The following is a 53,666-nucleotide window of genomic DNA, read 5'->3' on the forward strand; positions in this document are numbered from 1 at the left end:
CGGGGCCTCCTCGAACGCCGGACCACCCCCGGCGACCGGCGCACCCAGCGACTGCACGCCACCGAGTCCGGCCTGCGGCTCGCCACCGAGGCCGCGGAAGCGCTGGACGCCACGCACGCCGAAGCGCTGCAGGCGCTGACGCCGACGGAACAGGCGCAGACGCACGCACTGCTGCTCAAACTGTTGGCGTCGCTCAATCCCTCGGCCGAGGAGGGCGGCACCCCGTGAAGACTCCGCCGCGCGGCCGGGCGGTCACTTCACATCACGCGCAGGTTCCCACTGCTGACCCCGAGTTTCGGCTTCGGTCTACGTCTGCTCCGTCGACTGCCGGGCCGCCTCGCGTGCGCCGACGCTGACCAGCCCTGTCTCGTACGCGACGATCACCGCCTGGACACGGTCACGGAGTCCGAGCTTGGCGAGGATGCGGGCGACGTGCGTCTTGACGGTCGTCTCGGCCAGATGGAGGCGGGCGGCGAGTTCGGCGTTGCTCAACCCTCGGGCCAGCAGGCCGAGGACCTCCAGTTCACGCGGGGTCAGCGAGGCGAGGTCGCGGTGGAGCGCGGCGGTGTCGCTGCCGCGCTGGGCGAACCGCTGCACGAGGCGACGGGTGACGGCGGGCGCCAGGAGCGCGTCGCCGGTGCGGACCGTGCGGACGGCCGCGGTCAGCTGCTCGGGGGTGACGTCCTTGAGGAGGAAGCCGCTGGCCCCGGCGGACAGGGCCGCGTAGACGTACCGGTCGAGGTCGAACGTGGTCAGGATGATGACACGGGGTTCGCCGGGGGCGCCGGTGAGGATGCGGCGGGTGGCCTCCAGGCCGTCCATCTCGGGCATCCGGACGTCCATCAGGACCACGTCCGGACGGGTGCGGCGGACCCCCTCGACCGCTTCGGCTCCATTGGTCGCCTCGGCGACGACGTCGATGCCGTCGGCGCGGAGGATCAGCCGGAATCCGGTGCGGACGAGGGTCTGGTCGTCGGCGAGGAGCACGCGCAGCGGCTCGGGGGTCACGGTGTCTCCAAGGGGATCAGGGCCTCCACACGGTAGCCGCCGGTCAGCCGCCGGCCGGTGTCCAGGGTTCCGTCGTAGACGGCGAGGCGCTCGCGCAGACCGATCAGACCCCGGCCGCTTCCGGCGCCCGCGCCCGCGTGGCCACCGGTGTCGGTGACTTCCACCCGGAGCCGTTCCGGCCCGTACTCGACGGTCACGGCGGCGGCTGCGCCGGACGCGTGCTTCACGGTGTTGGTCAGGGCTTCCTGGACCACGCGATAGGCGGCCAGTTCGACTCCGGGCGGGAGGGGACGGGGCGGTCCGGTCACGTTCAGGTCGACCGGCAGTCCGGCGTCCCGGACCCGTCCGACCAGCTTCTCCAGCTGGTCCAGGCCGGGTTGCGGGGCCGGCACCGCCGCCGTGTCGGCGAGGTCTGCGTCTTCGTCCGTCCCCTCTCCCTCGTCGGTCATGGTGAGCAGTCCCATGACGTGGCGCAGCTCGGTCATGGCCGCTCGCCCGCCCGCCTCGACGGCGAGCAGCGCCTCGCCGGCCTCCTCGGGGGAAGTGTTCATGATCTTGCGGGCGGCACCGGCCTGGATGATCATCACGCTGACGTTGTGCGTGACGACGTCGTGCAGTTCGCGGGCGATCCTGGCCCGCTCGTGCTCGACGGCCCGGCGCAGCGCCTCGGCCTGTTCGCGTTCCAGGGCGAACAGCCGGGTGCGGCCCTCGTCGGTCCGGAGCTTCCAGGTGCGCAGTCCGACGGCGGCCACGGCCATCGGGACCAGGATCAGCAGGGCGATGTACTCGTTGGGGACGATCGGCGTCACCGAGTTCCCCGAGGTGCCGACCAGGACGACCGACACCGGCAGCGCCGCCAGGGTCGCCACCCGGTACGGGCTGTACACGGCGGCGCTGTAGACGGCGATGACGAACGCGTAGAACGTCAGCCGCATGACGCTGTGCGGTGTCGCCAGGGTCGCGGCCGTCACGACGCACAACACGGCGAGCGGGTAGCGACGGCGCAGGGCCAGGGCGCCCGAGGCGACGGCCGCGAGGGTCACCATGAAGGCCAGGCCGCCGGCACCGGACGGGCGCGCGATGACGTACTGCACGCCGGGCGCGATCTCCCGCACCACCACGTTGTTGGCATTGTCGATGCCGTAGTAGACGGTGGCGATTCCGAGCGCCAGCGCCACCAACGCGTCGAACTGCCAGGCGCGTTGGGTGAGCCGCAGCGGTGGACCGCTCGGCAGCCTGGCGTCGCGGACCGTCCGGCGCGCGGCTCCCCGCAGCCACGCCGGCGTCGTACGTACGTTGATCACATCGATCACCGGATCATTCTCGCCGCCGCGCGAACCCGCGGAGTCCGTCCCGGTGGTCATTCCCACCGCACCGGATACACCGCCCGCCTACATCGCAGGGATGACGTCCGAGCAGCTCATCCCAGCGCGGTACCGCAAGGGCTTCAGGCGGCCCCGGGCCCCGGCGGCGCAGCCCGGAGCCGGCCGGTCGGCCGCAGATTTCATGAGAACGCCCATTGCAACGCCTGTTGTGGTGGAGTTGGGGGTGCACGGGGATTCGGGTTTCACGGCCCGGCAGAGAGCGAAAGGCGCCTGTTCAGGCCTGGCGCTTGTCGGCTCTCTTGCAGGTCAGCAAGATGGTCTGATTCCAGTGGGTACAGGCAGCATCCGGGACGGACATTCGAAGGGGGCGTATGGCTGCTACCGACCTCGACTTGGACTGGCAGACCATCCAGGAACTGGGGTACCGCCTGCATCTGCAGATAGCGCGTGACGCAACCCCGAAAACCATCGTTGCCATAGCGCGCGGCGGCCTCGTTCCAGCAACGATAATCGCACACCTGAACAAGATCGATGATGTCCGTGTGGCCTACGCCCGCCATACGTCCAGTGATTTCGCGCATTCGCCGATGCTTCCGGAGCTCATCTTGCGCAACAGTGCGTCGGTCGGCGATCTCACCGGCCGCGACGTCCTTCTGGTGGACGACATCGTGACCAGCGGTGCGACGATCTCCGGCGTCAGCCGAATGATCAAGGGCAGTGGGGCGGCCGAAGTCAGAACGGCCGCGCTGGTATGGAAGGGTGACCGCGCAGAGCCGGGCCGGACTTCCGGCGAACTGTGCCCCGACTACTGGGCCGTGCGCTGCGACGGCTGGGTCACTTTCCCTTGGGAAGTGCGATGAACCAATGAGATGAACCACTGAAAGGAAGGACGTCATGGACCGTCCGGAAGATCGCTTGTACGACCCGACCCAGGCAGCCATTCAGAAGGTCGGCGCCGCCATCGTCAAGGACAACAGGATCCTCGTCGTGCGCAAGAAGAAGCAGGAGGGCGAGGAGTACATCATGCCCGGCGGGCGCATGGAGGGCGGCGAAACCCAGCGGGAGACGCTGTACCGGGAGCTGCGCGAGGAGTTGGGCGTCGACGTCTCCGCCTACGACTACCTGGGCACGTTCAGCGACATCGCCGTCTTCGAGGGCGAACCGCTCATCATCCACGCCTACGTGGTGGAGGTGGAGGGCGAGATGACCCCGCAGGCCGAGCTCGGCGAACTCCGTTGGATCGACGCGCATTTCCAGGAACAGGGCATCAAGGTCGGGTCCATCATGGCGAAGAAGGTGATCCCCAGGATGGTCAGCCTGGGCCGGATGTAGCGTCAGGACCACTCGGCGAGCAGGACCGTCGGCCGGGTGAAGAACCCGCCCGATTCCCCCGACACGGGCATCGAGCCCAGCCGCAGGGCCGGCAGCCCGGTGAACGCGGCGCTGGTGAACAAGGCCAGCATGCTGCGCGAGAAGGCCGCGGCGGGGCAGCGGTGCGGCCCGGCGCCGAACACGAGGGACGCGCCGTTGCGGCGGCCGATGTCGAAGCGGTCGGGCGCCGGGAAGAGCCGCGGGTCCCAACCCGCCGCGAGAGTCGAGGTGATGACCGCCTCGCCGGACCGGATCGTCCTTCCGGCCAGTGGGACGTCGGTCAGTGCCAGCCGTGGGTAGTTGGTGGGCCCGTTGTTGTAGAAACGCAAGACCTCTTCCACCGCATCGGTCCAGGGCGCCTCCTCGCGCAGGAGGCGCCCGAGCTGGTCCTGGTCAGTGAGCAGCGCCAGCAGTCCCGTGGCCAGCGGTGCCACGAGGGAGTCCGTCGCGGTCAGCAGGAGCAGGGCGGTTGTCGAGACGGCCTCGCGGCGCGTGATGACTTTGTCGCGGCAAGCCGCGGACAGCGCGGCGACCGGAAGGTGTTGCCCGCGTCCCTCGGAGTGGGCGAGCAGACTGTCGGCGAACTCCACGAGATTCGCGGTCGCCCGTCCGACGGGATCGCTGCCGGCGGTCAGGCCGGTCTGCCGACGGACGTTCTCCCGGACCCGGAGGAACTCGCTCCGGCCGAGGCCCAGCAGGGATCCGGCCACATCGGCCACCACCGGGTCGACGAACGCGGTGACGAGGTCGGCGGACGTCGTCGATTCCCGCAGCTTCTGCACGGTCTCGGCCGCCGACCGCCGCCATTGCGCGGCCCACCACTGCGCGGCGCCGCGGTTGAAGGAGCCGGACAGCACCTTGCGCAACATTGCGTGCCGAGGTCCCTCGAGATTGAACAGCGAATCAGCGAGCGAAGTGACGTCCTCGCCGGCCAGGCGCGGAGCGCCGGGAAAGCCCAGTTGCCGGGTGAGCCTGGGGTCGGTCAAGGCGGCGCGGACATCCGCGTGCCGCGTCACCAGCCACAGCCGGTCGCCGTGCGGTGTGCGGACCGGGCAGAGCGGCTGCTCGCGCTGAACGCGGAGGAGCCGCGGCGGAGCGGAGAATCCATGGCCGACGGGGAAGTCCTCCGGGACGCGCAGGATGTTCTCGTCGGATATCGCGTCGAGCACAGGACCTCTCCTATCGACGTGATGGTGCAACGGCTGCCGCCCGCGCCCTTCCGCTCCCTTACTGCGGTCCGACCAGTACGAGGTCGGAGACCGGCTCCACCGGGGTTGCCGCCTGTGCCATCGGGCGCACCTCCCAGCGGAAGACGCCCGACGACGTCGGACGCCAGGCGGTCCGATACCGCGAGCCGCCGCAAGGACGCAGCGGTATCGGCGCGCAGAGTTCCCGGCCCGCGTCGTCGGTGACGACTACTTCGATGGCCAGGGTGTCGACGCCGTGGCACGACTCCGCCTGGATCTCCCACGCGTCGCCGGTCACGGCATACTGCAGCGCGGTCACCGCGATCTCGTCCTCGACCGCCATGGGGGCGTGCCGCCTCGCAGTGAGTACCCCGTGCAGATGGCGCAGGGTCTCGCGCTGCTGATGGATGGACGCGTGCTTGCCGGGAAGAAAGGTGGCCGCCGCGTCGCTCTCCCACTCGGGCGGGGTCGCCGAGCGCCTGGCCACCGTGCCGTCGCCGCGGTCGGCGAGATCGTCCGGCTGGTGCGCCTGCAGACCGGACCCGGTCGAGACCCAGACGTCCGTGGGCTGGAGATGCCCGACGACGGCATGGAACTGCGGTGCTCGGGACCCCAGTCGGAGCATTCCTTCACGCATCTCTTGCTGGAATGCGACAGCGTGGGCGGTCAGTTGCGCCGGCAGCCCCGGTACGGGGTGTGACTCGATCGTGCCGAAGTCTCCGTCCGGCGACCAAACGCAGGGGTAGACGGGCAGCAGCTCCGCGACGGACGGAAGGCTGCGGGCGAAGTCGCCCAGGTCGAGTTCGTACGGCCCCAGAGCGATGGATCCCTTCGCCAGCACCAGGAGCGCCTTGACCGATCCGAGATAGGGGGTGCCGATGGTGACCACCCGTCGCGTGTCGCGGTCCGTGTCCAGGCATGCCGCGAAGTACCGGGCCACCAGGCCGCCCATGGAATGGCCGACGAGCACCGCACGGGCCTGGGGATGCGTTCTGCGCCGTCGCTGCAGAAGCGGCCGGATGAACTCCCCGAGACGCCGGGCCGACACGCGGTTGGACTGCCGCCAGTCGTAGGGGAAGGCGAAGACGTCATCGATCGCGTAGCGGTTGTGCAGACTCTTTATCATGGCCCGATAGCCGTCGACCGACCAGAATCCGGGAATGAGGTGACAGGAATTCAGGACGCTCGTCGCGGTGACGCCGGTATCGAGATTCTCTTCCGGGGAATCGAATGCCCCGGGTGGAAGTGAGAGGTCTTCGGTGAGTTTTTCTGCCAGGTGAAAGAGGTTGCAGCCGATCTGTCGGTAGCCCCACACCTGCCGATTCCCACGATCCAGACAGCTGCCCAGGATTCCGGGAATCACGACGGCTATATCGCCTTCGGCTAATACAGCCACACCCACCTCCTGCAGCGCCCAGAGGTCTGCTAGTGTAGCGCGATCGAGGGCGTCCAGGGGGTACTGGCGTGAGTCAGAGTCGAGTTCGAGAGATCCTCTCGCTTGGTATCGACTATGCCGGAAGCCCGCACGAGGACCTTCCCCGCTCGGTGTCCGGCGCTGTCGACCTCGCCGCTTTCTTCGAGAAACTCGGCTTCCGCGGCGTCACCGTGCCGCGCCATCTCGCCAGGGCTTCCGCCAGGGACGTCATCGCCTTTGTGGAGGGCTGGGCGGACAGCACTCGGGAATCCGCGCAACCGCCGTCGATCGTGTTCTATCTCGGCGGTCACGGGCGCCTGCACAACGGCCGTCACTTCATCCTCAGCCGCACCAGTCCGGCGCTGCCGCCCTACTCCTTCTCCAAAGCGATCAGCGCGGAGGAAGTCGCGGCGCTCATCCTGAACAGTCGCGCCCGCGAGGCGCTGATTCTCCTCGACGCGTGCCGCGTCGGATTCGCGGCCTCCGAGGTCCAGGCAGCGCTGGAACGCCAGGCGGCGTCCATGGCCGGACCTCCCATGCGGCTTGCCGTGCTGGTCTCCTCGCTGCACCACGAGCGGTCCTCCAGCGGTCTGTTCGTCGACACCCTGATGAACGTCGTCGAGAAGGGGTCGGGCGCCCAGGGCGAACAGCGCCACTGGCGCGACCTCGACCCGTGGATCACGCCGGGCGAACTCTGCGACGAACTGTGCGACCGACTCGGCGACGAGCAGTGCGCACGGGTGGTGGGGCTGAGCTCGATGAAGGTGATCCCCAACCCGCGTTACCGCGTCGGCGCCGCGGATCGCTCGGTGGAGTTGGGGCGGCTGCTCCAGCACCTGCCCTCCGGCGACCGGGAGCACTTCCTGCTCAAGGCCTCCGGCGCCGACGCCATCGACCTGGGGTGGTTCTTCACGGGCCGTCAGGAGATCAGCGAGCAGTTGATCCGCTGGCTCGGCAGCGGCGTCGGCCTGGTGGCGCTGACCGGCTCGCCGGGCGCCGGCAAGTCGGCGGTCCTGGGCCGGCTCGCCGTCCTGTCCGACCAGGACGCCCAGGCCGCGTGCCGGGCCCTGGGCATGCTCGACGTCGACCCGGTCACCCTTCCCCCGGTCGGCGTCTTCGACGCGGTGGTCCACCTCAAGAACAAGTCCGCCGACATGGTGGCCGCCGAACTGGCGGACCAACTGGGCATCGCGTTACCCCGAACGGGCGACCCGGTATCGGCTCTCGTCCTCGCGCTGTCGGAGGCGGAGCGCGAGGTGACGGTCCTGGCGGACGGGCTCGACGAGGCCGTCCTCGGGGACGAAATCCTCATCGCCCGCGACCTGTTGAGGACAGTGGCGGGCCTTCCCGGGTGCAAGGTCCTGGTGGGCACCCGGCGCGACCGCAGTGGCCGGCCCGCCTCGTCGCCGGACGGTCTCGGCCCGCTCCTGACGGCGCTCAGCCCCCGTCGCAACCCGGCGCTGGTCCTCGACCTCGATGCGGACCGATCCGCCGGCGAGGCCATCGCCGCCTACGCCGAGCGGCGGCTCTCCGAGTTCTGGCCGGACACCGACGCCCGGCGGCAGGCGGCCGCCCAGATCGCCGCCCGCAGCGAGGGCGTCTTCCTCTACGCCCGCTTCGCCGTCCGCGCACTCAGCCGCGTCCTGCCCGCCGAACTGGCGGACGGCGGATGGCAGAAGGTGATCACCACACAGATCGGGGTGTCGGGCCTGTACGAGGCGCTGGCCGCCGACCTGAACCGCTTCGAGGATCCCGACCTCTTCCACGAGGTGCTGCGCCCGCTGGCCTTCGCCCGAGGCAAGGGCCTCCCGCGGCGTCAGATATGGTCCGCGCTGGCCACATCCCTGTCCACCAAAGGGCGCGCGTACTCGGCGGCAGACGTGGCTCAGGTGATCCGAGAGGCCGGCTGGTACCTGGTCGAGGCGACCGAGGGCGACCAGGCGGTCTTCCGTCTCTACCACCAGTCCATCGCGGACTACCTGCGCGCGGAGGCCAAGGCCGGTGACTGAGAAGGAGATCGAGCACGCCATCGCCGCCCAACTCGCCGCGATGGGGCGCCGTGACGGGTGGGAGAACGCCAACCCCTACATCCTGCGCTTCCTGGCCACCCATGCACTCCGTGGCGAATACCTCGGACACCTCATCCGTGACGTCGACTTCCTCATCGCCTGTGACCCCGACACCTTCAGCGAGGCGCTGGGAGCCGGCGTGGAACTGGACGGCGGGGACATCGCCCGCCTCTACCTACGGATCGCCCACACCCTCGGCGAGTACGAATTCGACGCGCGCGCCGCCGTACTCGCGCTGGAAGGCCTGCTCCAGGGCTCGCCACTGGAGATGGAACCCCGCGCGGCGGCTCTGTGGTGGCCGCTGTGGGCGCGCACCCGCGCCACTTCGTTCAACCGGTCGCTGCTGGGGCACATCAAACCGGTCCAGTGCGTGGCCGTCGGCGAGCGACACGACTCGCCCGTCATCGTCTCCGGTGGCGCCGACCGAACGCTGCGGGTGTGGGATCCGCTCAGCGGACGGACCGTCAATCTGCTGGAGGGGCACGGTGGTTGGGTGCGCGCCGCCGCCTGTGGGCACGTCGCAGGAAAGCCCGTGGCGGTCTCCGGCTCCGACGACGGCACCGTGCGGATGTGGGACCTCGACTCCGGCCAGGAGACGGCCCGGCTGACCAGCCACCCGGGAGCCGTCCACGCAGTCGCGATCGGCCGCGTCGGCGACCGCGAGGTGATCGTGTCGGCCGGTGACGACGCGGCCGTCCGCATCTGGGACGCGGTGAGCGGCGACTGCGTCCGCGTCCTGCAAGGGCACACGGACTGGGTACGCGGTCTGGCAGTCGGACGTCTCGACGACGTGGACGTGGTCGTCTCCGCCTCGGACGACCAGTCCATCCGCCTTTGGGACGCCGACAAGGCGCGCTGCCGCTTCGTGTTCACCGGGCACACCGAACCCGTCTGGGGCGTCGCGCTGGGCGGACCGGCGGAGCACCCCACGATCGCCTCGGCCAGCAACGACCGCACGGTGCGTACCTGGAACCCGCTCACCGGCGAGGCATGCCAGGTCATGCACGGCCACACCGACTGGGTCCGGGCCGTCGCCGTAGCACGGCTGGCCGGGCACGACATCGTGGTCTCCACGGGCAACGACCGGACCATCCGCACCTGGGACCCCGCCTCGGGTGAGTGCCTGGCCGTGATCGAGGGCCACACGGCGCCGGTGTCGGCCGCGGCCGTCGGCGAGTTCGCCGGAACACCCTCCCTGATCTCGGCCGGCAACGATTGCAGCGTCCGCATCTGGGACACGTCGGGGCTGGGCGACGACAGCGCCGACGGCGAGGTTCCGGGCATCGTCCGCGGCATCGCGCTCGGCCCCGGCCGCCACGGACCCGTCATGGCGATCGCCGGCGACGACGGCACCATCGAGATCCGCGACGCCGCGAACGGCACCCTGAACGCCGTCTGTACCGAGCACACCGGCACGGTGCAGTCGGTGGCGATCGGCGCCCTCGACGGTGAACCGGTCCTCTACTCCGGCGGCTACGACCGGACGGTACGGGTCTGGCGCCTTGACGGCCGCCCGCACATCACACTGACCGGCCACACGGGCGTGGTGTGGCAGGTGGCCGCGGGGCGCGTCGGCAGCCGGGACGTCGTCGCGTCCGCGAGTGACGACAAGAGCATCCGGGTCTGGGACGTCGCCGCAGGAACCGTCCTGGTCCTCAAGGGGCACACGGAATGGGTGCGTGCGGTGGCGATCGGCCGGATCGCTGACCGGGACGTTGTCGTCTCCGGCAGCACCGACCAGACCGTACGTATCTGGGACGCCACGACCGGCGAATGCCTACAGATGCTGAGCGGGCACACGGAGTGGGTCCGCTCCGTCGCCCTGGTGGACACCGGGAGCGGGACGGTGATCGCATCGAGCGGCGACGACTCCACGGTGCGCCTGTGGGATCCGGACACCGGCCGCTGCACCGCCGTGCTGGAGGGACACAGCCGATCGGTCCTCAGCCTCGCGGCCACCCGCCTCGGCGACCAGGGGTTGCTGTACTCGGCCGGCGAGGACGGAACGATCCATGCGTGGCGCCTCCCACAGGGCGCCGAGTACTTCCGCCTGCCGATCGACGGCGTCACCTCGATCACCGCCCACGAAACAACCTTGGGCGTGGGCCTGCTGCGCGGCCCCTTGACCATCGACGTCCGCCGGACCGCGACGGAGGACACAGCGGCGAACGCGTGAACGTGACGAAGCTGCTGGTGCAGACGATTTCAGAATGAACAGCTGCGGGACGGCAGGTCACTCCTGGTCAGAAAGGCGGTCGAGGAGTTCATTCCATACGTTGCCGCCGTCAGCCCAGGTCCAGAGCCATCGCCGTAGTGCGGTTGCATGGCGAAGGCCGTCGTGTGCGTCTTCGCCCCATGTGGGCTCCCAGCCGTCAGCGTCGTAAAGCAGTACCGGATTGTCGACCGCGATCAATGAGACGTGCCATTCCATCGTGCAGCCGCCGGAGGTGAGGTAGAGCCATGATGCCGGCAGCCGCCCCTGTGCACGGTTGCTCTGGTGGATGCTCTCCACGGACTGCCAGTCGGTCAAGTCGCCCGTTGCGCGGCTGCCGTTGGTCAGGGGCGCGAGTCCGCCGTCGGGGCCGAAGCCGCCATTGGCGACCTCGGTATAGATGCGCCGAAGCAGCTCGGGCAGGCGGCGACCGATGGTGCGTTCCGCGTTCTCGACTTCCGTCGCTGTGACTGGAGGGAACAGCGGTGCCCGTGGAGTGTTCGCATAGTAGGCGGCCACTTCGTCGGTCCGTGACTTGAGCGCGATCGTGCCGTCACTGACGTAACCCTCTATGTTGGCGCGGATCTTCGTCAGATGGTCCGGTCCGTAGCGCTCGGCTATCCATGTGGCGGGGACCCTTGCGCTGTCGAAACGCAGTCCCGGGTCCCAAGCGAGGGCCCGCAACCTCTCGATCAACCTGTCGTCGTCCGCCTCCGTCGCCCCGGGCTCCGGGTCAGGTGTAGCGAGTGTGTCGTGGGAAGGGAGGGCCATGAATGGGAAGCCTACTGTTCGGCCCGGCTGCCTTTCGGAGCCGTCGGAGGCTGCGCGATCGTGCTGGGAGCCGGGGCGGCCGCGGGCGGAGCAAGGTGAGACCTTTGTGATCCATACTCTGTGGCGGCAACTTCGGGGAGGGCATGTCCATGCAGCACAGCGGTGGGATCACACGAGCGGTCCAGCGCGCAGCGGCCGTTGTCGTTGCCGGCGTCCTGATGAGCGGTTGTTCGTCGGACGATCCGGCGCAGGCCCAGGAGTGGCAACGGGACTACTGCACCAAGCTGGGGTCCTGGCAGGACGCGGCGCACGCCACGACAACCGGTGAGGCAGACGCCGATGCCGGTGGCGATGCCGGTGGCGGACAGAGTGGGCATGCGCTCGTCGAGGCCTCGAAAAGGCTTGACCGGGCTGGCCTGGAACACGGTGGCACCCACATCCTCGATGACACCGTCAATGCGGTGAGCGGCGACATCGGGGCTGAGCGTCGTGCGGTGTCTTACTGCGACAGCTCAGGCTTCGAGACCTTGGTCAGTTCGGCTGGATAGTGCCGTGAGCACATGGCTTCGCCGGCGCGGGTACGAGTGCGGGGTGCGGGTCGGTCGGATGCGCGTCGGCGCTGTTCGCGCCCAGGCCTGCGAGCAGGCGCAGTCCGTCCTCGGCGGGGGTACCGGGGGCGGCGGACAGCACCAGCAGTTCCATGCCTGATTCGTCCGGTGGGGCGAAGTTCTCCTGGTGCAGTTCCAGCAGTCCGACCAGCGGGTGCCGGTACGCCTTGCGTCCATGGGTGCGGGCGCGTACGTCCGCGCGGGCCCAGAGACGGCGGAAGCGCTCGCTGCCCATTGCCAGTTCGCCGATGAGCGAGGCCAGGCGGGGGTCGTCGGGGTATTTGCCGGCGGCCAGACGCAGGTGCCCGACCACGTCGAGTGTGCAGTTCTCCCAGTCCGCGTAGAGGCCGCGCTCGGCCTCCTCGAGGAAGATGTGCCGTGCGGTGTTCAGGCCCGGCATCGGCCGGCCGTAGAGGAGCCCGGCGAGGCGGTTTCCGGCGAGCACGTCCAGGCGGTGGTCCATGATCAGCGCGGGTGCGGCGACCAGGTCGAGGACGCGCAGCAATTCCGGCCGGATCCGTCCGCCCGGCGCCTTCGCGCGGCGGCGGCGCTGCCGGGCCAGCCGGTGGAGGTGCCCGCGTTCGGTCTCGTCGAGGCCGAGGACGCGGGCGAGCGCGTCGAGGACCTGCTCGGAGGGCTGGGTCGCGCGGCCCTGCTCCAGGCGTACGTAGTAGTCGACGCTGACTCCGGACAGGTGCGCGACCTCTTCGCGGCGCAGCCCTGCGACCCGGCGGCGGCTGTCGGTGGGGATGTCGACGGCCGCCGGGTCGACGCGGGAACGCCGGGTCCGCAGGAAGCCCGCAAGATCGTCCATGCGCCCCAGTATGGCCTCGGTGGTGCCGGTGAAGGTGGTCCTGCCGTTACCAGGAAGTCCCGTCCGACGGAGGAGACGTCCGAGGGAAGTGGCGTCCGATGGAGGAGGCGTCCCTGAACGTCGGGCGCCGCCGGGCTCAGGATCGAAGGCATCCGATCCTAAGGAGTTCCCATGAAGACGCTGATCGTCTACGCCCACCCGGAGCCGAAGTCGCTCAACGGCTCGCTGAAGGACCTCGCGGTGTCCACCTTGGAGACCGCCGGGCACGAGGTGCGGGTGAGCGATCTGTACGGGATGAACTGGAAGGCGGTCGTGGACGCCGCGGACTACGGCTCGGTCGCGTCAAGTCCGCTGAAGGTCGCCCTGGACTCGGGCCGGGCCTTCGGCGCCGGGACGCTCACCGCGGACGTCCTCGCCGAGCAGCAGAAGCTGCTGTGGGCCGACGCCATCATCTTCCAGTTCCCGCTGTGGTGGTACACGATGCCCGCGATCCTCAAGGGCTGGGTGGACCGGGTGTTCATCCACCGCTTCGCGTACGGCGTCGGCGAGCACAGCGACACCAGGTACGGCGAGCGCTTCGGCGAAGGCACCCTCGCGGGCAGGAAGGCTCTGCTGTCGGTGACCGTCGGCGGCCCGGAGTCGCATTACGCCGCTCGCGGGATCAACGGCCCCATCGACGATCTGCTGTTCCCGATCCACCACGGCGTCCTGTACCACCCCGGCATCGAGGTGCTGCCGCCGTTCGTGCTGTACGGCGCCGACCGGATGACCGGCGCGGACTACCCCGACGTCGCCAAGGCCTGGGAGCAGCGTCTGCTCACCCTGGAGTCGACCGAGCCGATCGCCTTCCGGCGGCAGAACTACGGCGACTACGAGATCCCTTCGCTGCACCTGAAGGAGGGACTGGAGCCCGCGGGCCGCACGGGTTTCGGCCTGCACGTGCGGGGGTGACCGCCCTGCCATGGCGTGTTGCCGAGGCCGTCGGCCAACTGATCCGCGTTGCTCAGCCGACCGGTCCCGTCATCGCGTGCGACCGTACTGCCGGTTCGAGCAGCGACAGGGTCCGCTGTTGCGCGTCGAGGGCGACGCGGATGCCGACCGGCATCGGCAGATTCGGGCCGGCGTGTCCGAACTCGACGTTGCCCAGGACCGGGATGTCACGGTCACCGAGGACGTCGAGGACGATCTCGGGCAGGGTCGGGGACGCATCGGGCGAGTCGAGTCCGTCGATGGAATGGGGGACGCCCACGACCATGCCGGAGATCCGATCGAGGACGCCGCAATGCCGCAGCACCTGTAGGTAGCTCCACACATACGATGCCTGGCCGCCCGTCTCCTCCCAGAACAGCACTGCGCCGTCGAACCGTTCGAGCGGCAGCGCGTAAGGCGTCGCCTGCGCCAACACAATGCGATTGATCACCCCGCCGATCAGCCGGCCTTCGGCGCGACCGGCACGCCAGCATTCCCACGACGGGGTGGTCGGCAGCGCACCGATCGGCTCCGTATCGGTCAGCAGCTTCGAGTAGAGCTTCTCGAGCGCCGCTCGGCGTGCCGCGGGCGCGGCCTGCCAGTGCCTGCCGAGTCCCGGGGTTGCCGTGTCGGCATGGAAGCCGACCAGACCCGTGCGCGCAAAGAGCACCAGATGCAGCAGCGAGATGTCGCTGTAGCCGAGGATCGGCTTGGGGTCGGCCCTGATCGCCTCGAAGTCGATCAGGTCGAGGTAGCCGAGCGCCGTCTGGCCGCCGTCATGCGCAATGATCGCGCGAACCTCAGGATCACGCAGCAGCGTATTGAACTCCCTGGCGATCTCCGCCGGCTTGGCCGCGCTCCACCAACGGTGCCGCCCTGCTTCGAGCAGCGGCGCCCGACGCACGCGGAATCCCATCCGCTCGAGCACGGCCACCGCCTGATCGAGGTCGGGCTCGTAAGCGGCATGGAGCGGCCCGGACAGAGAGGCGACAACGACGAGATCGCCGGGCCTCAGGGCCCGAGGCCGAAGCAGCTGAGGCAGTGCAGTAGGCGTCACCAAGGCAGTATTCCGACACCCTCAGCACCACGCGACACATTTCCTGAGCGCCGTCCAGCAGCCCTTGCCTACCACCCAGGCCGGCGCCCCGGTTTCCCTGCCGGCCACGTGACCGGGACGGTCAGGGCTTCACGGGCCGGCGCGCAGGTCAGGCCAGGGATGCCCGTCCGGCGAAATGCCGGACGGGTGGCCCGCCCGGACGAAGTCGCGGTACTCGTCCTGCACGACACCCTCTGGGCTCCGCCAAGTAACGCACCCAGGCACAGTACGGCCCACCCTGGGGGCCGCTGGGGTGAGCTCAACGTATTCGCCTGTTCCAACGAGCCGGAGCATCCGCACCGCTGGAGCGCTCAGCGCACTGAGCGTTCCAACGTATCGCGATGATCGGAAACCCACTGATAGGCCGACTGAACCTGCCTCACCGCCCCTGCGTCACGGAGCCGGGCCATGGCGAGGTCACCCGCATCGGCCTGGGTTTCGATGCCCTGCCAGCAGCGGGCCTGCCACCACAAGATCGTGGACACGAGACGTTTTCGGTCAGGCAACTCGTAGCTGTCGACGATCAGCCTCATCCGTCGGGCTGTCTTCTCGACGTCGGTGACCGAGGGGCCCAGACCGAGGTACTGCCAGCAGACATGAGCGACGTCGTGGATCCGCGCGCCGGGTGCCGCAAGGTCCCAGTCGATGAATGCCACTGGCCGAAGCTCGCCGCCGCGCAGCTGATAGACCGTGTTCTTGGGCGACAGGTCGTTGTGACACACGACCTCTTGATCTCCGGCCGGCGGGGTGCCGGCCGTCAGGTCATGGAACTCACGCACGAGCCGGGCGACCGTCACCAGACTCTCGTCCGATGACACAGCAGCGGGTTGTCGCGGCTCCCATGCCACGTGGCCATCGAGGTAACTGAGGATTTCACGGCCCTCGTCGTCCATGCCGAGATACCGCGGAGCACCAGCCCAGCCACTGGCCTCGAACAACCTCAGCAGATCACCCACGTACTTCGCCGAAGCAGGACGGCGCACCGTGTCCCCGACGCGAACGACCGCATTGACGAAACCTCCGGGCAAGCACGAATCAGGCATCCATCCACCCTGCCTGCTCGCGCGGTGGCGCGGCTACCGTGGATGTACCGCGTAGGTCAGGTGCGTCACTCGCGATGACGGCTCCGAACGGACCGGCTCCAGCGTGATCCTGGATGCGTCCACGCCGTCGAACAGGCGGGTGCCGGCGCCGAAGAGCACCGGTGCCAGCGTGATCGAGAACTCGTCGACCAGACCGGCGTTCAGGTACTCCAGGATCGTCGCGCCGCCGCCGGCGATGCGGACGTCGCGGTCGCCGGCGGCGGCGCGGGCCTGGTCGAGGGCGTCCTCGATACCGTCGTCGACGAAGTGGAACGTGGTGCCCCCGGGCCGCTCCCACGGGTCACGCTCGGTGTGCGTCACGACGAAGACCGGGGTGTGGAAGGGCGCCTCCTCGGGCCATGACTGCTCGCCGAGGTCGAACATGCGCTTGCCCATGACGCTCGCGCCGGTGCGCTCGAACGTCTCCCGCGCGATGTCGTTGTCGCGGCCCTCCTCGCCGCCCTCGCCCAGCTTCAGGTTCTCCCGGAAGAACCGCAGCGGGAAGGCCCACTGCTGCAACTCCGACCACTGCGTCATCCAGCGCCGGACGTCCGGGTCGTCCTGCCGGCCGGGCGCGAAGAGTTCGTCGTCACCGGGCACGGGCTCGGGCGCGACGAAGCCGTCCAGCGACATCGTCACGCTGAAGAACACCTTCCCGGCCATCAGCCCTCCGCCTCCTTCGTCGCCAGGCCGGCGACGTACGCCGCCAGGCTGCTCAGCGTCTGCCGGCCGCCCTCGATCGCGTGGTACTTCTCGACCGCCTCGTCGCGCAGTTCCTTGGTGGCGAACACCGTGCGCATCACGAGCCGGGTCGCCGCCGCGCCGTCCGGCGCGAAGGTCAGGAACGACTCGAAGGCGTTCGGGTCGTCGCGGGACTCACCGTGCAGCAGCGCGATCCGCTCCGGCGGGACGATCCGCAGCCAGCGGATCCACTCGGAGTAGTCGGTCCCGTCCGGCCCGTGCAGCACGAACTCCCACTCCCCGCCCTCGCGGAACTCGAAGGACCGCGTGGTGGTGGTGAACCCCTCCGGACCCCACCACCGCGACAGGTGCCGGACCTCGGTGAACGCCTCGAACACCAGCTCCCGCGGGGCGTCGATGACCCGGGAGATCAGGATCTCCCGGTCGGCCGGTGTCGGCTCCGCCCGCGTTTCTCGCCTTGTCCCTGCCATCGGTCATTCCTCCTGTCGTGTCTGCTTGAGGTCCTGCACATAGGTGTCCAGCCGGTCGAAACTCTCGTTCCAGAACTGTTCGAATCCGCCGACCCACTCGTGGACCGGCTGCAGCCCGCGGGCGTCCAGGCCGTAGAGGCGCTGCTTGCCCACCTCGCGGACCCGCACCAGCCCCACCTCCCGGAGCACCCGCAGGTGCTTGGACGTCCCCGGCTGGCTCATCCCGAGCTCCTGGGCCAACTCGGTCACCGGCCGCTCGCCCGCCCGCAGCAGCGCGAGGATGTCCCGGCGCTGCGGCTCGGCGATCGCGTTGAACGTGTCCGACGTCGTCGCTGCTCGTGCCATGCAAGCCATCATATTCCTATATCGGAATATGACAAGCCGGTGGGGAGGCGGAGAGTGAAGTGCGCTCCACGGGCGCTCGGAGTGATCTCGAGGGTGCCGTGATGGGCGAGGGCGATGCTCCGGGCGATGGCCAGGCCGAGGCCGACGCCGCCGCTGTCCCGGGCGCGGGCGTCGTCGAGGCGGGTGAAGCGGTCGAAGATCCGCTGCTGGTCCTCCGGCGGGATGCCGGGACCGTCGTCCTGGACGTCGAGTACCGCTTCGCGGTGTTCCGTGTCGTGCGTCAGGCGCACCGTGATCGTGCGGGCCGCGTGGCGTTCGGCGTTGTCGAGCAGGTTGCCCAGGACGCGGGCGAGCAGGGCGGGGCGGCCCCGCACGGTCACAGGACCGGGCTCGGTGTGCAGATCGATGGTGAGGCCGCGGGGGCGGCGGCGGACGGTCTCCTCGCGCACGACGTCGGTGAGATCCACGCTTCCGTCGGGCCCCCGGTCGGCGTCCTCCGCGTCGAGGCGGGCCAGGAGCAGCAGGTCCTCGGTCAGATCCTGCAGCCGTATGGAGTCCCCGTGGGCGTCCCGAACCACCCGGGGCCAGTCGGCGATGTCGGGCCGGTTGAGGGCGAGTTCGAGTTCGGTGCGCAGGCAGGCGAGTGGAGTACGCAGTTCGTGCGCGGCATCCGCGGTGAACCGACGCTGCTGGTCAACGGCGGTCTGCAGGCGGTCCAGGGTGCTGTTCATGGTCCCGGCCAGGCGGGCGACCTCGGTCCCGGCGCGAGGGACGGGAACACGCCGGTCCAGACGCTGGGCGCTCAGCTTGGCGAACTCGGCACGGATCGCTTCGACCGGGTCCAGCGCGCGGCCGACCACCCACCGGGTGCCGCCTGAGATCAGCAGTGTGAGCCCCAGCGTGCTTCCGAGCAGCAGCCGCCCGAACGTGTTCTGTCGTTCCTGCCAGGAGGACAGGGAATGGATGATCACTGATCCGGGAGGCAGGCCGGGGTCGTTGACCAGAATCAGGGGGTGGACGTGAGCGGGGTCGGTCCAGGGCAGAAGAGACAACTCCCCGGTGTTCTCCTGTGGTTGGACCGCCTTGGCGCCGTTCTCCGGGAGATACGTACAGGTGTAGGGGTGGTCGTCCAGCTCATCGCGACGGGTGGCTGCTTCGGCCTCCGCCACCGAGTCACGGGTACAGGGGGCGTCGCTCCAGGCTCCGGGGGAAGGCCCGAGCCAGAAGTTCGACTGGGCGTCATGAGTCGCGATGCGCAGCGATGAGGCCCTGATCACCATGGCGAGAGCGAGCGCACTTGCGCTCAGGCAGCTCAGAGCGACCAGCCCGACCAGGAGTGTGAGCCGCATGCGCACAGTGGCAGGCCGCAGCCGACGCGGCAGCGAGAGCATCCGGCGGACCCGTTTCACCGGTGTGCCTCTTCAGCCCGCGTCCAGGCGGTAGCCGGCGCCGCGGACGGTGCGGATGGTGCGCCGCTGGAAGGGAGTGTCGAGTTTGCGGCGCAGGGCGCTGATGTAGACCTCGACGATGTTGACGTCTCCGTCGAAGCGGTCGTCCCAGACATGTTCGAGCACCTCGCTCTTGGAGACCGTCTCACCGTGGCGGCGGGCGAGGTATTCCAGGACGGCGAACTCGCGGGCGGTCAGCGCCACCTCGCAGCTCCCGCGGCGGCAGTGGTGGGCGGCCGGGTCGATCAGCAGATCTCCGATCCTCAGCACGGCGGGCCGGTCGGGGCGGCCGCGGCGGATCAGCGCACGCAGCCGGGCGGCGAGTGCGACGAAGGAGAACGGCTTGGTGACGTAGTCGTCGGCGCCGGTGTCCAGGCCCTCGGCCTGGTCGTACTCGCCGTCCTTGGCGGTGAGCATCAGCACCGGCGTCCACACCCCCGCTTCACGCAGCCGCCCGCACAGCCGGAAGCCGTTCAAGCGGGGCAGCAGCACATCCAGCACGAGCGCGTCGTAGTCGTTCTCCGTCGCCAGCTCCAGACCGCGCACCCCGTCGTGGGCGCAATCGACGGCATAGCCCTCACCGACCAGCCCCCGGCGCAGCAGTTCCGCCATCCGCCGGTCGTCCTCGACCACCAGTATCCGCATACCGACAGCATGACCGCCCTGTCCTGTGGGGAACCTGAAGACCCTTCAGGGACCTTCAGCTTCCCCACAGCCCCGTCATGCCACGGTCTTTCCACGGCGACTGCGGACGACCTGCCCGCTGCTGCCTTGAATTCCGACGGGAGTGAGGACCTATGGCGCCGACCGCTGTGCGTAACAGGCTGCTGCCGACGGTGTCCGTCGTGGTTGCGGTCGCGGTCGTGGCCGTCGCCTCGCAGGCAGGCTGCTCGGGCCCGCAACCGGTTGCACCTGAACTCGTCCGCGAGGTGACCGATCAGGAGGCCGGCCTGCTGTATGACGCCGAACAGCTCCTGATCCGCGCGTGCATGACCGGCCGCGGATTCTCGTACCGGGTCGTGCCGAGGAATCCGGTCCCCGAGTTCCGCGAATTCCCCTACGTCGTGGATGACGTGGCATGGGCGAAGCGGTACGGCTATGGCGGCGAGCTCCAGCGCCGTCTGGTGGAGCTGAGCCAATCGCATCCCAACAAGCGGAACGCGGCGACGCTGTCACCGGAACGCAGGCGCGCCTGGCTCGGGGCGTACCACGGTGACAGCACGCGGTGGCTGGAGGCGAAACTCCCCAGCGGGGTGGTGCTGCGGCACAGCGACAACGGCTGTGTCTCGGAGGCGGAACAGCGGCTCTACGGCGACCTGCGGACCTGGTACCACGTGAAGAACGTTGCCTCCGACCTGGCCGCTGAACGGCGGGGACGCGTGGTCGCCGACGCCCGGTTCGCCGCCGCCATGGCCCGCTGGGCGCAGTGCATGCGCCGCTCCGGCCACACCGGCTACACCAGCCCGGGAGACATCCGCGCCCAGGTGGAGAAGGCGCAGCCCCCGGTGCCGCAGAAGACACAGGTCCGGCTCGCGGTGGCGGAGGCATCCTGCGCCGACCGCAGCGCTCTCGCGGCCACCGCCCGAGCGCTGGACCAGCACTACGCGAAGGCCCTCGCCGAGCGATACCCCACAGACACCGCCGCCAAGCTCCGGCTGGAGCTGGCGGCGGTACCCCGGGCGCGCGTCGTCGTCGCCCGTTCCGAAGATCCCGCAGAAGGACAAGGAGCACAGCATGGCCAAGTTCCGCGCTCTCCTGATCAGCGCAGCCATCCAAGGTCTGGCCTGCGTCGTCACCCCGCCGACCGCTCACGCGGAAGCGATCACTGCGACGTCCGCCGCAGTGCCGGACAGTTTCAGCGCCGCAGCCGCCGACGGTTTTCTCTACGCCGCCGACCTCCCGTACGGGCAAGGTGACTACTGCAAGTGGCGGAACAACGACAATGACTGGAGTGACTGCACCGACGGGGGAGGCAACCCCCGGACCATGTGGAATCGCGCATCGCAACTGTGGAACAACGGGTTCCCGGGCGGCAACGACGACGTCAATCTCTACTATCACCGGTCACAGGCCGGGGCCTACCGCTGCCTTCCCAACGGCAGTCATTGGGACGATCTCCCGCTGGGCCGAGAGACGTTCAACCGGGCGGGCAGCGGCACGGGCGGCAGCGACGGCCTCAACCAGTCGCTCAACAACAATGTCGCTTCCCACAAGTGGGTCACCTCGTGCGCCTGACAGCACGCTGACCGGACACTCTCGCCCTCGACCGCGATCACACACGGTCGGGGGCGAGGCCTTGCCGGATGGACCAAGAGGGTCGGGCGATGTCGGCGGCGGTTCGGCAGCGCCCTTCAGGGGCGCGGGGCGCTGACATATGCGGCTCCGCCGCGCGGGCGCGACCAGCCACAACGGCGCCGCAGCAGAACGACGGCACATCGCGGAGCGCTTAGCGCACCAGGCAGGGGCGTTTGTTGTCGAAGGTCCAGCCGGGGACGAGGTAGCGCATGCCGACCGCGTCGTCGCGGGCGCCCAGAGCCTTCTCGCGGTAGAGCTCGTGGGCGGCCAGGAGGCGGTCCCGGTCGAGCTGGATGCCGAGGCCGGGCGCGGCGGGGATCGCGATCTCGCCGTCGACGATGCGGGGCGGCGAGACCGTGAGGCGTTCCAGGCCCTCCTGCCAGATCCAGTGCGTGTCCAGGGCGTTGTACTCGCCGGGCGCCGCGGCGCCGCAGTGGGCGACCATGGCGAGGCTGATGTCGAAGTGGTTGTTGGAGTGGCAGCCCCAGGTCAGGCCCATCGCGTTGCACAGCTGGGCCACGCGCACGGAGCCCTGCATGGTCCAGAAGTGCGGGTCGGCGAGCGGGATGGAGACGGACTGCAGGGCCAGGGCGTGGGTCAGCTGGCGCCAGTCGGTGGCGATCATGTTGGTGGCTGTGGGCAGGCCGGTGGCGCGGCGGAACTCCGCGAGGATCTCGCGGCCCGAGTAGCCGTCCTCCGCGCCGCAGGGGTCCTCGGCGTAGGCGAGGGTGCCGACCAGCGGGGCGCACAGCTCGATCGCCTCGCGCAGGGACCAGGCGCCGTTGGGGTCGAGGGTGATCCGTGCGTCCGGGAAGCGCTCCTTGAGCCGCTGGACCGCCTTGACCTCCTCCGCCCCCTCCAGGACCCCGCCCTTCAGCTTGAAGTCGCGGAAGCCGTAGTGGTCGTAGGCGGCCTCGGCCTGGCGGACGATCGCCTCGGGGGTGAGCGCCTCCTCGTGGCGGAGGCGGTACCACTCCACGTCGCTGTCGGGTTCGCGGACGTAGTCGAGGTCCGTGCGGTCGGGGTCGCCGACGTAGAACAGGTAGCCGAGGACGCGTACCGTGTCGCGCTGTTGTCCGTCGCCGAGCAGGGCCGCGACGGGGACGTCGAGATGCTGGCCGAGGAGGTCGAGCAGGGCCGACTCGACGGCGGTGACCGTGTGGACGGTCGTCCGCAGGTCGAAGGTCTGCAGGCCGCGGCCGCCGGAGTCGCGGTCGCCGAACCGCTGCCCGATCTCGCGCAGGACGCGCTTGTAGTCGCCGACCTTCGCGCCGACGACGAGCGGTTCGGCGTCCCGGAGTGTCTGGGTGATCTTCTCACCGCCCGGGACCTCGCCCAGGCCGGTGCGCCCTTCCGAGTCGGTGAGGACTACGACGTTGCGGGTGAAATAGGGGCCGTGCGCGCCGGAGAGGTTCAACTCCATCGAATCGCGTCCCGCGACCGGGTAGACGGCGAACGCGGTGACGGTCGGCTGGCTTCCGCTTGACATCAGGTTCCTTCAGGGGGGAGGCGGGTCAGATGCTGAGGGTGTCCAGGGCCCATTCCACGGCGAGGACGCCGCCCAGGCCGAGGATCGCGAGCACGGTCGTGTACGTCGTGCGGGCCTTGATCGCGTCGAGGACCGAGAGGTTGAAGTACTCCTTGAACATCCAGAAGCCCGGGTCGTTGACATGGCTGAAGGCGATCGAGCCGCAGGAGACGGCCAGCACCATGAGCTCGGGGTGCACACCGCTGCCCGCGACGAGCGGGGCGACGACGCCGGCGGCCGTGACCACGGCGACGGTCGCGGAGCCCAGAGCCACGCGAAGGATCGCGGCGATGAGCCAGGCCAGGATGATCGGCGAGATGTCCCAGCCGTCGGTGAAGTCCTTGATGTAGTCCGCGATCCCGGCTTCGACGAGCACCCCCTTGTAGGCGCCGCCTGCGCCGATGACCAGCAGGATCATCGCCATGGACTTGGCCGCTGACACGCAGGACGCGCTCACCTCGTCCAGGCTGCGGCCGATGCGGGGGCCGAACACCCACATCGCCAGGCACAGGGTCAGCAGCAGGGCGATCGGGGGCGAGCCGATGAAGTCGACGGCGTGCAGGACCGGGCTCGTGTCGTCCGACACCGCCATGTCGGCCACGGCGGCCCCGGCGATCAGCACGATGGGGACCAGGGACACGAACAGGGACCAGCCCATGCCCGGCAGCTCGTCCTCCTCGAACACCCGCTCGGTGACCAGCCCTGTGGGGATCGCGGGGTCCATGCGGCGGACGAACGGCAGCCGCGGCCATACCAGCGCGATGCCCGCGCCGATCGGCACGGCGAAGAACAGACCGTACAGGAGGGTGTGGCCGACGGAGGCGTGGAAGGCGGCGGCGACGGCGGTGGGTCCGGGGTGCGGCGGCAGGAAGCTGTGCATCGTGGACAGGGCGATCGACATCGGAAGGCCCACCCACAGCAGGTTCTTGCGTGTGACCCGGACGATGGTGAAGGCGACGGGAACGATGATGACGAAGGCGACCTCGTAGAACATCGTCACGCCGATGAGCATGGCGGTGACGACCATGGCGACCTGGACATAGCGCGGGCCGAAGGCCTCGATGAGCCGGCCGGCTATGCGCTGGGCGGCGCCGGAGTCGCCCATGACGCGGCCGAGCATGGCGCCGAGTCCGATGACGAGCAGGGTGTCGCCGATCTGGTCGCCGACCCCCTCGCCGAGGACGTCGCCGATGTCCGCGGCCGGGATCCCCTCGACGAGTGCGACACCGACGGCCACCAGGAGCAGGGCGACGAGGCCGTTGAGCTTCAGCCGGGTCATGAGGAACAGCAGGACCAGCACGCTGAGTCCGACGACGACAAGAGGCATGGATCAGTTCCCCTTTGAACTGTGCGCAGATGACGACCGCCGCCCGTCCGGCGAGCGGCGGCCGTGTGTCGTGGTGAGAGGAGGTGAGGGTGGCGAAACGGCGGGTGGGGCTCGGTCCGCGGCGTGGTTCAGCGCGTGGCGCCGACCAGCGCCAGGCCCGTCTCCAGGAGCTTTTCCAGCTCGACGAGATCCCGCGGTCCGGGATCCGTGAGCGGGGCGCGGACCGGGCCGACCGGCCTGCCGCGCAGCCGCGCCGCGGCCTTGACGAGGGAGACGGCGTAGCCCGGTACGCGGTCGCGCAGTTCGACGAGCGGGATGTAGAAACCGCTCAGCAGCTCGTCGATCCTGGTGTGGTCGTCGTTCTGGAAGGCGCTGAAGAACGCGTTCGCGATCTCGGGGGCGAAGGCGTGGACCGCCGAGGAGTACGCGGGAACGCCGACCGTGGCGTAGGCCCGGGCCTGGATCTCCGCGGTGGCGGCGCCGTTGAAGAAGAGCAGATGATCGGGGGCGGCGAGGGTGAGGCGCTGGAGCCGGTCCAGGTCGCTGTGGCCGTCCTTGAGGCCGATGACCGTGGGGATCTCCGCGATGCGCCGCAGGCTCTCGACGCTGAAGGCGACCTGGTCGCGCTGGTAGACGATGAGGGGGAGGTCGGTGCCCGCGGCGATCCGGCGCACCTGCTCGACCAGGCCGTCCTGCGGGGCCTTCAGCAGGTAGTGGGGGAGCACCAGCGCGGCGTCCGCTCCGGCCTCTTCCGCGATCCGGGCGAAACGCAGGGCCTGGGCCCAGCCGTAGCCGATGCCGGCGACGACGGGTATGCGGCCGTCGGTCACCTCCACCGCGGCCGTGACCACCTGACGGTACTCGTCCTCGTCCAGTGCGGTGAACTCGCCCGTACCGCAGGCGGGGAAGATCGCGCCGGGACCGGTGGCCACCTGGCCGGCCAGATAGGCGCGGTAGGCGTCCAGGTCGAGGCGCTCGTCGTCCGTGAAGCTGGTCAGCGGGAAGGACAGCACACCGTGTGACATCCCGTCCCGCAGACGGCGGGCGACATCCTGGGCGACTTCCTGGGCAGCCGTGTTCAGTGGCATGAACTGATCTCCATGTATATGGACTCTATCTACATATGAGGATGGAGGCTAGGGTGATGCGCACGGCTGGTCAATGGGCCGGCGGTCCGGCGGTCCGTGCGGTCCGTGCGGTCCGGCGTCACCCGGTACGGCGGCTCAGGGCCGCGCGCCCACCTCGTGCACCGCCTGCGTCCATGCGCGGGCCTGCTCGCTGAGCGTGATGCCGAGGCCGGGCCGCGACGACAGGTGCATCCGGCCGTCGCTGATCCGGAGCCGCTCGTCGAACAGCGGCTCCAGCCAGTCGAAGTGCTCCACCCATGGCTCGTGCGGATAGGCGGCGGCGAGGTGGAGGTGGATCTCCATCGCGAAGTGGGGTGCGAGTTGCAGGTGTTGGTGCTCGGCGAACGCGGCCAGCTTGAGGAACTGCGTGATGCCGCCGATGCGGGGCGCGTCCGGCTGGATGACGTCCACCGCGTTGTGCCGCAGCAGCTCCTGGTGCTCGGCCACGCTCGCGAGCATCTCGCCCGTCGCGATCGGGGTGTCCAGCGAGGCGGCGAGAGCGGCATGGCCCTGGGCGTCGTACGCGTCGAGCGGCTCCTCGATCCAGATCAGACCGAACTCCTCCAGCGCGCGCCCCATGCGCTGCGCGGTGGGCCGGTCCCACTGCTGGTTGGCGTCGACCATCAACGGCACGTCGTCGCCCAGGTGTTCGCGAACGGCGCTCAACCGGCGCAGGTCCGCCCTGCCGTCGGGCTGGCCGACCTTGAGCTTGATGCCGCCGATGCCGCCGGCCAGGGAGGCGTCGGCGTTCTGCAGGACCTGCTCGGTCGGGGTGTGCAGGAATCCGCCGGAGGTGTTGTAGCAGCGCACGGAGTCGCGGTGGGCGCCCAGCAGCTTGGCGAGGGGCAGACCGGCGCGCTTGGCCTTGAGGTCCCACAGGGCGATGTCGAAGGCGGCGACGGCCTGGGTGGCGAGACCGCTGCGGCCGACCGAGGCGCCCGCCCACACCAGCTTCGTCCAGATCCTGGCGATGTCACTGGGGTCCTCGCCGAGCAGGACGGGGGCGAGCTCCTTGGCGTGTGCGAACTGTCCGGGACCGCCCGCGCGCTTGGAATAGCTGAAGCCGATGCCCTCGTGGCCGTGCTCGGTGCCGACCTCGACGAAGAGGAAGGCGACCTCGGTCATGGGCGTCTGGCGCCCCGTCAGCACCTTGGCGTCACTCACGGGCGTGGCCAGCGGAAGAGTGATCGAAGACAGTTTGAGCCAGGAGATCCGGTCCAGTGTGGACTCGCCCTGGTTCGAGACGTGCAGTGCCGTGTCGGCCGTACTCACCACTCGAAGCTCCGGTGCCTTGGAGGGTTGATTGCCCCTTGAAACTAGGGCTCCGGAGGATTCCCGTCTAACTCAAAATTTGCATGTGTTGATACCTGGAGAGCATCGTTGTTCACACTCACGCAACTGACGAGTTTCGTCGCCGTGGCGGAGGAGCTGCACTTCACGCGCGCGGCGCAGCGGCTGCGGATGACGCAGCCCCCGCTCAGCAGGCAGATACGGCAGTTGGAGCACGACCTCGGTGCCGAGCTGCTCAACCGCAGCAACAAATCCGTGCAGTTGACCCCTGCGGGCCGAGCCTTCCTGGCGGAGGCCCGCAGCATCCTGCGCCACTCCGAGCATGCGGCGCTCGCCGTACGGCAGGTGTCGACGGGAGAGGCGGGCAGTGTCACCGTCGGGTTCACCGCCGCCAGCGCCCATTCCACACTCGGCGCCCTGCTGAGCACGGCCCGCGAGGCGATGCCCCACGCGGAGATCGTCCTGCGCGAGATGGTCACCCGGGACCAGCTCGCGGCGCTCTCCAACAACAGCCTCGACCTGGGCCTCGTCCGGCCCTCGGTCACCGGCCCGGACCTGGTGTCCAGACCTGCCCTCAAGGAACAGCTGGTCGCCGCCTTGCCGACGACACATGAACTGACGAAAGATCAAGGAGCGCTACACATAAGAGACTTCGACGGCCAGGAGCTGTTGATGTACTCACCCGTAGAGGCCCGCTACTTCCACGAACTGCTCATCAGCATCTTCCGCTCAGCCCATGTCACGCCCGTGTACTCCCAGTACCTGAGCCAGGTCCACAGCATCCTCGCGCTCGTCAATGTCGGCCTGGGCGTGGCCCTGGTACCGGAGTCAGCCGCACAACTGCGATACCCGGAGGTCGTCTTCAAACCGGTCGAACCGCCCACGCCGGCGCCCGTGGAACTCGACCTCGTGTGGCGCCGCACCAACGACAACCCGGCCCTGCACGCGCTGCTCGGATGCCTGCGGGGACGAATGCCATGACGTGGCCGACACGCAGGCGCCTGCCGCACCTGTGAGACCTGCCTGACGGGCGCATCGCCCACATCGGCGGCCCTCGCGCCGCCGTACGTATGCTCGGCCGCTCGCGGCCCCGCCCCACCGCGGTGCCGTCGAAGCGGGGCCGGGGCGAGGTCAGCCGGCTTGGGCCGAGTCGAGATGCCGGGTGTCACCGAGGCTGACGACTTGACGGTTGTGGAAGAAGTCGTCTTCACGCAAGGTGGTGATGCTGCCGGAGGGCGCCCGGAAACTGGCATAGCCGGCCGACGCGATCGGCATTCTGATCCAGCACGCCACGACGCACGTCAGGGAACCGCCGTGCGTCACGATGATCTGGTGTTCGCAAGGGCTCTGCAGGATCTCGTCCATGGCCGCGTAGACGCGCCGCGCCCACGCCGCCTTCGTCTCCGCGCCGTCCACGCCCTCGTCGTGCTCCATCCGTTCCCCCACCGCCGGCGGTGGGACGAAGCGCTGGTCGAGCCACTCCTGCGGCCGTCCCTCCGCCTCGCCGTAGGACTTCTCCCGCAGCCTGCGATCCGCGATCGGCTGCACGCCGAACAGCCCGGCCGCCTCCTCGGCCGTCCGTAGGGTGCGCTGCAGATCAGAGGTGTACAGCTCGACTTCGGCGCCGTCCGGGATCTGGGCCCGCAGCGCCTGGGCGATGGAGACCGCGGCACGGACACCGGCGGGCGTCAGTTGCGAGTCGTGCCATCCGCCGACGACTCCCTCGATGTGGTGCGTCGCCTCGGGATGGGTGACGACGTACAGCGTGCGCATGAGCGAGTGCCTTCCTGTAGGTAGGTGGCGTCGTTTGCATGTCAACGCGGGGGTTGTTGGCGGCTGTTGGCGGTCTGTCGGGATTCCGGAGCCTTGCTCGATCGTGTCGAGGAGGCGGAATACCGGCGGTATCTGCGTGGTTGTCCAGCCGTTGTCGATCAACAAGGAGGGCCCATGCCTGCGATCCGTCGTCCCCGTGCGCTGCGTCCCGGCGATCTGGTGGTCGTCGCCGCGCCCTCGGGCCGGCTCGAGCCCGGTGAGGAGCCACTGCTCGCACGCGGTGTGGCGATATTGGAGCGGATGGGTTTCCGCGTGCGGGTCAGCCCGATGGTCGACCCCGCGCGGAGCCGCTGGTGGGCGGCGGGCGCTCCGGCGGAGCAGGCAGCCGAGCTCAACGCGCTGCTCCGGGATCCGGAGGTGCGGGCCATCGTCGCGCACACGGGTGGCCAGGCGACCATTGGTTATCTCGATTTGATCGATCTGGATGCGGTCCGGGCTGACCCGAAGCCGATCCTCGGCTACAGCGACATCTCGCTGCTGCAGATGGCGTTGTACGCCAGGACCGGCCTCGTCGGCTTCCACGCCGACATCGCCACCCACGGTTTCGGCAGCGATTGGTACACGTTGGGCGACGAGGCCCGTCGGTCCGAACTCGTCGACCTCTACGCCCGTGTGCTCACCAAGGCCGAGGCGCCGGGCGTCCTGCCGCAAGGGGGGACTTGGGAAACCTGGCGGCCGGGCCGCGCGCAGGGACCGCTGGTCGGCGGCTTGTTGAACCGCCTGGTCCAGTTGCAGGCGACGCCCTTCGCACTGGCCGCGGAGCAGTTCGACGGGGCCGTCCTGTTCTGGGAAGAGGTGGAGCGACCGGTCACGCGGATCTGGTGCGACCTGCACACCCTGCGGCTGTCCGGTGTGCTGGACCGGATCGCGGGCATGGTGGTCGGCATCCCCAGAGAGGTCACGCCCTACGAGGGCGAAGCAGACCAGGTCGGTCTGCGCGACGTTGTGCTCGACGTCCTGGCGCACCGTGACATCCCCGTCCTCGCCCAGGTCGACTTCGGCCACACCTCGCCGAACCTGCCGCTGCCCGTCGGCGTCCGCGCAGACGTGGACGCGGACAACCGGACCTTGTCCCTGCTCGAGTCGGCGGTCGTGGAACGCTGACTTCTGTTGGATCCTGGCACGGCGAACGTGAGCGGTGGGAACTCCTCCGCCCCGTCGTTGGGCACAGCCCGCCGCACCCTGTGGGCATGGCCGAACCGCTGTCCGGAATCGCGGCCGCCGTCACAGGCTCAGCAGGAGGTCTCGGACCGCGGCCGGCTGGGACAGGAACGGGTGGTGTCCGGCGTCGAGTTCGACGACGCTGCCGGCCCGGCGCGCGAACTCGCGCTGCAGCCGCGGCGGGGTGCCCCGGTCCTGGGTGCAGACGAGGTACGTCGAGGGCACCTGCTGCCATGCCGCCGCGCCGACCGGCTGCCCGGTCACGTGCACGCTCTGTCGGGCGAGGTGGTGCGCCGCCTGCGCCTGGACCTCGGCGTCGCAGTCCTGCAGGAAGGTGTCCACGAGCAGCTCCGGGCGCACCCCGAAGGTGCCGGCGTCGGGGTCGACGTCGAGGAACGGGGCGGGGCCGCCGTCCCCGAACTCCGACAGGCTCTGCCCGACCTCGGGCAGGTAGCTGGAGACCAGCAGCAGGTGGCGTACCGACCCGACGCCCGCGGCGGCTTCCGCGGTGACGATGCCGCCGTAGCTGTGGGCGACCACGACCGTCGGCTCGTCACTCTCCAGCAGCGTCTGCCGCACCGCCGCGACGTCCTCGGACAGCCCCGGACCGCCGGCGCCGCCGGGCGGGCCCGCCTCGCCGCAGCTCGGCAGCGCCGGGGCCAGGCTCGGCACCCCTCTCTCCAGCAGCAACTCGGCGGTGCGGTGCCACCACCACAACCCGTTTCGCACGCACGCCCCATGCACGAACACGACCCTCATCGCTGCCTCCATGTCTGCCTCGACCGCCTTTCGATCAACGGTAGACGTAGTAGCTGTTACGTGAAAAAGTCGAGCGGTGGGCAGACGACCGCAACCGCGCATCAAGGAGAGGCTGCTGGACGCGTGTGCTGATCACGCCCTCGCGCACGGCCTCCCCGACCGCCTCGAACCGCTGGCCACTGCCACCGGAACCTCGGCCCGCATGCTGATCTATCACTTCGGCACCCGCGACGCCCTGTTGCGGGCGGTCCTCGCGCACGCTCGGCAACGCCAGCTCGACCTGTTCGGCGCCCTCCTGCGGGAGCGACCCGGCGAGCCGTACGCGGCCACCCTGGACCGCGCCTGGACCTCGATCACCGGCCCGGACGGGCAGCCGTACCTGCGGATGTTCGGTCGGCTGCGCGAGAGCGCGGAGCAACGGCTGTGGCCCGACTTCCGGCGCACCGCGACGACCGACTGGCTCGGGCCGCTCGAGGACGGCCTGCGCAGCATCGGCCGGCCGGATCTCGCGACGCTCGTTCTCGCCGTCATCCGTGGTCTTCTCATGGACCTCGACGCCACCGGCGACACGGCCCGCACCGACCGGGCCTTCCGCGACTTCCTCGGCGCAGTCGAGCACCTGTCCAGCGCCGACCGTTCCCAGGAGGGCGCCGGCAGCACGACCGGTGCTGACACCTCGTCGGGAGCATAGTGCGGCGTCGCCGCCCGTCGCCAAGGTCGCAGCCGGCTCTTGGCGCGGGGCGGGCGGTCTCAGGCGGGAGGGGAGCAGACCGTGGCGTCGGTGGCCGCGCGTGTCAGTTCCAGGTGGCTGAGGACGTCGGTGCTGTCGATGAACTGGTCGACGGTGCCGATCGTGGGCAGGGAGCTGATGGCCGGGTCGGTGATACGACTGGTCAGCGCCGTGGTGAAGCGTTCGGCGTGCAGGACCTTGAAGGGTCTGGTGTGGTAGGGCCGCGTGGCGGGGTCGACCGGGTCGGTGAGACCGAGCCGGTTGTGCGTGGCCGCGACGGCCTCGTAGACGCGTGCGAGGTGGTGCTCGCGCGTGCGCCAGTCGGCGGCGGTGAGAGCCGCGGTGAGGACCGGGGTGAGGGCGGATCCCTGCGGGGTGCGGGTGAAGGCGCTGCCGAGCCATTTGCTGTAGGGCGGGTAGCGGCGGTCCATGAGCAGGCAGAGTCGCATCAGATCGCGCACCAGGCGGGCGGCGACGACGGCGGAGCCGAGTTCGTCGCCCACTTCGCCGCAGCGGCCGACGAAGGCTTCCTCCTGGGAGATGCGCTGCCACTGGCAGGCGAGGAGGTAGAGCCAGAGGTCGTGGGGGTACCAGTCGAGGTGGGCACGGGCTGGTGCGAGTTCGCCGAGTCCGTCGTGGAAGACGGCGCCGGACGTGGCCTCGGCGAGGCTCTGGGTGGGGGTGGCCAGCCAGTCCGCCAGGGTGATGTCCGTGCGCGGGTCGAAGCCGAGGTGCGCGGTGAACCAGGCGGCCGGGTCGGTGATTTCGACTCGATGGTGGACTGGTCCGTCCGTTGCCTGCATGACCCGGATGCCTGCCTCGCCGGTGCCGGCGAAGTGCGTGGGGTAGCCGAGGAAGGTTTTCGGCAGGCGTTCGCCGAGCAGTGCCGTGATTTTCACGCCGTGGCGGGTGACGTCTTGCGGGTGCAGGAAGAGCTGCAGGCGGGGTCCCCACTCATGGTCGGCGGAGCGGGCGGTATCGAATCCGAGGACTTCCGAGCCGCTGCCGAGGCGGGCGGCGGAGTGCGCAACCCCAGGGACGGCCTCGTCCAGCAAGGGCCGTACGGCTTCGAAGTAGAAGCGCCGGGAGAGCTCCAGTCCAGGGATGAACGACGGCGTGGTCATGCTGGGGAGGGTGCCGCATCGGTGCCTGATCGGTCGAAGGTTTTTCCTCGTCGGGCAGGTCGCGGGGGCAGGGCTCGATCGATCGCACGTACGGCCACTCGGCCTCCGGCTCCGAGCGGAGGCGCGGCCCCACGTGGACCCGCTGCATCGAGCGCATCGGCCGCCCGCGCCGCCGGCTCGGGTCCGCCATGGCGACCGACCGGCAAGATCCTCCGCACGATGACCAGCGGGGAACATCTGGCGCAGAACCAGGTGCTCCAGCAGCAGTCCGGCCTCCGCGCCTCCCAGCGATCCGATCAGTTCGACCAGCGGCCCGTCGGGGTCGTCCGAGCCCTCGCCGCCGGGGTCGTCCGGGACGACGACGGACGACGGCGTGGATCAGAGGGAGTGGAGCAGGGCGAGGGTCTGCTGGAGCTCGTCCCGTAGCGCTCGTCCGGCCGCCTCGGCATCCCCCTGCACGACGGCGTCCACCAGGACGGCATGTCCCGCGTCGCCGTGGTTCGGATCGTCGGAGCGCAGGCCGAGCAGCTCGACCAGATCGAGGAGCCGTCGCTGCAGCACCGGGACGAACTCGGTGAACAGGCCGGTGAGCACCGGGTTGTGGGCCGCGGCGACCATGACCTGGTGCAGGGCGATGTCGGCCGCCACGAACTCGGCGTCGCCGGCGCTCGCGGCGGCACTGCGCCTGGCCAGGGCCTCGTGGAGGGCGGTGATGTCGTCCTCGGTCCGGCGCTGCGCGGCCAGTTGCGCGGCCTCCACCTCGAGGAGCATCCGCACCTCGTAGACGTCCGCGATGACCGCCTGGCGGAGCTGGGTGGACCAGTCGTCCCTGGGTTCGGTGGCGATGACGAAGACACCGGATCCCTGGCGTGCCTGCACCAGTCCCGCGCCGACCAGTGCGCGCAGGGCCTCACGGACGGTGGAGCGCCCCACGCCGAGGGACTTGGCGAGAGCGGTCTCGCCGGGGAGTTTCGTCCCCACGGCCCACTCACCGCCGGTGATCTGCTCGCGCAGGTGTTCCGTGGCCTGCTCGACCAAGGGGGACGGCCGCAAGGCACCTAGCGACATGTGGTGGTCACCTTCCCACACCTCTCGGGTTGTCTGAGGAGCTGAGTTGTCGTTACCGTACCTCGCATGCTGCTCCACGAGCTCCTTCTCCTCGGCTGCCGCTGCGGGGCCTGACACGTTCGATGCGCCCGGACTTCTCCCGCACGGTGAAGCACGTCACCGACTCCACCGGCCAGGAGCTGAGCCACCAGGAGCTGTGGGAGCTCTTCCGCACCACCTACATCGCCCCCGCCGTGACCGGCCCCATCGCCCTGGCCTCCTGGAACGCCACGGAACCCGCCCCCGGCGAGCACCGGTTCACCTGCACCCTGCGCACCGGCGGGCAGGAGCACTTCTGCCACGGCACCGGCAACGGACCGCTGTCCGCCCTCGCCGACGCCCTGCGCACCATGGGCATCACCGTCGACATCCTCGGCTACGCCGAGCACTCCACCAGCACCGGTCCGGGCAGCCCCGCCGTGGCCTACGCCGAATGCCGCGTGAACGGCGTGAACGGCGTGAATGGCGTGAACGGTATGAACAGCGTGACCTGCTGGGGCGCGGGCTGGGACACCTCCGTCCTGACCGCGTCCGTCCACGCGGTCATGGCCGCAGTCAACCACTGCGAACAGGCCTCCGCGTGACCATGGCACCGGTACTCCACGCACGGGACGTGGAGGTCGTCCGCGACGGCAGCGCGATCCTGAGCGACGTGTCGCTGACCGTACGGGCCGGCGAGCACTGGGCGCTGCTCGGCCCCAACGGTGCGGGCAGGACCAGCCTGCTCGGTCTCGTCGGGGCGCTCACCCACCCCACCCGCGGCAGCGTCGAGGTACTGGGCCACCGGCTGGGACGGGTCGACATGCGCCAACTGCGGTCCTACGTCGGCCACGTCAACCCACGGCACGACCTTCGCTCGGCCCTCAAGGTCCACGACGTCGTACTGACCGGCGTCACCAACACCCTCGAACGCGTCCCCCGCTGGACCCCGGCCCCCGAGCAGGCTGCCCTGGCCGACCGCCTCATCGAACTGCTCGGCCTCGGCGACCGCCGAGAGGCACGATGGCCGACCCTCTCCCAGGGCGAGCGGGGCCGTACGCTGATCGCCCGGGCGCTGATGCCCAGTCCGCGGCTGCTGTTGCTCGACGAACCCGCGACCGGTCTGGACGTCGCCGGCCGCGAGCAGCTCATCGAGCGGCTCGACACCTTGCAGCACACCTACCCGGACCTCGCCTCGGTCCTGGTCACCCATCATCTGGAGGAACTCCCTCCCGGGACCACCCACGTGATGCTGCTGCGCTACGGTCGCTGCCTGGCCTCCGGCCCCGCCGATGAGGTCCTCACCAGCGACCAGGTCAGCAAGTGCTTCGACCACCCCATCCGGCTCACCCGCACCGACGGCCGCTGGAACGTGACGGCCGGCCGCGCCCCCCCCGGCCGCAGGCCGACTGAGACGGCCGGGAAACGGTGGTGCACGCCGGCGGGCGCGCACCACCACCCGGCTGCTCGCTCAGCCCAGTGACTTCCCGGCCTCCTCGACGGCGTCCCGGGCCCGGTCCCAGTCCCCGCCGAAGTGGTCCGCCACCACGTGCAGCCATCGCTCGACCCCAAAGCCGACACAGCTGCTGGACGCCGGTTCGCCGATCGGCGACGAGATGGCACATCGCTCACCGAAGAAGAGGAAGCGGGTGCTGACCGAGGCGATCACCAGGTCCTGGTAGACGTAGTTGCGCTCGACCGGAAGCACCTGCTGGAAGGGTTGGACGACGCCTGACTGCCGCAAGTCGTCAAGCGACTGGCGGCGATACGGTCGAGGCTTTGTCGGCTGTTCGGTTGCTGCTGGCAAGCGAGTGTGCGGCCGGCAGCCCAGTAGCGTTACGAGCTCAAGCCCGCCAGACTGACCCACAACTACGCTGGCCAGGCAAAGTACTTCAGGAGAGCCGCACCCAACGGCTGTTCGCCGTCTTCGGACATTGATCGGCGTGTTGTCAGGACTGGGCGGCCGGCTTGAGGCTGTCCTGGCACCACTGGCGGAAACCGGTGGCGGCGGGGCTCGGGTTGCGGAGTTCGGCGTCGTAGATTCCGTTGTTCTGCGCGTTGACCATGTCCGCCATGTCCTGCGCCAGCGCCGGGCTCGCGCCGCGCTGCACCAGCGTGGCCTGAAAGTCCGCGAGCGGGACCTGACGGTAGTGGACCGTGCGGCCCAGGGTGTTGGAGATGACCTCGGCCATGGCTTCGGGGGTCAGGTTGTCGGGGCTGACCAAGGGGATGCGGGCCTGCCCGTGCCAGGAGGTGTCGAGGAGGAGCGCTGCCGCGGCGGCGGCGACGTCCCGGGTGGCGACGGTCGGCAGCGGCCGGTCTGCGGCGTTCGCCATGGAGAACGTTCCCTGCCGTGCCATCGCCGGGGCGTGGCGGAGCAGGTTTTCCATGAAGAACGGCAGAGCCAGCGCCCGGTAGTCAGCGCCGGTGTCCTCGATCAGCTCGTCCATGGCCAGCGCGGCCGACAGGAGCCCGGCCTCGCCCTGGTACCCATGGCCCAGGGATGTGACGCCCACCATCCGCACGCCTCGGCTCGCGGCCTCCGAGCAGGCGGACCCGGTGAACTCCAGGTAGTAGCGCTTGGCGCTGTCGGCATCGCGGAATCCGGCCGGGGGCACGAGCCAGAACATTCGGTCTGCGCCCTCGAGCGCCTTTGTGATTGTGTCGGCGTCGCTGTGGGAGCCCTGCACCACTTCAGCGTGGGCGCGCACGTGCGCCGACAGACAGGAGGGATCGCGGGCGATCACACGGACCGCCTGGCCGCTGTCCAGGATGCGGTCCACGACCTGTCGGCCGATGTCGCCGGTGGGGGTGGTGATGACGATCATGAGTACCTCTGTGAGAGACGGTCGATGGCGGAACCCCAGGGGGCGTTGCCGGTTGCTTTCGAGTCAACCTGGGGCGACAGCGTGGGTGAAGGACCGATCCGATCTCCATTGATACCTTGGAGGTATGAATGACCTGGAGGTGCGGCAGCTCCGATACTTCGTGGCGGTCGCGGAGGAACTGCACTTCGGACGCGCCGCCGCTCGGCTGGGCATGGCACAGCCCCCGCTGTCCCGCACGATCCGGGGACTTGAACGGCAGCTCGGCGTGGGGCTGTTCGAACGGACCACCCGGCAGGTGACGCTCACCGCGGCCGGGGAAGTCCTGCTGCGTGATGCCCGGACCGCCCTGGACGCGGTCACCGCTGCCGCCCACCGGGCCCGGCAGGCAGGCAGCGCATCGCCCCGGCTGCGGGTCGCGCTCAAGGCCGATGTCGACGGCGGTCTACTGCCCCAAATCATCGACACCTACGGCACGGACGCCGCGGCCCTGCCGCACCAGCTGGTCCTCGGGGGCTTCGGCGAGCAGCCGCAGGCACTGCGCGACGGCCGCGCCGACGTGGGACTCGTACTGTGCCCCTTCGACGGCCGCGGCCTGGACAGCGAGCCGCTTCTGACCGAACCGGTACTGGTGGCCCTGGCGGCCGCCGACCCGCTCGCCACCCGGACCCGGCTGTGCCTGGACGACCTGGTCGGTCGGAACCTTCCCGGCGGCTCCCCGGCCAGTCACGGCCGGCCCGGCGAGCGCCCGTTCGGAGCGGCTCAGCCGGCCTCGAACCTGTCAGAGATCTTCAGCCTCGTCGAGACCGGCAGCATCGTGTTCTTCACGCCCACCTCGGTCGCTCGGCGCTACCCGCGACCCGGCATCGCCTACCGCCCGGTCAGCGACCTCCCGGACGCCACCCTGGCCGTCGCCTGGCCTCAGGACGCGCGCTCCGCGGCCGTCGCCGCCTTCGTGCGCGCCGCATGCACCGTCGCAGCCGCCCAGCACCCACAAGCAGATCCCTTCAAACAGAGCACAACCACCTGAGCCGCACCCGCCCCAGCCTGGCTGCCACCGCCCCCTCCAGCACACCCGCTACCCCAACAACCCTCCATCACCGCCACCCATGTTCACTGTCAGCCTCGGCCTCGCTCGATTCCCTTCACCGTCCGGGCGCTGCCCCGAGTGGTGAACCACTGCCGGCGTATCGTCGGTTCTGGCTCGCTTTACGGGCTCTGCCGCTGATTTGGGGGTGGTGGCTGGTTGATCAAGGTGACAGGAGGATGCGGCGCCGTAGGAGGTCGCTCTGGGTGGTCTTCGGAAAGGTGGGGGTCTTCCGTAGCCACGGAAGACCCCCAAGCCGCGGAAGACCCCACAGCTCGCAGCAGGCGTTCTGCGGCGCGACACGTCCTGGGCGCCGTTACCGGATCCCTGTTCGGATCCCTGCGGTTTGCCGCCACCTGCCGTCGGCCTCATCAGCGTGGCGGCCGGCCTGTTCGCCACAAGTCGCGTCGTCTGCCGGGAAGTCGCGCTGCCGGTGACGCTGCCGGCCCTGCTGCTCGCCGAGTGCCTGCTCGGCGGGGCAGGACGCCCGGGCCCGCGCACGCTCCACATCGTCGCTGGCGACGGTCTGTGCCGCCGCCTGCAGCGGCGCACTGCCCTGCACCCCTGGCTGGTCCAGGCCGCCGTCGGCGGTGACCCCTGCGAACCGCGCCGCTCGACCGAACTCGGCCACGACCTGTTGCGGGATGCCGCCGGCCTGCTCCGGGCCCAGGCCGCCCGCGCCGCCCCGGTTCGGCCGGCCTCATCACCCATGAACGGCCGCTGCCTGATGGTGCACGCACGCAGGTACAGCCGAGACTGAGAACGGAAGCAATACAGATGCCGGCGGGAAGGTGCGCGCCACTCGGCTGTCGTACGGGATCTTGAGGCCACGAGTAGCCCATGGCAGGCTCATGCCGCATGATCGATGAATTCGCGAAAGGCAACCTGCATGGGAGACTGCGGCGGGACCGCGAGGCGCTGCTCTGGAAACTCGACGGCTTGTCCGAATACGACGCGCGCAGACCTCTGACCGCGACCGGGACCAACCTCCTCGGCCTGGTCAAACATGTGGCCACCGTCGAGGCCAGGTACTTCGGCGAGGTCTTCGACCGCCCTTCCCCGGAACCGCTGCCCCGATGGCAGGACTACGACGGCAGCGATCTGTGGGCGACCGAGGACGAGACCCGCGATCAGATCATCGGGCTCTACCAGCGCACTTGGGAACACTCGGACGCGACGATCGACGAGCTTCCCCTCGACGCCCCCGGCCACGTGCCGTGGTGGCCGGAGCCGCATCTCAACACGAACCTGTTCGCCATCATGGTCCATGTCCTCGGCGAGTCCATCCGGCATACCGGGCACGCCGATATCCTGCGCGAGGGCCTCGACGGCCGGACCGGGGTGCGCGCCGAACACGAGCAGCCGATCGACGAGGAAGCCCGTGCAGCCTACTGCGCGAAGATCGAGCAGGCCGCCCGGTCGGCCGCACCGATCAAGGCTTAGAACTTCTAACGGAATGAACGTTGGGTCAGGAGTCGATCTCCCAGTAGAGGTTGCGTGTCTGGGAAAGATGCTTCAGTAGTTGCACGAGAGAGTCGGCGTCGCTACCAGGTGGAAGGTCGACCGCTAGATAGGTGACATGAAGCCATTCGTGAGGGAGTCCGGTTTCGGTCACCTTGATCTGGAGGAGTTTGCGGACCCGCTCGCGGTCGTCCTGGTTCTTCATGACGAGAGCGACGCGAATGGTCTGGTGGCCGGACTTGTGCACCACCGTGGTCACGAGTTGGTTGTCGTCGACGGTGACCACATCTCGGTGGCAGATGCCCTGAGTGAAGAAGGGAAGGCAGGCCACCTCGAACGTGTCCCCGGTGAGCCTGCGTACGCCGAGCTGCTCGCGCCATCCGTCCTTACGGTCAGACAGGTCTGCCTGAATCATGTGGTCGATGAGGTCCTTGCCGATCGGGTCCTCGTGCGTGATGAGGGTGATGGGGTGCCTCCCGTAGCCAAGTGCCGATCCCCTGATCCTGCAACAGCCGTCTGGGCTGGCACACGGCGGGATGTGTTCAGCCGCCGCCAGCAGATGAGTGCGCATCCCAGGGTCAGGAAGGCTTCGTGGATGTCGTCGCGGATCTCCCAGCGGACCCGCAGGCGGCGGAACCAGTGCAGGTGGGCGAGGCGCGCTCGACAACCCACCGTTGGGTTCCGAGTCCGGAGCCGTGTTCGGTGCCGCGTCGCGCGATCAGTGGCTTCACGCCGAGCGCGCGGACAAGGCGGCGGTACTTGTTGTGGTCGTAGCCGCGGTCACCGAGCACGACGTCGGGACGGCGCCGTGGCCGGCCGCGCCTGCCCCTCACGGGTGGCACTGCCTGGAGCAGTGGGATGAGCTGGGTGATGTCGTTGCGGTTGCCGCCGGTCAGGGTGACGGCGAGCGGGATGCCGGTGGCATCGGTGATCAGACATCCGATGGGGTTAAGCGGTCAAGCTGCGGCAGTGAGTATGGGCTCGAGGCGGGAGGGGAAGGCGATGGTTTCGTCATAGTGGACTTGCTTGGCGAGGCAGTGGTGCAAGCACCCGATCATGCGGTTGAAGAGATTCCGCAGGGCGGAGATGTGCCGGTCGCCGGTGGTGCGTCTGCGGTCGTAGTGAGCTCTGGCGCCTGCTGAAGCCGTCAGGGACGCGAACGACCAGACATAGCCAGCAGCAGCGAGACGCTGGTTCTTGATCCGGCGGGCCTCGACGGAGACACTTTTGCCGGATGCCCGGGTCACTGGTGCTGCTCCGGCGTAGGACTTGAGGGCCCTGGCATCGGCAAAGCGGGATCGATCGTCTCCGATCTCGGCGAGCACACGGGCGCCGGTGAGGGAGCCGAGTCCGGGGAAGCTGGTGATGATGTCGGCGTCCGGGTGTGTCTCAAAAGCTTCCACCGCGGCTTCGGCGAGCTCATCTGCGCTGGTGCAGGCGGCGTCCAACTTCCGGAGCAGTGTCAGGGCCTGGTGGCCCATCACGTCTTCGACCAGCGGGAGTTGGCGCATTTGTGGGGCCCGTAGGACCGCTTGCAGGCGCGTGACCTCGGCCTCGATCCCGCGTTGCCGTCCGGCCCTTTTCAGCGCGGCCCGCAGCTGGGTCTTGGTCAGCAGGGCGGCTCGGCCCGGGGAGGCTGCGGCTGCCAGCAGCGTGCGAGCGGCGGATGAGCACAGGCCGCCGAGGATCGGCTGGACGGCGGCGAGATAGCCGGGGAAGTATTCGCGCAGGTGGGACCGCAGTTTGTTGGCAGCCTGGGTGCGGTCCCAGACCGCGTCCTGCTGGGCGCGAGCCAAGACGGCGATGGCCTCGGCGAGTTCGGTGTCGGCGGGCAGCGTCCGGTGTGCTGCGGTGTCGGTGCGCAAGATGTTGGCGAGGACCATGGCATCGAAGTGGTCCGACTTCTTGCGCGCGACGGTGTGGCGGTCACGGTAACGGGACGCTGCCATCGGATTGATTGCGTAGACGGGGCGGTCGGTGGCTCGCAGGCAGGCCACCAGCAGTCCTCGCGACGTCTCGATGGCGGCTGGTATGCGGGTTTCGGGGGTGTCTCCGTGCTCGGCCAGGAGGTCCAGCAACTGCTGGAGGCCGGCGACATCGTCAGCGATCCTGGCCCGGGCCACAAGCATGCCGTCGGCATCGACGAGGGCAATGTCATGGTGGTCGCTGGCCCAGTCGATACCGCAGAAGATCTTCATGTGGTTGTCTCGAGTCCTTCCTGGCAGTTGCACCTCTCGCCTGCTGGTCATAGCCGTGGAGGCACGCAACTCCCTAATTGGAAGGGCTCTGACGGCCCAGCATCCGATTAGCAGTTCGTGACCCCAGCTACCCGCGAGGTCCTCAGTCTTTTCAGGAGCCTGAAGGCTCCCGGTGAGCTGGGAGGTGTTCCTCGCGAGCGGCTCAGACCACGAACATCCTCGCCTCGATCGCGTTCGTGCCGCCGCCACGACACGAGGCTGGTGAACCCGTCTGATCAAAGGGCTCCGGGCCCGGTGGTGCTTCAGGCTTCACCAGCCTCGTAACTCACCATTAGGTGGTGTTTGCTGCCGGTTCTGCCCCGATCGACAGGGGTTCATCCAGTCTTGGGCCCCCTTTAGCGCCCGGATATGGGAGCCGTCGACCGCCGCCCGGGAGAAGTCCAGGACGTCCGCACTGCGGAGCTCGGCCAAGAGCGTTTGATGGAGCCTGGGCCACACATCGGCCTCGGTCCACTCGGCGAGGCGGCGCCAGCAGGTCATGCCCGAGCCGAAGCCGAGTTCCTGAGGCAGGTGTTCCCAGGTGATCCCGTTGTGCAGGACGAACAGGATGCCCTGGAACACCAGCCGGTCCGGATGCCGCTTCCGCCCGGGATGGCGAGTGCGACGTTCGACTTTCGGCAGCAGTGGTTCGATCACCGCCCACAGTTCGTCCTCGACATGCCACGGCTTCGGCCGAGCCACCTCACACCCCCGGATCGATGCTCCCGGAGCGATCCAACCACCTCGAAGATCATTTCGTTAGGAGTTCTTAGAGGGTGTCTCACGTGACTTGATGTTCGTGCGGCATGCTGCCGGTCGTCGGTGCTGATCCATCGAAGCGTCAGGTTCCTGATGAACTCCGGGAGCCGGCCTCCCCGTTGCCGCCGTCGTTCGCTGCTCGTCCGCAAGGTGGTGGGATCGCTCCGTGTGACGAGTGGGTCGTGTTCACGGCAGTGGTCTACGGGCTGACCAGCGAGCGGTTGTGCCTGGCGGCGTCTGCCGCCGACGTTCGGTACGTCGCCCGCCACCGCGCATCGCCGCTTCACGGTATGGAACGAGGCCGGCCTGTGGCGTCGGCTGCACCGGCGGTGCTGGACGAACTTGGGGCCCGCGGTGAGGCGGACCAGCCCTCGGCGATCGTCGACGCGGCCTCCGTTCGCGTCTCAAAGGGGGATCGCTGACTGGGCCGGACCGGGTCGATCACGGCCAGAAGGGCAGTGAGCTGCACGTGCCGTCCGATGCCCAGGGCATCCCGCTCGCTGCCTCCGTGTTCGGCGCGGACATGCACGAGCGCCTCGCCCTCAAACCGCTCATTCGCGGCATACCCGCCGTCCGGTCCCGCCGGGGATCATGGCGGCTCCGACCCGTCGAACTCCGTGCGGACAAGGCGTACTTCTCCGCCGAACATCCGGCCTGGCTGCGCGAGCGCGGGCTCGTCGCGCGCATCGCGCGGCCCGGCATTGAGTCCGGCGAAGGCCTTGGGTGGCACCGGTGGAAGATCGAACGGTCGATCGCCTGGCTCTTCGGCTACCGCCGCCTCACCGTCCGATACGAACGAAAGACGCCCTTTCAGAACACTCTCTTTCAAAGCGCTAGGCTCACCACCAGCATCGTGGCGAGCGGCCAGCGGACAGCTTTTCTTGACGAAGCAGTCACCTCGGCCCACACAGCAGACATCGAGGCGCTCGCACGTGAGGCTGCGGTCCTCTATCTCGAAGACTCCGCAGCGACGCGGCACGAACGGTCCGTGGCGACCGCAGAGAGCCGACTCGCCGGGCTGCTGCGCCAGATGGCCGAGTACATGGGCAGGGCACCCAGCGTCTCCGACGGCGTGGCTCGCGCCACGGTCACCGCTCTCGATGCGAAACCCGGGGACTGGCCCGGCATGCGACGGGAGCAGAATCGGCAGAAGGAAGTCGCGGACGCCGCCGGGAACCACGCCCTGTATCTGGCGGCTGCCACCGCCCTCGCCGTCGTGGCAGAGATGCTGGCCGCCATATCGGCGGTGGTTGCCTTTCAACGGGCCGGCTTGTGACCGATCGGACGCCGGGCGCCATGACCGTCGCGGCTGCGTGCCGGGCGGCGAACAGGGCGGCCTCCGCCGGGCTCTCAGGGGTAGGCATGCCGCTCACGCCCCCCAGTGGTCAGGCAGCGGCGCATCGTCCGGCACCGGGCGTGGGCGCGCTTCAGGGCGGTGGTGTCGTCCGGGCGGAGCTGGAGTTGGAGCCATGCGCGGTTGAGGTCGGCCTGGCAGTGCGTCTGGTGTTCAGCGACGGCCGCCGCAGGTCGCTCCGCGCGGCTTCGTGCGGCTCGTCGCCGTACAGGCCGCCGGGCAGCGGCTGGACGCGGGAGAGTACGGGAGGGTCGGCGGGGGAGGACTGGTCGGTCATGCCGGTTCTTCCGGGAGGGCGATGTCGGTGAGGTGGGCGGTCTGGCCCCAGTGGGCGAGCCGCAGATGGCGTCCGTCGCCCTGCCAGTGCGTGACGGAGGCGTTGGGGACCGGCGGCAGATCGTGGGGGACGGGCGCGCCGAGACCCGACAGCACGTAGTGCAGGGCGATGACGACCGAGTCGTGGGCGACGACAAGGACGCGGCGCCCGGCGGCCGCCCCGGCCAGTTCGGTGGTGAAGCTCCGCACGCGCAGCGCGACGTCGGCGAGCGCTTCGCCGCCCGGAGGGCGATAGGACCACTCGCCCAGCAGGGCCCGGCGCGCGGCTTCCTCAGGCGCCCGGGCCGCCAGCGCGCGCGGCGGGTGAAGCTCGAAGACGCCCATTTCGCGATCGCGCAGCCGCTCGTCGACGAGCATCGGCACATCCGCCGCCGGTCCGGCCATCGCGTCCCAGCTCTGCAGGGCCCGCGTATAGGGGGAGCAGACCACCAGGTCGGGCCCGGTTCCGGGAGTGTGTCCGGCGAGCCAGCCGGCCAGCGCGCGGCCCTGGGCCTGTCCCAGCGCGGACAGCGGAACGTCGCTGTCGCGTCCCGCGACCGGCAGATCGGCGGAGCCGGTTCGTTCGGCCTCGGCGAAGGCGACGTTGGCGGTGCTCTGCCCGTGCCGGACTGCCCACAGCGCGGCCACCGCGGACGACGGCAGCAGTGCCGGGCCGTGTCGGTCGTCCCGGCCCGGCACAGCCGTCGGCACCGCTGACTCGGCCTCGCTCCGTGCATCGCGGTGTGGCGCGGACATGCGGCCTCCCGTGGTCGGTTCCCTCATGATCATGGCCCGGTTCTTCCGTTCCCGGCCAAGGAATTGCCTTCGGACCGTCGACTTTCGGGGCGGCGGACGGTTCGGTCCGGCGCCCCCTACCGGACGCTGCTGGTGCTGCTGGCCGCCGGGCCGGGCCGCGGAGGGCTGACCCCTCTGGACGCCGGGGAGTCAGCGCCGCAAGCCCCTTTCGCCCTTCGAGAGGCGAGCCGGGCAACAGACACGGTGCCCCGGCATGACGCAGCCCCCGCAGCGGGCTGGAGGTGCTTTTGATCCCCGGCCGTGACGTGTCTACGGCTTCGAGGTCGCCTGCACGGAATTTCACGCTCGCCTTCGCTCCCGTCCGGGCGCTGCGAGACATGCGCCGCGGAACGCGCTACGCCCCGTCGTTGCCGTCGCGCAGGGAATGAATCATGCTCTGCAGGATCCGGAACGCGGCTGACTGCTCCGCCTCGGTCATGCCGCCCAGCATTCTGACCTCGACGGACCGGACCGCGACGGTCGCCTTCTCCAGGCTCCGTCGGCCGCGAGGCGTGAGTCGCGCGGGAAGAACCTTTCCTACGGGCGCCTCCGCAGGCCTGGTCACGTAGCCGTCTCGTTCCAGGGCCTGGAGCAGCACGTTCATCGACTGCCGTGTCACGAACGCGCCGCGCGCCAGCTCGGAGTTCGACAAGCCCGGCCGTTGAGCCAGCAGTTCGAGGCAGGAGTAGTGCGTCACGCTCATCCCGAGTGGCCGCAGCACCTCCTCCATGGCTGCGCGCAGGGCGCTCGACGCCTCTTTCAGCAGGTAGCCCAGTGATTTGTCCAGGTCGACGCCGAAACCGTTTTGACTCATGTCAGCATTCTGACATACGTTGGCTTGTGTCAGGAATCTGACACGAAGAGAAGGAGCAGCATCATGCCCGCCACCGGCCCCGACTTCATCTCGCTCCAAGCGCGCGACCTCGACGCTTCGCAGGCGTTCTACGAGCAGTACCTCGGCCTCGTCCGCTCGCAGGCCGGTCCTCCGCACGCCGTGGTCTTCGAGACGAAGCCGATCGCGTTCGCACTCCGCGACGTCGTTCCCGGCACCGATCTCGCATCCGTCGCTCAGCCCGGCATCGGTGCCGCGATCTGGCTCCACGCCACCGAAGTCCAGGACATCCACGATGCGCTCGTCGCCGACGGTCACACCATCGTCTCCGCACCGATCGACGGCCCCTTCGGCCGGACATTCACCTTCGCCGACCCTGACGGCTACCAAGTCACTCTCCACGACCGCGCCTGACAAGCCACACGCCGACGACGATCACCATTCCCCGTCCGAGCGCGTACCCGGCACCGGAGGCTCAGCCCCTCCCTCACGTCAGATCGAGCGCGCGCTATCAAGCCGGAACGGTGGCAACCTTCGACCGGGTATGAACCTGTGAGGCGATCACCCTGCCGCCGTCGGCGCGCGTGAGGGCGAGCAGGGGCGGCGAGGGCGGCCGGCTCAGCGCCGGCCTCCGGTCCCCCGGGACCGGACGTCTCGGGCGTCAGCGCGGAGGGACCGGGCCGCTGAGCGACCGTGCGAGCCGTGGCGGCTTTGCCCACGACGCCGAGGAGGAATGAGCAGAGTGCCGGTGGTCAGCCGGCGAAGGGCATGGGACCGAAACGGCCCCATGCGACGAAGGCCGCCAGGGCGAGGTAGATCAGGTCGCCGGTGATCGTGGCCTTCTCGCCACGACGCAGACGCATGGCGACCGCGCAGGCGAACAGCAGCACAAGTCCGGTAGCGGCCAGCGGCACCAGCACCGGCGCGATGTCGAGCACCGCGGGCAGAATCAGGCCGACCGCAGTCAGCAACTCGACTGCGCCGATGGCCTTGAGAGCACCGGGGCTGAACTCCAGGACCCACTGCGCAGAGGAGCCCACCGCAGCCAGCTTCTCCTGCGGCACGAACATCTTGGAGCTGCCCACCAGGCAGACAGCGGCGAGCACTCCGGCGATGGTCCACAGCGCGATGTTCATCGTCAACTCCCTGATCGAGGACTTCCGCACCCGAGACGAGGCAGTGACTCGGCCTGTGACATGGCCGAACCCGGACAGCGCAGAGACATAGGCACACCGCGGCATGTCACAGGAGTGAGGGCTGCCTCGTCTCGGGGTTGAAGGCATCGACGAACGTGGAGGAGCACCCGATGGACGCGCGATTGAACTACTTCGCCAACCCGACCGCCGGCAAGGCCCTCAAGTACTTCATGTCGGCCGGCCGGGAGCTGAAGGCATTGCCGCTGTCAGCCACGACGCAGGAGTTGGTGGCGCTGCGCGTGAGCCAGATCAACGGCTGCGCGGTCTGCATCGACATGCACACCAAGGAAGCCGCCGCGGCCGGCGAGAGCCCGGTGCGGCTGAACCTGATCGCGGCCTGGCGGGAAGCGACGGTCTTCACCGAGGCTGAACGCGCCGCGCTGGCATTGGCGGAGCAGGGGACCCGGGTCGCGGACACGGCCACCGGGGTCAGCGACGACGTGTGGGAGCGCGCCGCCCAGCACTATGACGAGGATCAGCTCACGGCCCTCGTCCTGCTGGTCTCGTTCATGAACGCGGTGAACCGGCTGAACATCATCACCCAGCAGCCGGCCGGCGAATACCAGGTCGGCCAGTTCCACTGAACCGCCACCACCACCGTCACCGCACCCCGGCTCGGGGCCGGGACGTCATGATCAAGGTCGTCAGGTCTCGTCGGCGCGGGTCCGGCCGGGCACTCAGATCTAAAGGGGGAGTCGGCGTGGGCAAGGTCGAGGAGTTCGAGGAGTTCGAGGAGCTACGACCGCTGCTGTTCTCGATCGCGTACCGGATCCTGGGCAGCGTGGGCGAGGCGGAGGACGCGGTGCAGGAGACCTGGCTCCGCTACGACGCCTCGCCCACCCGGCCGGTGTCGGTCAAGGCGTTCCTGTCGACCACGGTGACCCGGATCGCCATCGACGTGCTGCGCTCCGCCCGGGTGCGGCGCGAGGAGTACGTCGGACCGTGGCTGCCCGAGCCGCTGTTGGACGATCCGTACGAGGACCCGGTCCGCGCGGCGGAGCTGGCCGACTCGGTGTCGATGGCGGCGCTGCTGCTCCTGGAGCGGCTCAGCCCGCTGGAGCGGTCGGTGTTCGTGCTGCGGGAGATCTTCGCCTTCGGCTTCGACGAGATCGCCGCGGCGGTGGGACGCTCGGAGGCGGCGTGCCGGCAACTGCTCGTACGGGCACGCCGCCACATGCAGGAGGGACGGCCCCGGTTCGAAGCGGACCGCCAGGAGCGGCAGGAGCTGGCGCGGCGGTTCTTCGAGGCTCTGGCGCAGGGAGACGTGGACGGACTGCGGAGTCTGCTGTCGGCCGATGTCCAGCTCGTCGGGGACGGCGGTGGCAAGGCCCCGCAGCTGGCCAGGGCCGTTGCCGGCGCCGAGAACGTGGCCAGGCTGCTCGCCACCGTCTACCCGCTGATGGCGCGGGTTGACATCACGTTCGAACGCCACGAGGTCAACGGCCAGCCGGGCGCGCTCTTCCGCGACCGGGACGGCAAGGTCCTCCACATCCTCGCCCTCGATGTGCTCGGCGGGCAGATCCAGACCATCCGCTCGGTCATCAACCCCGACAAGCTCGGCCACCTCGGCCCGGTCGCGGACGCCTGGGCCGTTGACCGGGAAGTGAAGCAGATCCGCAAGCGGACGCAGTGACCCGCTGTCGCGAGCGCATGCCGCACCCATCCAAGCGGCCCACGCTCCGGCCTGGAAGGATGCGGCCGAGCGTCCCGGCGGTCGGCCGCACCGGCTCATGGGCGTGGCTCGGTGTCAAGGGTTCGTGGGCGGGCGGCAGATGGTGTGTGTTCGATTCCCGCCGTGTCCGACTGTTCGGCGTCGGGTGCCACCTTGCGGTTGAGGAGGGGCAGCGCGAGCAGGGGAAAGATGATCACGGAGAGCAGCCCGGCGGCGACCAGTGCGGACGCGTTCTCGGGCCGTATGGCGTCCAGTTTCAGGCCGATGGTCGCCGCGGCCACGATGACCGGCAGTGATGTGGCCTGGAGCAGAGCGCCGGCCGCGACGTCCGTCCAGGAGAGTCCGGCAGCGCGGTACAGCAGTGCCGGAAGGCCGCGGACCAGCAGCAGCGCGGCCAGGAACATCGGCACCCGCAGGACGGTCCCGGCATCCTCGAACAGGGCGCCGAGGTTGAACTGGATCCCGCTCGTCACGAAGAACACGGGAACGAGGAATCCGTAGCCGAGGCCGGCGAGCTTCATGTGGAACCGGGGGTGGGACCGTTCGGCGTCCGGGTCGACCAGTCGGAGGACGGCACCTGCGACGAACGCCCCGAGGATGGCCTCGAAGCCCAGGTGGAGCGCCATCGCCGAGAGCCCCACGACGAGCAGCATCGCCAGCCGGATGCGGATCTGGGCGCTGGTGTCGGCCAGTCGGTCGAGGGTGTTGGTGAGCCAGGCCCACTGTCCGATGCGTACGGAAGCCGCGACGATGAGCGCCGAAATCCCGGCCAGGGTGAGGAGCAGGAGGATCTTCGAGCCCGCGCCCGAGCTTTCTTCCGAGAAGAGCAGCGACAGAAGGACGACGGCTCCGACCTCGCCGGCCGATGCGCCGCCGATCGTCAGCTGTCCCACCGGCCGGTCGATCGCCCCGGAGTCCTTGAGGATCGGGACCAGCAGTCCCAGCGCCGTCGCCGTGAGGGCGGTGCCGATCAGCAGGGGACTCTCGACGAGTCCGGCGATGTGCATGAGCCAGCCGACCGTGGCCGCAAGCGCAGCCGAGGCGAGAAGGCCCGTGCCGATCAGCCGCGCACGGGGCCCGCGGAGCTGCTGGATGTCGATCTCCAGGCCGGCGAGGAACAGCAGGAAGCCCAGGCCGATGACCGAAAGCAACTCGACGGCGGTATCGGCCTCGACGACGTGCAGTACGGCCGGGCCGAGGACGATGCCCGCCAGGATTTCGAGTACCGCTCCGGGGAGGGGAAGCCGGGGGACACTGGCGAGCAGAAGCGGTGCAGCGGCCGCTATGGCCAGCACGATCAGGAGATTGTCGTAGCCCATGGGGGACTCCAGTGGCGAGGGGGGTGTGGTCCGTCAAATCGACGGGCCGTAGCGTGGGTGCTCCCACAGACAGACAGCCGGAGCCGTGCACGGACGGGGACCCGCCCGGACCGTGCGGGGTGCGCTCGGCACGGCACCGTGGCGAAGCCGGGGCGGCGGCCCGGTGGGTACGTCTCCGCGCGACGCGAGCTTGCGGCCGTTCGAGCCTGCGGCCGTTCGGGCTTGCGGGGCGACGCCCGCGAACTCCCCCCTTCCTGCTGGCCGTTCGGACGGTGTGACACGGTTTTGGGAACCGGTTCCCAAGATCCGGCCGCGCGTTGACACTCTATCAATCTTGCATTTGAGATGCATATTTAAAGAGTGTGACGCGTACCCCCATGCCCCTGCGTGCGTACGCCCGATCGCCCAGCGTGTGAATGACAGATGCAGCTGATCCGGCTGTCACAGATCAGCGCTCCGCATGGTCGTCATGGATGAGCACCGACCACCTTCGAAGCTGAGGTCCCTCATCTTGAGCACCGAAAAATCCACCACGTCTCCGTCGTCGCCGAAGAAGACCGTGGCCCGTTCACGACGCGGCGCGAAGCTCGGCTTCATAGCCCTCATCGCGCTGGTCGTGGCCGTGCACCTGGGGTTGGGGGGACTTCTGCTGGTGTCCGGTCCATGGAGGCACTGGGCCGTCGGAGCCGTCCTGGCAGCGATCCTGGCGAAGGCTGCTTTCGTCCTCGGCCGCCTCGTCATACGCCGCAACAAGGCCCGCAAGGCCTGCTGACCGCGTAGGAGCCAAGCCCGCACGAGTTGACCCAAGAGTCCAGCACTGTAATGCCACGCATCACACTGCATGGCCTTCCGCGCCAGGTGAGGGACGGATCGGACCTGGGGGAGATGCCAGGGAATCGAGCTGCTGGTGCAGTAGGCGGGCTGCGAGTGTGATGGCCTCCTGGACATTGCTCGTGACGAGAAGAACGTTGCCCTCGGTGACAGGGTAGGCGGATACGCCGAACTCCCCAGCGGCGGCGCCGATGACGGGGAATCGCTCGCCTTCGCGAGCGTCGAAGTCATCCGTCAGAGAGAACGTGAGCATGCTCGTGGAGAGCTCGGGATACATCCTGCGCAGGAGCGGATGCCGGCTTGCGGCCTGGAGAAGGATCCACATCGATGGGGTATAGGGGTCCGAGTCGGAGTGCGGCGGGCGGAACTGCTGCAGCAACTCCTCCCACACCGCCTGCGGGCTGCGGGGTGGTGCCTCTGAGTCTGGCACTGCATGGTCCTCCTGTGCGGAGAGGCGCTGACGCCGCGGGCGAACCCGTTCAGGATCGCTGCTGACCGCCGCGGATGTCCCTCGTCGACGCGTTCCGCACCCGCGACCCCGGCACCAACACCCCGGTGCGCCCCCGCACCGACACCCCGGTTCGCCCCCGCACCAGTACCCCGGTACCGGTCCCCGCCCGGATTCGGTCCTGTGGTGCCGTCGCCGGCCCGGAATCCGCTCGTAGCTTGGCCACGGAGGCGGGCTGAAGATCCGGTCCCGGCTCTCTCGTAGTGATCCTCTTCTCCTGGTGGGAGTACTTGCGTGGCCACCTTCCTGTACCGCCTGGGCCGGCTGGCCTTTCGGCGGCGACGACTCTTCCTGAGCCTGTGGATCGTCGTCCTCGCCGCTGTCGGTGTCGGAGCCGTCAGCAGTTCCGGAACGACGACCGACGACTTCACCCTGCCCGGCACCCAGTCCCAGAACGCGATCGACCTGCTGGAGAAGGAGTTCCCGCAGGCGTCCGCGGGCGGGGCGACCGCGCGGGTCGTGTTCGAGGCGACCGAGGGGCAGAAGCTGACCTCCGCCGAGAACAAGTCCGAGATCGCCGTGCTCGTCGCCGAGTTGAAGGCCGCGCCGCAGGTGGCGAGCGTCTCCGAGCCCTTCTCCAGCGGGCGCGTCAGCAAGGACGGGACCATCGCCTACGCCCAGGTCACCTACAAGGTGCCCAAGGCCGATCTCACCGACGCCGCCGGCGATGCGCTGGACAAGGTCGCCGAGGAGGGGAACGAAGCGGGGCTGAGCGTCAGTCTCGGTGGCAACGCCGTGCAGGAGAAGGCCGCCAGCAAGGCGGCCGAGCTGATCGGTCTCGTCGTCGCGGCCTTCGTCCTCGTCATCACCTTCGGCTCGCTCCTCGCGGCCGGACTGCCGCTGGTGACTGCGATCTTCGGAGTCGCGGCGGCGGTGTGCGGCATCACCGTCGCGACCCAGTTCGCCGACATGGCCTCCGCCTCCTCGACGCTCGCGCTGATGCTCGGGCTGGCCGTGGCGATCGACTACGCCCTGTTCATCGTCTCCCGGTACCGGTCCCGAGAACTCGCCCGCAGAGTGACGCGGCCTGCTCTGGGGTCGCCGGCGAGCCCGCCCTCGCGTGACACGGCTCGGCCGTGGACGACGGACCCGGCCTCACGAGTGCCTCGGTTCTCTGGCGTGAGCCTGGCGCAAAAGTGGATAGGGTGATCCGATTGCTAGACTGCGGCCCATGAATCGCTCCCAGGACTCCGGCACCCCTGTCGGCCAGCCGCTGCGCAGCGATGCCGAGCGCAACCGGGAGCGGATCATCGCCGCCGCGCGCAGGATGTTCGCGCGCGACGGCCTGAACGCCTCGATGGCCTCCGTTGCGCGCGAGGCCGGAGTGGGGATCGCCACCATGTTCCGCCGCTTCCCCACGAAGGAGGAACTGGTCGCCGCCGTCTTCGCCGACCGGATGGACGCCTACGCGGACGCGGTCGCCGCAGCCCTGGAAGACCCGGATCCCTGGCACGGGTTCGTCGGCTACATCGAGGCGGCCTGTGCGATGCAGGCTGCCGACTATGGCTTCGCCGACGTGCTGACCATGACCTTCCCCACCGCGAAAGCCATGGAGAAGCGCCGGAACGAGGCGTACGAAGGGATGGTGCGGCTCATCGGCCGCGCCAAGGAGACGGGCCGGCTGCGCGAGGACTTCGACCCCTCGGACCTGGTGCTGATCCACATGGCCAACGCCGGCGTCGTCAATGCCACGGGCACCGCCGCCCCCGACGCCTGGCGCCGCGTCGTGGCCCTGTTCATCCAGTCCTTCGAGGCCCCGTCCCGTGGCCCTCTGCCTCCCCCACCCGAGCATGAGGCTCTCTACCGGTCCATGCTCCGAGCCAGTCCGCCAGGCGAGGCAGCCCCGCCACCGGACAGCCTGAACAGCTGACTTACAACGACAACGGAAACCACCGCTCCGCTGCATCGGCAGGGTGCCGGGGTTGCCGATACGACGCGAACCGGCCCTGCAGGTGGGGCTGTTGACGTCCTCGGAGGGGGTGTAGCCGTCGCGGCCGCCCTCGGAAGACCTCGCGATACAGGGGCATGGCGGCCAGCGCCAGCGGGACGCCGGTGACGGTGTGGATCTTCTGGATCAGGGGGGCGGCCGCGTTGAGGTCGTCGAAGGTCAGTCCCTCCTCGTCGCGCATCCGGGCCAGGGCGTCCTTGAATGCCGCGACGAGACGTACGGCGCGGGGGTTGACCAGTGCCAGGTCGACGCAGGACGGATCGGTGGTCGTGGCCATGTCCGACTGCTCCTCGAAGGAGAGGGGATCGCTTGGCGGCAGGCATAGACAGGCATCGGTAGGCCGCGGGGTGTCAGAGCGTGAAGACGAGCTCGGCCTGGTCGCGCTTGGTCGTGTGCAGGTCCCAGTAGACGGGGGAGATCTGCTCGGGTTGGGCCGTCGGGAAGTCAGGGATGACCGACATGCCGATCGAGACGTCGATGCCGACGTGGGCGGCCTGGATGCCGGTGCCGTCCAGTTCCTTGTGCAGGTTGATCGCCCAGTTGCGCAGCGCCGCGGCGGCGGCGTTGACGTTGCCGACCTGCGGGACGGGATCGATGGAGCCGGCACCGGTGGTGTAGAGCAGGGTGCCGGCGCCGGCCTCGCGCATCGAGGGCAGTACGGCCTTGGTGGCGGCGATGGCGCCGTAGAGCTGGAACTCGATCTCGTGCTGTACATGGGACGGGTCGGTCTCGGCCGGGGTGGTCAACGTGGTGCCCCCGAACGTGCCGACCGGCGAGTACTCCAGGACGTCGATCCCGCCGAACCGCGTGGCGGCGTCCTTGAGCGCCTGGGTGAGTGCGTCGCGGTCGAGTACGTCCGCGGGGAAGGCGACGGCGGTGATGCCCTCGGTGGTGAGGGTGTCCACAAGGCCGTCGAGCTTCGCGCGGTTGCGGGAGATCAGGGCGACGTCGAAGCCCCGGGAGCTGAAGGTCCGAGCGATGGACAGGCCCAGCTGGGGGCCGGCTCCGATGATGGCGATGCTGGTCATGGCAGGTCCTTCCGGTGAGTGAAGTGTTGATGAATCGAATAGATGGATAGCCCTATCCGTTTCGGTGGTGCGAGCGTAGCACGCGAACTGGATAGGGTAATCCGGTTGCGGGTCGGCGAGGCGGTTGATCGAGGTCTCGCATGACCGCGCGGTGAGTGATGCGAGGCTGCTGGTCGCGGAGGCCGTTGAGTCACATGTCCCGGCGCGCTGCGAGGGGCATTCCGTGGAGGTCGTCGTCCGCGACCTCGGGCCGGACCGGCGCGAGGCCATGTCCGACCTGCCTCGGCTCGCGACCGCCGTAGCGTTCCGCCTGACCGCTTCAACCCCTTCCTCCAGGCCGAGTTCACC

General features: G+C 69.4%; 57 protein-coding genes and 4 pseudogenes. 26 read left to right on the forward strand and 35 right to left on the reverse strand.

Annotated features, from left to right (window positions below):
* A pseudogene (locus tag ACWCPF_RS32300) lies at window positions 1-228 on the forward strand (MarR family winged helix-turn-helix transcriptional regulator); the annotation flags it as partial.
* A gap of 78 nt (window positions 229-306) precedes the next feature.
* Here ACWCPF_RS32300 and ACWCPF_RS32305 read toward each other — a convergent pair.
* Both ACWCPF_RS32305 and ACWCPF_RS32310 read right to left on the reverse strand, forming a co-directional pair.
* Entirely contained in the window at window positions 307-1,008 is a 702-nt protein-coding gene (locus tag ACWCPF_RS32305; RefSeq protein WP_451048650.1) for a response regulator, read from the reverse strand.
* Complete coding sequence (locus ACWCPF_RS32310) at window positions 1,005-2,372, reverse strand: sensor histidine kinase (RefSeq protein WP_451048651.1); 1,368 nt, start codon at window positions 2,370-2,372, stop codon at window positions 1,005-1,007. Before ACWCPF_RS32310 ends, ACWCPF_RS32305 begins: the two co-directional genes overlap by 4 nt.
* Window positions 2,373-2,704: 332 nt before the next feature.
* Between ACWCPF_RS32310 and ACWCPF_RS32315 the strand changes: the two genes are divergently transcribed.
* Both ACWCPF_RS32315 and ACWCPF_RS32320 read left to right on the forward strand, forming a co-directional pair.
* Window positions 2,705-3,193 (forward strand): phosphoribosyltransferase, encoded by a 489-nt coding sequence (locus ACWCPF_RS32315; protein WP_451048652.1) that lies wholly within the window; start codon window positions 2,705-2,707, stop codon window positions 3,191-3,193.
* A 34-nt stretch (window positions 3,194-3,227) separates the two neighbouring features.
* Complete coding sequence (locus ACWCPF_RS32320; RefSeq protein ID WP_451048653.1) at window positions 3,228-3,665, forward strand: NUDIX hydrolase; 438 nt, start codon at window positions 3,228-3,230, stop codon at window positions 3,663-3,665.
* Window positions 3,666-3,667: 2 nt separating this feature from the next.
* Here the strand turns inward: ACWCPF_RS32320 and ACWCPF_RS32325 are convergent, their stop codons facing one another.
* Window positions 3,668-4,873: a cytochrome P450 gene (locus tag ACWCPF_RS32325; RefSeq protein WP_451048654.1), complete on the reverse strand. Its 1,206-nt coding sequence runs from the start codon at window positions 4,871-4,873 to the stop codon at window positions 3,668-3,670.
* 58 nt (window positions 4,874-4,931) lie between these two features.
* Window positions 4,932-6,293: an esterase/lipase family protein gene (locus ACWCPF_RS32330; RefSeq protein WP_451048655.1), complete on the reverse strand. Its 1,362-nt coding sequence runs from the start codon at window positions 6,291-6,293 to the stop codon at window positions 4,932-4,934.
* Window positions 6,294-6,436: 143 nt separating this feature from the next.
* On the opposite strand from ACWCPF_RS32330, the gene ACWCPF_RS32335 reads away from it, so the two are divergent.
* Window positions 6,437-8,314, forward strand: coding sequence for a hypothetical protein (locus tag ACWCPF_RS32335; protein WP_451048656.1), 1,878 nt, complete (start codon window positions 6,437-6,439; stop codon window positions 8,312-8,314).
* Window positions 8,307-10,550, forward strand: coding sequence for a WD40 repeat domain-containing protein (locus ACWCPF_RS32340; RefSeq protein ID WP_451048657.1), 2,244 nt, complete (start codon window positions 8,307-8,309; stop codon window positions 10,548-10,550). The genes ACWCPF_RS32335 and ACWCPF_RS32340 overlap by 8 nt, the downstream gene beginning before the upstream one ends.
* Window positions 10,551-10,607: 57 nt before the next feature.
* Here the strand turns inward: ACWCPF_RS32340 and ACWCPF_RS32345 are convergent, their stop codons facing one another.
* Complete coding sequence (locus ACWCPF_RS32345) at window positions 10,608-11,357, reverse strand: hypothetical protein (RefSeq protein ID WP_451048658.1); 750 nt, start codon at window positions 11,355-11,357, stop codon at window positions 10,608-10,610.
* Between the two features lie 143 nt (window positions 11,358-11,500).
* On the opposite strand from ACWCPF_RS32345, the gene ACWCPF_RS32350 reads away from it, so the two are divergent.
* The gene (locus ACWCPF_RS32350; RefSeq protein WP_451048659.1) at window positions 11,501-11,905 is read left to right on the forward strand and encodes a hypothetical protein; all 405 of its coding nucleotides are present in this window, start codon (window positions 11,501-11,503) and stop codon (window positions 11,903-11,905) included.
* On the opposite strand, the gene ACWCPF_RS32355 is transcribed toward ACWCPF_RS32350, so the two are convergent.
* Window positions 11,889-12,779 carry a helix-turn-helix transcriptional regulator gene (locus ACWCPF_RS32355; RefSeq protein WP_451048660.1) on the reverse strand — a complete coding sequence of 297 codons (891 nt, stop codon included), beginning with the start codon at window positions 12,777-12,779 and terminating at the stop codon, window positions 11,889-11,891. The genes ACWCPF_RS32350 and ACWCPF_RS32355 overlap by 17 nt on opposite strands.
* Window positions 12,780-12,950: 171 nt before the next feature.
* Between ACWCPF_RS32355 and ACWCPF_RS32360 the strand changes: the two genes are divergently transcribed.
* Window positions 12,951-13,730, forward strand: coding sequence for an NAD(P)H-dependent oxidoreductase (locus ACWCPF_RS32360; protein WP_451048661.1), 780 nt, complete (start codon window positions 12,951-12,953; stop codon window positions 13,728-13,730).
* A 52-nt stretch (window positions 13,731-13,782) separates the two neighbouring features.
* On the opposite strand, the gene ACWCPF_RS32365 is transcribed toward ACWCPF_RS32360, so the two are convergent.
* The 7 genes from ACWCPF_RS32365 to ACWCPF_RS32395 form a co-directional block, all read right to left on the reverse strand.
* Window positions 13,783-14,805, reverse strand: a complete 1,023-nt coding sequence (locus ACWCPF_RS32365; protein ID WP_451048662.1) for a S66 peptidase family protein — start codon at window positions 14,803-14,805, stop codon at window positions 13,783-13,785.
* A 350-nt stretch (window positions 14,806-15,155) separates the two neighbouring features.
* Window positions 15,156-15,887 carry a phosphotransferase gene (locus ACWCPF_RS32370; RefSeq protein ID WP_451048663.1) on the reverse strand — a complete coding sequence of 244 codons (732 nt, stop codon included), beginning with the start codon at window positions 15,885-15,887 and terminating at the stop codon, window positions 15,156-15,158.
* Between the two features lie 33 nt (window positions 15,888-15,920).
* Window positions 15,921-16,589, reverse strand: coding sequence for a dihydrofolate reductase family protein (locus ACWCPF_RS32375; RefSeq protein ID WP_451048664.1), 669 nt, complete (start codon window positions 16,587-16,589; stop codon window positions 15,921-15,923).
* A complete protein-coding gene (locus ACWCPF_RS32380; protein WP_451048665.1) occupies window positions 16,589-17,098 on the reverse strand; it encodes an SRPBCC family protein in 510 nt (169 codons plus the stop codon). Before ACWCPF_RS32380 ends, ACWCPF_RS32375 begins: the two co-directional genes overlap by 1 nt.
* Window positions 17,099-17,101: 3 nt before the next feature.
* Entirely contained in the window at window positions 17,102-17,443 is a 342-nt protein-coding gene (locus ACWCPF_RS32385; RefSeq protein WP_451048666.1) for an ArsR/SmtB family transcription factor, read from the reverse strand.
* An 8-nt stretch (window positions 17,444-17,451) separates the two neighbouring features.
* Entirely contained in the window at window positions 17,452-18,792 is a 1,341-nt protein-coding gene (locus tag ACWCPF_RS32390; RefSeq protein WP_451048667.1) for a sensor histidine kinase, read from the reverse strand.
* A 72-nt stretch (window positions 18,793-18,864) separates the two neighbouring features.
* Window positions 18,865-19,536 carry a response regulator transcription factor gene (locus ACWCPF_RS32395; RefSeq protein ID WP_451048668.1) on the reverse strand — a complete coding sequence of 224 codons (672 nt, stop codon included), beginning with the start codon at window positions 19,534-19,536 and terminating at the stop codon, window positions 18,865-18,867.
* A gap of 152 nt (window positions 19,537-19,688) precedes the next feature.
* Here ACWCPF_RS32395 and ACWCPF_RS32400 point away from each other — a divergent pair, with 152 nt between their 5' ends.
* Window positions 19,689-20,807, forward strand: coding sequence for a hypothetical protein (locus ACWCPF_RS32400; RefSeq protein WP_451048669.1), 1,119 nt, complete (start codon window positions 19,689-19,691; stop codon window positions 20,805-20,807).
* A gap of 70 nt (window positions 20,808-20,877) precedes the next feature.
* Complete coding sequence (locus tag ACWCPF_RS32405) at window positions 20,878-21,126, forward strand: hypothetical protein (RefSeq protein WP_451048670.1); 249 nt, start codon at window positions 20,878-20,880, stop codon at window positions 21,124-21,126.
* Window positions 21,127-21,337: 211 nt separating this feature from the next.
* Here ACWCPF_RS32405 and ACWCPF_RS32410 read toward each other — a convergent pair whose 3' ends face one another.
* From ACWCPF_RS32410 to ACWCPF_RS32425, 4 genes are all read right to left on the reverse strand, one after another.
* Window positions 21,338-22,675 (reverse strand): enolase C-terminal domain-like protein, encoded by a 1,338-nt coding sequence (locus ACWCPF_RS32410; RefSeq protein ID WP_451048671.1) that lies wholly within the window; start codon window positions 22,673-22,675, stop codon window positions 21,338-21,340.
* 25 nt (window positions 22,676-22,700) lie between these two features.
* Window positions 22,701-24,041 (reverse strand): gluconate:H+ symporter, encoded by a 1,341-nt coding sequence (locus ACWCPF_RS32415; RefSeq protein WP_451048672.1) that lies wholly within the window; start codon window positions 24,039-24,041, stop codon window positions 22,701-22,703.
* A 128-nt stretch (window positions 24,042-24,169) separates the two neighbouring features.
* Window positions 24,170-25,129: a 5-dehydro-4-deoxyglucarate dehydratase gene (locus ACWCPF_RS32420; protein ID WP_451048673.1), complete on the reverse strand. Its 960-nt coding sequence runs from the start codon at window positions 25,127-25,129 to the stop codon at window positions 24,170-24,172.
* Between the two features lie 135 nt (window positions 25,130-25,264).
* Entirely contained in the window at window positions 25,265-26,443 is a 1,179-nt protein-coding gene (locus ACWCPF_RS32425; protein ID WP_451048674.1) for an L-talarate/galactarate dehydratase, read from the reverse strand.
* 105 nt (window positions 26,444-26,548) lie between these two features.
* Here ACWCPF_RS32425 and ACWCPF_RS32430 point away from each other — a divergent pair, with 105 nt between their 5' ends.
* Window positions 26,549-27,439: a LysR substrate-binding domain-containing protein gene (locus ACWCPF_RS32430; protein WP_451048675.1), complete on the forward strand. Its 891-nt coding sequence runs from the start codon at window positions 26,549-26,551 to the stop codon at window positions 27,437-27,439.
* Between the two features lie 150 nt (window positions 27,440-27,589).
* Here the strand turns inward: ACWCPF_RS32430 and ACWCPF_RS32435 are convergent, their stop codons facing one another.
* Window positions 27,590-28,231, reverse strand: a complete 642-nt coding sequence (locus ACWCPF_RS32435) for a histidine phosphatase family protein (RefSeq protein WP_451048676.1) — start codon at window positions 28,229-28,231, stop codon at window positions 27,590-27,592.
* 93 nt (window positions 28,232-28,324) lie between these two features.
* Between ACWCPF_RS32435 and ACWCPF_RS32440 the strand changes: the two genes are divergently transcribed.
* Complete coding sequence (locus ACWCPF_RS32440; RefSeq protein ID WP_451048677.1) at window positions 28,325-29,395, forward strand: S66 peptidase family protein; 1,071 nt, start codon at window positions 28,325-28,327, stop codon at window positions 29,393-29,395.
* A 120-nt stretch (window positions 29,396-29,515) separates the two neighbouring features.
* Here ACWCPF_RS32440 and ACWCPF_RS32445 read toward each other — a convergent pair whose 3' ends face one another.
* The gene (locus ACWCPF_RS32445; RefSeq protein WP_451048678.1) at window positions 29,516-30,211 is read right to left on the reverse strand and encodes an alpha/beta hydrolase; all 696 of its coding nucleotides are present in this window, start codon (window positions 30,209-30,211) and stop codon (window positions 29,516-29,518) included.
* A gap of 76 nt (window positions 30,212-30,287) precedes the next feature.
* Between ACWCPF_RS32445 and ACWCPF_RS32450 the strand changes: the two genes are divergently transcribed.
* Complete coding sequence (locus ACWCPF_RS32450; RefSeq protein ID WP_451048679.1) at window positions 30,288-30,902, forward strand: TetR/AcrR family transcriptional regulator; 615 nt, start codon at window positions 30,288-30,290, stop codon at window positions 30,900-30,902.
* A gap of 59 nt (window positions 30,903-30,961) precedes the next feature.
* Here the strand turns inward: ACWCPF_RS32450 and ACWCPF_RS32455 are convergent, their stop codons facing one another.
* Complete coding sequence (locus ACWCPF_RS32455) at window positions 30,962-32,065, reverse strand: DUF4037 domain-containing protein (RefSeq protein WP_451048680.1); 1,104 nt, start codon at window positions 32,063-32,065, stop codon at window positions 30,962-30,964.
* Window positions 32,066-32,284: 219 nt separating this feature from the next.
* On the opposite strand from ACWCPF_RS32455, the gene ACWCPF_RS32460 reads away from it, so the two are divergent.
* Window positions 32,285-32,491: a hypothetical protein gene (locus tag ACWCPF_RS32460; protein ID WP_451048681.1), complete on the forward strand. Its 207-nt coding sequence runs from the start codon at window positions 32,285-32,287 to the stop codon at window positions 32,489-32,491.
* Here the strand turns inward: ACWCPF_RS32460 and ACWCPF_RS32465 are convergent.
* Window positions 32,444-33,133, reverse strand: coding sequence for a FadR/GntR family transcriptional regulator (locus ACWCPF_RS32465; protein ID WP_451048682.1), 690 nt, complete (start codon window positions 33,131-33,133; stop codon window positions 32,444-32,446). The two genes, ACWCPF_RS32460 and ACWCPF_RS32465, sit on opposite strands and share 48 nt — an antisense overlap.
* Window positions 33,134-33,255: 122 nt before the next feature.
* On the opposite strand from ACWCPF_RS32465, the gene ACWCPF_RS32470 reads away from it, so the two are divergent.
* On the forward strand, window positions 33,256-33,756 hold the full coding sequence (locus ACWCPF_RS32470; RefSeq protein WP_451048683.1) for an alpha-isopropylmalate synthase regulatory domain-containing protein: 501 nt from the start codon (window positions 33,256-33,258) through the stop codon (window positions 33,754-33,756).
* 2 nt (window positions 33,757-33,758) lie between these two features.
* The gene (locus tag ACWCPF_RS32475) at window positions 33,759-34,634 is read left to right on the forward strand and encodes an ABC transporter ATP-binding protein (RefSeq protein WP_451048759.1); all 876 of its coding nucleotides are present in this window, start codon (window positions 33,759-33,761) and stop codon (window positions 34,632-34,634) included.
* Here the strand turns inward: ACWCPF_RS32475 and ACWCPF_RS32480 are convergent.
* Window positions 34,623-34,895, reverse strand: a complete 273-nt coding sequence (locus ACWCPF_RS32480) for a hypothetical protein (protein WP_451048684.1) — start codon at window positions 34,893-34,895, stop codon at window positions 34,623-34,625. The genes ACWCPF_RS32475 and ACWCPF_RS32480 overlap by 12 nt on opposite strands.
* A 205-nt stretch (window positions 34,896-35,100) precedes the next feature.
* Window positions 35,101-35,979, reverse strand: a complete 879-nt coding sequence (locus tag ACWCPF_RS32485; protein WP_451048685.1) for an NmrA family NAD(P)-binding protein — start codon at window positions 35,977-35,979, stop codon at window positions 35,101-35,103.
* Window positions 35,980-36,103: 124 nt separating this feature from the next.
* On the opposite strand from ACWCPF_RS32485, the gene ACWCPF_RS32490 reads away from it, so the two are divergent.
* The 3 genes from ACWCPF_RS32490 to ACWCPF_RS32500 all read left to right on the forward strand — a co-directional run bounded on the left by ACWCPF_RS32490 (window position 36,104) and on the right by ACWCPF_RS32500 (window position 38,506).
* Window positions 36,104-37,006, forward strand: a complete 903-nt coding sequence (locus tag ACWCPF_RS32490; protein ID WP_451048686.1) for a LysR family transcriptional regulator — start codon at window positions 36,104-36,106, stop codon at window positions 37,004-37,006.
* 403 nt (window positions 37,007-37,409) lie between these two features.
* Window positions 37,410-37,823: a hypothetical protein gene (locus ACWCPF_RS32495; RefSeq protein WP_451048687.1), complete on the forward strand. Its 414-nt coding sequence runs from the start codon at window positions 37,410-37,412 to the stop codon at window positions 37,821-37,823.
* A 98-nt stretch (window positions 37,824-37,921) separates the two neighbouring features.
* A complete protein-coding gene (locus ACWCPF_RS32500) occupies window positions 37,922-38,506 on the forward strand; it encodes a DinB family protein (protein ID WP_451048688.1) in 585 nt (194 codons plus the stop codon).
* 25 nt (window positions 38,507-38,531) lie between these two features.
* Here ACWCPF_RS32500 and ACWCPF_RS32505 read toward each other — a convergent pair whose 3' ends face one another.
* The 4 genes and pseudogenes from ACWCPF_RS32505 to ACWCPF_RS32520 form a co-directional block, all read right to left on the reverse strand.
* A complete protein-coding gene (locus ACWCPF_RS32505) occupies window positions 38,532-39,095 on the reverse strand; it encodes a DUF4265 domain-containing protein (RefSeq protein ID WP_451048689.1) in 564 nt (187 codons plus the stop codon).
* A pseudogene (locus ACWCPF_RS32510) lies at window positions 39,062-39,459 on the reverse strand (IS5 family transposase); the annotation flags it as partial. The pseudogene ACWCPF_RS32510 and the gene ACWCPF_RS32505, both read right to left, overlap by 34 nt.
* A gap of 21 nt (window positions 39,460-39,480) precedes the next feature.
* Complete coding sequence (locus ACWCPF_RS32515) at window positions 39,481-40,722, reverse strand: IS110 family transposase (RefSeq protein ID WP_451048690.1); 1,242 nt, start codon at window positions 40,720-40,722, stop codon at window positions 39,481-39,483.
* A gap of 377 nt (window positions 40,723-41,099) precedes the next feature.
* Window positions 41,100-41,463: pseudogene (locus tag ACWCPF_RS32520) on the reverse strand (transposase); the annotation flags it as partial.
* A gap of 285 nt (window positions 41,464-41,748) precedes the next feature.
* On the opposite strand from ACWCPF_RS32520, the pseudogene ACWCPF_RS32525 reads away from it, so the two are divergent.
* Window positions 41,749-41,982, forward strand: a pseudogene (locus tag ACWCPF_RS32525) (hypothetical protein); the annotation flags it as partial.
* Entirely contained in the window at window positions 41,939-42,796 is an 858-nt protein-coding gene (locus ACWCPF_RS32530) for a transposase (protein ID WP_451048760.1), read from the forward strand. The pseudogene ACWCPF_RS32525 and the gene ACWCPF_RS32530, both read left to right, overlap by 44 nt.
* A 151-nt stretch (window positions 42,797-42,947) precedes the next feature.
* Here ACWCPF_RS32530 and ACWCPF_RS32535 read toward each other — a convergent pair whose 3' ends face one another.
* From ACWCPF_RS32535 to ACWCPF_RS32545, 3 genes are all read right to left on the reverse strand, one after another.
* Window positions 42,948-43,151, reverse strand: a complete 204-nt coding sequence (locus ACWCPF_RS32535; RefSeq protein ID WP_451048691.1) for a hypothetical protein — start codon at window positions 43,149-43,151, stop codon at window positions 42,948-42,950.
* Window positions 43,148-43,945 (reverse strand): histidine phosphatase family protein, encoded by a 798-nt coding sequence (locus ACWCPF_RS32540; protein WP_451048692.1) that lies wholly within the window; start codon window positions 43,943-43,945, stop codon window positions 43,148-43,150. The genes ACWCPF_RS32535 and ACWCPF_RS32540 overlap by 4 nt, the downstream gene beginning before the upstream one ends.
* A 394-nt stretch (window positions 43,946-44,339) precedes the next feature.
* A complete protein-coding gene (locus tag ACWCPF_RS32545; protein WP_451048693.1) occupies window positions 44,340-44,798 on the reverse strand; it encodes a MarR family winged helix-turn-helix transcriptional regulator in 459 nt (152 codons plus the stop codon).
* Between the two features lie 63 nt (window positions 44,799-44,861).
* Here ACWCPF_RS32545 and ACWCPF_RS32550 point away from each other — a divergent pair, with 63 nt between their 5' ends.
* Complete coding sequence (locus tag ACWCPF_RS32550) at window positions 44,862-45,230, forward strand: VOC family protein (protein WP_451048694.1); 369 nt, start codon at window positions 44,862-44,864, stop codon at window positions 45,228-45,230.
* A 338-nt stretch (window positions 45,231-45,568) separates the two neighbouring features.
* Here the strand turns inward: ACWCPF_RS32550 and ACWCPF_RS32555 are convergent, their stop codons facing one another.
* The gene (locus ACWCPF_RS32555) at window positions 45,569-45,952 is read right to left on the reverse strand and encodes a DoxX family protein (RefSeq protein ID WP_451048695.1); all 384 of its coding nucleotides are present in this window, start codon (window positions 45,950-45,952) and stop codon (window positions 45,569-45,571) included.
* Window positions 45,953-46,122: 170 nt separating this feature from the next.
* Between ACWCPF_RS32555 and ACWCPF_RS32560 the strand changes: the two genes are divergently transcribed.
* Together ACWCPF_RS32560 and ACWCPF_RS32565 are read left to right on the forward strand one after the other, a co-directional pair.
* A complete protein-coding gene (locus tag ACWCPF_RS32560; protein WP_451048696.1) occupies window positions 46,123-46,596 on the forward strand; it encodes a carboxymuconolactone decarboxylase family protein in 474 nt (157 codons plus the stop codon).
* Between the two features lie 116 nt (window positions 46,597-46,712).
* Window positions 46,713-47,645, forward strand: a complete 933-nt coding sequence (locus tag ACWCPF_RS32565; RefSeq protein ID WP_451048697.1) for an RNA polymerase sigma-70 factor — start codon at window positions 46,713-46,715, stop codon at window positions 47,643-47,645.
* Between the two features lie 95 nt (window positions 47,646-47,740).
* Here the strand turns inward: ACWCPF_RS32565 and ACWCPF_RS32570 are convergent, their stop codons facing one another.
* The gene (locus ACWCPF_RS32570) at window positions 47,741-49,003 is read right to left on the reverse strand and encodes a cation:proton antiporter (RefSeq protein WP_451048698.1); all 1,263 of its coding nucleotides are present in this window, start codon (window positions 49,001-49,003) and stop codon (window positions 47,741-47,743) included.
* A 511-nt stretch (window positions 49,004-49,514) separates the two neighbouring features.
* On the opposite strand from ACWCPF_RS32570, the gene ACWCPF_RS32575 reads away from it, so the two are divergent.
* Window positions 49,515-49,775, forward strand: coding sequence for a hypothetical protein (locus ACWCPF_RS32575; RefSeq protein WP_451048699.1), 261 nt, complete (start codon window positions 49,515-49,517; stop codon window positions 49,773-49,775).
* Between the two features lie 60 nt (window positions 49,776-49,835).
* Here the strand turns inward: ACWCPF_RS32575 and ACWCPF_RS32580 are convergent, their stop codons facing one another.
* A complete protein-coding gene (locus ACWCPF_RS32580) occupies window positions 49,836-50,213 on the reverse strand; it encodes a DUF6193 family natural product biosynthesis protein (protein WP_451048700.1) in 378 nt (125 codons plus the stop codon).
* Between the two features lie 363 nt (window positions 50,214-50,576).
* Between ACWCPF_RS32580 and ACWCPF_RS32585 the strand changes: the two genes are divergently transcribed.
* Window positions 50,577-51,491, forward strand: coding sequence for an MMPL family transporter (locus ACWCPF_RS32585; RefSeq protein ID WP_451048701.1), 915 nt, complete (start codon window positions 50,577-50,579; stop codon window positions 51,489-51,491).
* Between the two features lie 22 nt (window positions 51,492-51,513).
* The gene (locus ACWCPF_RS32590; RefSeq protein WP_451048702.1) at window positions 51,514-52,212 is read left to right on the forward strand and encodes a TetR/AcrR family transcriptional regulator; all 699 of its coding nucleotides are present in this window, start codon (window positions 51,514-51,516) and stop codon (window positions 52,210-52,212) included.
* Window position 52,213: 1 nt separating this feature from the next.
* Here ACWCPF_RS32590 and ACWCPF_RS32595 read toward each other — a convergent pair whose 3' ends face one another.
* Both ACWCPF_RS32595 and ACWCPF_RS32600 read right to left on the reverse strand, forming a co-directional pair.
* On the reverse strand, window positions 52,214-52,567 hold the full coding sequence (locus ACWCPF_RS32595; RefSeq protein ID WP_451048703.1) for a hypothetical protein: 354 nt from the start codon (window positions 52,565-52,567) through the stop codon (window positions 52,214-52,216).
* Between the two features lie 73 nt (window positions 52,568-52,640).
* On the reverse strand, window positions 52,641-53,318 hold the full coding sequence (locus tag ACWCPF_RS32600; protein WP_451048704.1) for an SDR family NAD(P)-dependent oxidoreductase: 678 nt from the start codon (window positions 53,316-53,318) through the stop codon (window positions 52,641-52,643).
* Between the last annotated feature and the right edge of the window lie 348 nt (window positions 53,319-53,666).

The organism is Streptomyces sp. NPDC001858 (assembly GCF_053594615.1).

Bases quoted from the DNA above. Each gene is read 5' to 3' on its own strand.
- ACWCPF_RS32490 (WP_451048686.1), top strand. From the start codon at position 36,104: ATGAATGACCTGGAGGTGCGGCAGCTCCGATACTTCGTGGCGGTCGCG.
- ACWCPF_RS32360 (WP_451048661.1), top strand. From the start codon at position 12,951: ATGAAGACGCTGATCGTCTACGCCCACCCGGAGCCGAAGTCGCTCAAC.
- ACWCPF_RS32560 (WP_451048696.1), top strand. From the start codon at position 46,123: ATGGACGCGCGATTGAACTACTTCGCCAACCCGACCGCCGGCAAGGCC.
- ACWCPF_RS32445 (WP_451048678.1), bottom strand. From the start codon at position 30,211: ATGAGGGTCGTGTTCGTGCATGGGGCGTGCGTGCGAAACGGGTTGTGG.
- ACWCPF_RS32595 (WP_451048703.1), bottom strand. From the start codon at position 52,567: ATGGCCACGACCACCGATCCGTCCTGCGTCGACCTGGCACTGGTCAAC.
- ACWCPF_RS32465 (WP_451048682.1), bottom strand. From the start codon at position 33,133: ATGTCGCTAGGTGCCTTGCGGCCGTCCCCCTTGGTCGAGCAGGCCACG.
- ACWCPF_RS32315 (WP_451048652.1), top strand. From the start codon at position 2,705: ATGGCTGCTACCGACCTCGACTTGGACTGGCAGACCATCCAGGAACTG.
- ACWCPF_RS32370 (WP_451048663.1), bottom strand. From the start codon at position 15,887: ATGCCTGATTCGTGCTTGCCCGGAGGTTTCGTCAATGCGGTCGTTCGC.
- ACWCPF_RS32320 (WP_451048653.1), top strand. From the start codon at position 3,228: ATGGACCGTCCGGAAGATCGCTTGTACGACCCGACCCAGGCAGCCATT.
- ACWCPF_RS32385 (WP_451048666.1), bottom strand. From the start codon at position 17,443: ATGGCACGAGCAGCGACGACGTCGGACACGTTCAACGCGATCGCCGAG.
- ACWCPF_RS32310 (WP_451048651.1), bottom strand. From the start codon at position 2,372: ATGACCACCGGGACGGACTCCGCGGGTTCGCGCGGCGGCGAGAATGAT.
- ACWCPF_RS32455 (WP_451048680.1), bottom strand. From the start codon at position 32,065: ATGACCACGCCGTCGTTCATCCCTGGACTGGAGCTCTCCCGGCGCTTC.
- ACWCPF_RS32435 (WP_451048676.1), bottom strand. From the start codon at position 28,231: ATGCGCACGCTGTACGTCGTCACCCATCCCGAGGCGACGCACCACATC.
- ACWCPF_RS32375 (WP_451048664.1), bottom strand. From the start codon at position 16,589: ATGGCCGGGAAGGTGTTCTTCAGCGTGACGATGTCGCTGGACGGCTTC.
- ACWCPF_RS32600 (WP_451048704.1), bottom strand. From the start codon at position 53,318: ATGACCAGCATCGCCATCATCGGAGCCGGCCCCCAGCTGGGCCTGTCC.
- ACWCPF_RS32380 (WP_451048665.1), bottom strand. From the start codon at position 17,098: ATGGCAGGGACAAGGCGAGAAACGCGGGCGGAGCCGACACCGGCCGAC.
- ACWCPF_RS32345 (WP_451048658.1), bottom strand. From the start codon at position 11,357: ATGGCCCTCCCTTCCCACGACACACTCGCTACACCTGACCCGGAGCCC.
- ACWCPF_RS32555 (WP_451048695.1), bottom strand. From the start codon at position 45,952: ATGAACATCGCGCTGTGGACCATCGCCGGAGTGCTCGCCGCTGTCTGC.
- ACWCPF_RS32515 (WP_451048690.1), bottom strand. From the start codon at position 40,722: ATGAAGATCTTCTGCGGTATCGACTGGGCCAGCGACCACCATGACATT.
- ACWCPF_RS32540 (WP_451048692.1), bottom strand. From the start codon at position 43,945: ATGTCCGCGCCACACCGCGATGCACGGAGCGAGGCCGAGTCAGCGGTG.
- ACWCPF_RS32400 (WP_451048669.1), top strand. From the start codon at position 19,689: ATGGCGCCGACCGCTGTGCGTAACAGGCTGCTGCCGACGGTGTCCGTC.
- ACWCPF_RS32545 (WP_451048693.1), bottom strand. From the start codon at position 44,798: ATGAGTCAAAACGGTTTCGGCGTCGACCTGGACAAATCACTGGGCTAC.
- ACWCPF_RS32420 (WP_451048673.1), bottom strand. From the start codon at position 25,129: ATGCCACTGAACACGGCTGCCCAGGAAGTCGCCCAGGATGTCGCCCGC.
- ACWCPF_RS32410 (WP_451048671.1), bottom strand. From the start codon at position 22,675: ATGTCAAGCGGAAGCCAGCCGACCGTCACCGCGTTCGCCGTCTACCCG.
- ACWCPF_RS32395 (WP_451048668.1), bottom strand. From the start codon at position 19,536: ATGCGGATACTGGTGGTCGAGGACGACCGGCGGATGGCGGAACTGCTG.
- ACWCPF_RS32475 (WP_451048759.1), top strand. From the start codon at position 33,759: ATGGCACCGGTACTCCACGCACGGGACGTGGAGGTCGTCCGCGACGGC.
- ACWCPF_RS32485 (WP_451048685.1), bottom strand. From the start codon at position 35,979: ATGATCGTCATCACCACCCCCACCGGCGACATCGGCCGACAGGTCGTG.
- ACWCPF_RS32470 (WP_451048683.1), top strand. From the start codon at position 33,256: ATGCGCCCGGACTTCTCCCGCACGGTGAAGCACGTCACCGACTCCACC.
- ACWCPF_RS32405 (WP_451048670.1), top strand. From the start codon at position 20,878: ATGTGGAATCGCGCATCGCAACTGTGGAACAACGGGTTCCCGGGCGGC.
- ACWCPF_RS32535 (WP_451048691.1), bottom strand. From the start codon at position 43,151: ATGACCGACCAGTCCTCCCCCGCCGACCCTCCCGTACTCTCCCGCGTC.
- ACWCPF_RS32415 (WP_451048672.1), bottom strand. From the start codon at position 24,041: ATGCCTCTTGTCGTCGTCGGACTCAGCGTGCTGGTCCTGCTGTTCCTC.
- ACWCPF_RS32500 (WP_451048688.1), top strand. From the start codon at position 37,922: ATGATCGATGAATTCGCGAAAGGCAACCTGCATGGGAGACTGCGGCGG.
- ACWCPF_RS32350 (WP_451048659.1), top strand. From the start codon at position 11,501: ATGTCCATGCAGCACAGCGGTGGGATCACACGAGCGGTCCAGCGCGCA.
- ACWCPF_RS32590 (WP_451048702.1), top strand. From the start codon at position 51,514: ATGAATCGCTCCCAGGACTCCGGCACCCCTGTCGGCCAGCCGCTGCGC.
- ACWCPF_RS32390 (WP_451048667.1), bottom strand. From the start codon at position 18,792: ATGCGGCTCACACTCCTGGTCGGGCTGGTCGCTCTGAGCTGCCTGAGC.
- ACWCPF_RS32570 (WP_451048698.1), bottom strand. From the start codon at position 49,003: ATGGGCTACGACAATCTCCTGATCGTGCTGGCCATAGCGGCCGCTGCA.
- ACWCPF_RS32355 (WP_451048660.1), bottom strand. From the start codon at position 12,779: ATGGACGATCTTGCGGGCTTCCTGCGGACCCGGCGTTCCCGCGTCGAC.
- ACWCPF_RS32550 (WP_451048694.1), top strand. From the start codon at position 44,862: ATGCCCGCCACCGGCCCCGACTTCATCTCGCTCCAAGCGCGCGACCTC.
- ACWCPF_RS32460 (WP_451048681.1), top strand. From the start codon at position 32,285: ATGACCAGCGGGGAACATCTGGCGCAGAACCAGGTGCTCCAGCAGCAG.
- ACWCPF_RS32505 (WP_451048689.1), bottom strand. From the start codon at position 39,095: ATGCGCACTCATCTGCTGGCGGCGGCTGAACACATCCCGCCGTGTGCC.